At 74.0% G+C, this 57,671-nt stretch carries 45 protein-coding genes, 1 tRNA gene and 1 riboswitch (2 of these 47 only partly in view); of the genes, 19 read left to right on the top strand and 27 right to left on the bottom strand.

Annotation, left to right across the window (positions count from 1 at the left end; all coding sequences use genetic code 11):
• The 10 genes from FHS38_RS06595 to FHS38_RS06550 all read right to left on the bottom strand — a co-directional run.
• On the bottom strand, positions 1-405 hold the 5' end (the start) of the coding sequence (locus FHS38_RS06595; RefSeq protein ID WP_229822550.1) for an endo alpha-1,4 polygalactosaminidase. It extends 546 nt beyond the left edge of the window; only the first 405 of its 951 coding nucleotides appear in the window; it begins with the start codon at positions 403-405; the stop codon falls past the left edge of the window.
• Positions 402-1,130 (bottom strand): spherulation-specific family 4 protein, encoded by a 729-nt coding sequence (locus FHS38_RS06590; protein WP_184731718.1) that lies wholly within the window; start codon positions 1,128-1,130, stop codon positions 402-404. Before FHS38_RS06590 ends, FHS38_RS06595 begins: the two co-directional genes overlap by 4 nt.
• Positions 1,127-2,029 (bottom strand): NAD-dependent epimerase/dehydratase family protein, encoded by a 903-nt coding sequence (locus FHS38_RS06585; RefSeq protein ID WP_184731716.1) that lies wholly within the window; start codon positions 2,027-2,029, stop codon positions 1,127-1,129. Before FHS38_RS06585 ends, FHS38_RS06590 begins: the two co-directional genes overlap by 4 nt.
• A gap of 9 nt (positions 2,030-2,038) precedes the next feature.
• A complete protein-coding gene (locus FHS38_RS06580) occupies positions 2,039-2,752 on the bottom strand; it encodes a nucleotidyltransferase family protein (protein WP_184731714.1) in 714 nt (237 codons plus the stop codon).
• A gap of 52 nt (positions 2,753-2,804) precedes the next feature.
• Positions 2,805-3,806: an SDR family NAD(P)-dependent oxidoreductase gene (locus FHS38_RS06575; RefSeq protein ID WP_184731713.1), complete on the bottom strand. Its 1,002-nt coding sequence runs from the start codon at positions 3,804-3,806 to the stop codon at positions 2,805-2,807.
• A 144-nt stretch (positions 3,807-3,950) separates the two neighbouring features.
• The gene (locus tag FHS38_RS06570; RefSeq protein ID WP_184731711.1) at positions 3,951-5,411 is read right to left on the bottom strand and encodes a hypothetical protein; all 1,461 of its coding nucleotides are present in this window, start codon (positions 5,409-5,411) and stop codon (positions 3,951-3,953) included.
• Positions 5,408-6,925 carry a GT4 family glycosyltransferase PelF gene (gene pelF, locus FHS38_RS06565; RefSeq protein ID WP_184731709.1) on the bottom strand — a complete coding sequence of 506 codons (1,518 nt, stop codon included), beginning with the start codon at positions 6,923-6,925 and terminating at the stop codon, positions 5,408-5,410. The genes FHS38_RS06570 and pelF overlap by 4 nt, the downstream gene beginning before the upstream one ends.
• A 65-nt stretch (positions 6,926-6,990) precedes the next feature.
• A complete protein-coding gene (locus tag FHS38_RS06560) occupies positions 6,991-9,165 on the bottom strand; it encodes a hypothetical protein (protein ID WP_184731707.1) in 2,175 nt (724 codons plus the stop codon).
• 861 nt (positions 9,166-10,026) lie between these two features.
• The gene (locus FHS38_RS06555) at positions 10,027-10,173 is read right to left on the bottom strand and encodes a hypothetical protein (RefSeq protein ID WP_184731705.1); all 147 of its coding nucleotides are present in this window, start codon (positions 10,171-10,173) and stop codon (positions 10,027-10,029) included.
• Positions 10,174-10,252: 79 nt separating this feature from the next.
• Positions 10,253-10,963, bottom strand: coding sequence for a L,D-transpeptidase family protein (locus FHS38_RS06550; protein ID WP_184731703.1), 711 nt, complete (start codon positions 10,961-10,963; stop codon positions 10,253-10,255).
• A 169-nt stretch (positions 10,964-11,132) separates the two neighbouring features.
• Here FHS38_RS06550 and FHS38_RS06545 point away from each other — a divergent pair, with 169 nt between their 5' ends.
• Positions 11,133-12,098, top strand: coding sequence for a 2OG-Fe dioxygenase family protein (locus FHS38_RS06545; RefSeq protein WP_184731701.1), 966 nt, complete (start codon positions 11,133-11,135; stop codon positions 12,096-12,098).
• On the opposite strand, the gene FHS38_RS06540 is transcribed toward FHS38_RS06545, so the two are convergent.
• From FHS38_RS06540 to FHS38_RS06520, 5 genes are all read right to left on the bottom strand, one after another.
• Entirely contained in the window at positions 12,095-12,688 is a 594-nt protein-coding gene (locus FHS38_RS06540) for a DUF4291 domain-containing protein (RefSeq protein ID WP_184731699.1), read from the bottom strand. The genes FHS38_RS06545 and FHS38_RS06540 overlap by 4 nt on opposite strands.
• 66 nt (positions 12,689-12,754) lie before the next feature.
• The gene (locus tag FHS38_RS06535) at positions 12,755-13,843 is read right to left on the bottom strand and encodes a magnesium and cobalt transport protein CorA (protein WP_184732221.1); all 1,089 of its coding nucleotides are present in this window, start codon (positions 13,841-13,843) and stop codon (positions 12,755-12,757) included.
• Between the two features lie 259 nt (positions 13,844-14,102).
• Complete coding sequence (locus FHS38_RS06530) at positions 14,103-14,861, bottom strand: 2OG-Fe dioxygenase family protein (RefSeq protein ID WP_184731697.1); 759 nt, start codon at positions 14,859-14,861, stop codon at positions 14,103-14,105.
• Positions 14,862-15,076: 215 nt separating this feature from the next.
• Positions 15,077-16,126 carry a phytase gene (locus tag FHS38_RS06525; RefSeq protein ID WP_184731695.1) on the bottom strand — a complete coding sequence of 350 codons (1,050 nt, stop codon included), beginning with the start codon at positions 16,124-16,126 and terminating at the stop codon, positions 15,077-15,079.
• Between the two features lie 111 nt (positions 16,127-16,237).
• A complete protein-coding gene (locus FHS38_RS06520; RefSeq protein WP_184731693.1) occupies positions 16,238-16,504 on the bottom strand; it encodes a hypothetical protein in 267 nt (88 codons plus the stop codon).
• Positions 16,505-16,759: 255 nt separating this feature from the next.
• Here FHS38_RS06520 and FHS38_RS06515 point away from each other — a divergent pair, with 255 nt between their 5' ends.
• Together FHS38_RS06515 and FHS38_RS06510 are read left to right on the top strand one after the other, a co-directional pair.
• Positions 16,760-17,290 carry an SRPBCC family protein gene (locus tag FHS38_RS06515; protein ID WP_184731691.1) on the top strand — a complete coding sequence of 177 codons (531 nt, stop codon included), beginning with the start codon at positions 16,760-16,762 and terminating at the stop codon, positions 17,288-17,290.
• 65 nt (positions 17,291-17,355) lie between these two features.
• Positions 17,356-17,429 (top strand) — tRNA-Trp (locus tag FHS38_RS06510).
• A gap of 196 nt (positions 17,430-17,625) precedes the next feature.
• Here FHS38_RS06510 and FHS38_RS06505 read toward each other — a convergent pair.
• Together FHS38_RS06505 and FHS38_RS06500 are read right to left on the bottom strand one after the other, a co-directional pair.
• Positions 17,626-18,801 (bottom strand): UDP-N-acetylglucosamine--N-acetylmuramyl-(pentapeptide) pyrophosphoryl-undecaprenol N-acetylglucosamine transferase, encoded by a 1,176-nt coding sequence (locus FHS38_RS06505; RefSeq protein ID WP_184731689.1) that lies wholly within the window; start codon positions 18,799-18,801, stop codon positions 17,626-17,628.
• Between the two features lie 89 nt (positions 18,802-18,890).
• Positions 18,891-19,301, bottom strand: a complete 411-nt coding sequence (locus FHS38_RS06500; protein ID WP_184731687.1) for a cupin domain-containing protein — start codon at positions 19,299-19,301, stop codon at positions 18,891-18,893.
• 52 nt (positions 19,302-19,353) lie between these two features.
• Here FHS38_RS06500 and FHS38_RS06495 point away from each other — a divergent pair, with 52 nt between their 5' ends.
• Positions 19,354-20,334: a GlxA family transcriptional regulator gene (locus tag FHS38_RS06495; RefSeq protein WP_184731685.1), complete on the top strand. Its 981-nt coding sequence runs from the start codon at positions 19,354-19,356 to the stop codon at positions 20,332-20,334.
• Positions 20,335-20,339: 5 nt separating this feature from the next.
• On the opposite strand, the gene FHS38_RS06490 is transcribed toward FHS38_RS06495, so the two are convergent.
• Positions 20,340-21,389: a YncE family protein gene (locus FHS38_RS06490; RefSeq protein WP_184731683.1), complete on the bottom strand. Its 1,050-nt coding sequence runs from the start codon at positions 21,387-21,389 to the stop codon at positions 20,340-20,342.
• Between the two features lie 216 nt (positions 21,390-21,605).
• Here FHS38_RS06490 and FHS38_RS06485 point away from each other — a divergent pair, with 216 nt between their 5' ends.
• On the top strand, positions 21,606-22,589 hold the full coding sequence (locus FHS38_RS06485) for an NAD-dependent epimerase/dehydratase family protein (protein WP_184731681.1): 984 nt from the start codon (positions 21,606-21,608) through the stop codon (positions 22,587-22,589).
• A gap of 72 nt (positions 22,590-22,661) precedes the next feature.
• Here the strand turns inward: FHS38_RS06485 and FHS38_RS06480 are convergent, their stop codons facing one another.
• On the bottom strand, positions 22,662-23,582 hold the full coding sequence (locus FHS38_RS06480) for a DUF2867 domain-containing protein (protein ID WP_184731679.1): 921 nt from the start codon (positions 23,580-23,582) through the stop codon (positions 22,662-22,664).
• 49 nt (positions 23,583-23,631) lie between these two features.
• On the opposite strand from FHS38_RS06480, the gene FHS38_RS06475 reads away from it, so the two are divergent.
• On the top strand, positions 23,632-24,222 hold the full coding sequence (locus tag FHS38_RS06475; RefSeq protein WP_184731677.1) for a TetR/AcrR family transcriptional regulator: 591 nt from the start codon (positions 23,632-23,634) through the stop codon (positions 24,220-24,222).
• A 117-nt stretch (positions 24,223-24,339) separates the two neighbouring features.
• Here the strand turns inward: FHS38_RS06475 and FHS38_RS06470 are convergent, their stop codons facing one another.
• The gene (locus FHS38_RS06470) at positions 24,340-25,110 is read right to left on the bottom strand and encodes a CbtA family protein (RefSeq protein WP_184731675.1); all 771 of its coding nucleotides are present in this window, start codon (positions 25,108-25,110) and stop codon (positions 24,340-24,342) included.
• 21 nt (positions 25,111-25,131) lie between these two features.
• Positions 25,132-25,356: a CbtB domain-containing protein gene (locus FHS38_RS06465; protein ID WP_130880926.1), complete on the bottom strand. Its 225-nt coding sequence runs from the start codon at positions 25,354-25,356 to the stop codon at positions 25,132-25,134.
• Positions 25,357-25,657: 301 nt separating this feature from the next.
• On the opposite strand from FHS38_RS06465, the gene FHS38_RS06460 reads away from it, so the two are divergent.
• Complete coding sequence (locus tag FHS38_RS06460; protein WP_184731673.1) at positions 25,658-26,248, top strand: histidine phosphatase family protein; 591 nt, start codon at positions 25,658-25,660, stop codon at positions 26,246-26,248.
• A 35-nt stretch (positions 26,249-26,283) separates the two neighbouring features.
• Here FHS38_RS06460 and FHS38_RS06455 read toward each other — a convergent pair whose 3' ends face one another.
• Positions 26,284-26,637, bottom strand: coding sequence for a hypothetical protein (locus FHS38_RS06455; RefSeq protein WP_184731671.1), 354 nt, complete (start codon positions 26,635-26,637; stop codon positions 26,284-26,286).
• A gap of 161 nt (positions 26,638-26,798) precedes the next feature.
• The gene (gene metE / locus FHS38_RS06450; protein WP_184731669.1) at positions 26,799-29,126 is read right to left on the bottom strand and encodes a 5-methyltetrahydropteroyltriglutamate--homocysteine S-methyltransferase; all 2,328 of its coding nucleotides are present in this window, start codon (positions 29,124-29,126) and stop codon (positions 26,799-26,801) included.
• A 152-nt stretch (positions 29,127-29,278) separates the two neighbouring features.
• A riboswitch (cobalamin riboswitch) is annotated at positions 29,279-29,470 on the bottom strand.
• A gap of 247 nt (positions 29,471-29,717) precedes the next feature.
• Between metE and FHS38_RS06445 the strand changes: the two genes are divergently transcribed.
• From FHS38_RS06445 to FHS38_RS06395, 10 genes are all read left to right on the top strand, one after another.
• Positions 29,718-29,954, top strand: a complete 237-nt coding sequence (locus tag FHS38_RS06445; RefSeq protein ID WP_184731668.1) for a hypothetical protein — start codon at positions 29,718-29,720, stop codon at positions 29,952-29,954.
• Positions 29,951-30,727: a DUF2334 domain-containing protein gene (locus FHS38_RS06440; RefSeq protein WP_184731666.1), complete on the top strand. Its 777-nt coding sequence runs from the start codon at positions 29,951-29,953 to the stop codon at positions 30,725-30,727. The genes FHS38_RS06445 and FHS38_RS06440 overlap by 4 nt, the downstream gene beginning before the upstream one ends.
• A 6-nt stretch (positions 30,728-30,733) precedes the next feature.
• Positions 30,734-31,840, top strand: coding sequence for a glycosyltransferase (locus tag FHS38_RS06435; RefSeq protein ID WP_184731664.1), 1,107 nt, complete (start codon positions 30,734-30,736; stop codon positions 31,838-31,840).
• Positions 31,841-32,142: 302 nt separating this feature from the next.
• A complete protein-coding gene (locus FHS38_RS06430) occupies positions 32,143-33,018 on the top strand; it encodes an endonuclease/exonuclease/phosphatase family protein (protein WP_184731662.1) in 876 nt (291 codons plus the stop codon).
• A 309-nt stretch (positions 33,019-33,327) separates the two neighbouring features.
• Positions 33,328-34,605, top strand: coding sequence for an MFS transporter (locus FHS38_RS06425; RefSeq protein WP_184731660.1), 1,278 nt, complete (start codon positions 33,328-33,330; stop codon positions 34,603-34,605).
• A 163-nt stretch (positions 34,606-34,768) separates the two neighbouring features.
• Positions 34,769-36,076, top strand: coding sequence for a non-ribosomal peptide synthetase (locus FHS38_RS06420; protein WP_184731657.1), 1,308 nt, complete (start codon positions 34,769-34,771; stop codon positions 36,074-36,076).
• Between the two features lie 97 nt (positions 36,077-36,173).
• On the top strand, positions 36,174-39,329 hold the full coding sequence (locus FHS38_RS06415; RefSeq protein WP_184731655.1) for a non-ribosomal peptide synthetase: 3,156 nt from the start codon (positions 36,174-36,176) through the stop codon (positions 39,327-39,329).
• Positions 39,326-40,498: an acyl-CoA dehydrogenase family protein gene (locus FHS38_RS06410; RefSeq protein ID WP_184731652.1), complete on the top strand. Its 1,173-nt coding sequence runs from the start codon at positions 39,326-39,328 to the stop codon at positions 40,496-40,498. Before FHS38_RS06415 ends, FHS38_RS06410 begins: the two co-directional genes overlap by 4 nt.
• Before the next feature lie 110 nt (positions 40,499-40,608).
• Positions 40,609-44,442, top strand: coding sequence for an amino acid adenylation domain-containing protein (locus FHS38_RS35130; protein WP_229822546.1), 3,834 nt, complete (start codon positions 40,609-40,611; stop codon positions 44,440-44,442).
• The gene (locus FHS38_RS06395) at positions 44,439-47,072 is read left to right on the top strand and encodes a condensation domain-containing protein (RefSeq protein ID WP_184731650.1); all 2,634 of its coding nucleotides are present in this window, start codon (positions 44,439-44,441) and stop codon (positions 47,070-47,072) included. The genes FHS38_RS35130 and FHS38_RS06395 overlap by 4 nt, the downstream gene beginning before the upstream one ends.
• Before the next feature lie 70 nt (positions 47,073-47,142).
• On the opposite strand, the gene FHS38_RS06390 is transcribed toward FHS38_RS06395, so the two are convergent.
• The gene (locus tag FHS38_RS06390; protein WP_184731649.1) at positions 47,143-47,649 is read right to left on the bottom strand and encodes a hypothetical protein; all 507 of its coding nucleotides are present in this window, start codon (positions 47,647-47,649) and stop codon (positions 47,143-47,145) included.
• Positions 47,650-47,873: 224 nt separating this feature from the next.
• On the bottom strand, positions 47,874-51,359 hold the full coding sequence (locus FHS38_RS35995; protein WP_184731647.1) for a CHAT domain-containing protein: 3,486 nt from the start codon (positions 51,357-51,359) through the stop codon (positions 47,874-47,876).
• A gap of 448 nt (positions 51,360-51,807) precedes the next feature.
• On the opposite strand from FHS38_RS35995, the gene FHS38_RS06380 reads away from it, so the two are divergent.
• Positions 51,808-53,181, top strand: a complete 1,374-nt coding sequence (locus FHS38_RS06380; protein ID WP_184731645.1) for a serine/threonine-protein kinase — start codon at positions 51,808-51,810, stop codon at positions 53,179-53,181.
• 121 nt (positions 53,182-53,302) lie between these two features.
• Positions 53,303-54,745 (top strand): DUF6777 domain-containing protein, encoded by a 1,443-nt coding sequence (locus tag FHS38_RS06375; RefSeq protein ID WP_184731643.1) that lies wholly within the window; start codon positions 53,303-53,305, stop codon positions 54,743-54,745.
• A gap of 117 nt (positions 54,746-54,862) precedes the next feature.
• Here FHS38_RS06375 and FHS38_RS06370 read toward each other — a convergent pair whose 3' ends face one another.
• The gene (locus tag FHS38_RS06370) at positions 54,863-56,059 is read right to left on the bottom strand and encodes a ferritin-like domain-containing protein (RefSeq protein ID WP_184731641.1); all 1,197 of its coding nucleotides are present in this window, start codon (positions 56,057-56,059) and stop codon (positions 54,863-54,865) included.
• Positions 56,056-57,671 carry the 3' portion of a GMC family oxidoreductase gene (locus tag FHS38_RS06365; RefSeq protein WP_229822544.1) on the bottom strand. 289 nt of this gene lie beyond the right edge of the window, so only the last 1,616 of its 1,905 coding nucleotides appear in the window; its start codon lies off the right edge, out of view; its stop codon occupies positions 56,056-56,058. The genes FHS38_RS06370 and FHS38_RS06365 overlap by 4 nt, the downstream gene beginning before the upstream one ends.

The following is a 57,671-nucleotide window of genomic DNA, read 5'->3' as shown; positions in this document are numbered from 1 at the left end:
GATCACCTTGCGGCCGCGGGCGTGCAGTCCCGCGACGGTCTTCGCGGAGTTCTCGAAGCCGTCGATGTCGTAGACGGGGACGTCCACGCTCATGTCGACCCGCCCGTCGAGCTGCCATTGCCAGCGGGTCCCGGGGCGGGGCCGCCAGCGCCGGGAGGCCGGGCGCGTGGTGCCGGGGTCGGGGGAATCGGCGGAGCCGGAGGGGCCGGAGGATTCGGAGGGACCCGAGGGGTCCGTGGGGTCTTCCTTGTCCTCGTCGGGGTCCGGGTTGCCGGTCCTCCTGGGACCGGCGGAGGAAGTCGCCTCCGATTCCTCGGTATCGGATCCGTCGCCGCCACTGGAGCAGCCCGCGAGGCCGAGCAGGGCGAGGGCGAGCAGCCCGGCGCCGATGCGTCGCGCGGTCACCGGACGTCCCCCGCGAGCCCGGTGCCCGCGCCCGTCAGCGGCGCGGTCTGCCAGGGGTTGGCGCCCTCCCCCGGCACCGCGCAGTGCACGGCGGCGCCCCGCCCGTCGGCGGTCCGCGCCACCTGCTCCGCCCGCTCGGGCGGGACCCCGTAGACGAGGTGGCAGAACCGCTCGGGCGGGTGGTCGGCCGTCCAGTTCGGCACCGTCGCCCGCCGGTAGGCCTCCCAGCTCCCCTCGAAGGTGACCAGGAGGTCGGCGATCAGGGCGTAGCCGGGGTCGGGGTGGGTGCCCGGGTTGAGTACGGCCGTCCGGGCGCCCAGCGCCCTGGCGAGGACGGCGAGCCTGCGGTAGCGGGGCAGCAGCGCGGCATGAGCCGCCGCCTGGTCGAAGAAGATCCCGTCCACGTCGTACCACCTGCGGTGTTTACGGATGTCGGCAATGATCTCGCGTGGTGGCCGGTGGCCGTAACCGGTGTCGGTGTAGCCGAGCAGCCGGACGCCCGCGTCCCGGAGCCGGTCGGCGGCCGCCCGGAAGTCCGGGTCGGGTCGGTGCCCGGGCCCGTCCGCCACGTTGAGCACCACGGCGTACAGCCCGGCGGCGGTGCCCGTCAGCGACGTCCACGCCTGCGGGCTCACCGCCGGGTGGACGTACAGCGGGACGAGCAGCCGTCGCCCGCCGTCGGGGGGCGGGCCGCCGCCCGTGCCGGGGTTCGTCCGGCCGGTCACCGGAGGGACTCCGCCCGGGTGCGGGTCTCGGCCCACAGGTCGGCGAGGGAGTCGGCGAGGGTGTGCCGGGGGGCCCAGCGCAGGGCGTGCGCGGCGGCGGTGATGTCCGCCTGTTGCCACGAGACGGCGGCGGAGCGGGTGGAGCCGCCGCCGTCCTCCTCGATGCGCCCGCGGAAGCCGGCGGCCCGTACCAGCCCGTCGGCGATCTCCCTGACCTGGCGGGCCCGGCCGCCGGCGATGTTGAGGAGAGGGGGCAGCGGCGCGGGCGCGGTGACGGCGAGGGTGACGGCGTGTGCCACGTCCCGCGCGTCGATGTAGTCGCGGTGGGCGGAGAGGTCCCCGGTCCGCACGCTGCCGTCGGGGCCGGCCCGGTGCAGCTCGGCGGCGAGCCGGCCGGGCAGTGAGGAAGCGGGGGAACCGGGGCCGACGAGGTTGAAGAGCCGCAGGACGACGGCGTCGAGGCCGGAGGCGGTCACTGCGAGGGTGCCGGCGAGTTTGGTGGCGCCGTAGAGGCCGACGGGCCGGGCCGGGGCGGTCTCGGCGACGGGCCGGTTCCCGTCCGTGGGCCCGTACTCGGCGGCGGAGCCGAGGTGGACCAGGCGGGCCGCCGGGGCGGCTTCGCGCAGTGCTTCGCACAGCACGGCCGGGCCTCGGGCGTTGACCGCGGCGAGGTTCACCGCGCTGCCGTCGACCGCGCCCGCGCAGTTGACGACGGCGTCGGGGGCGACCTCGCGCAGTGCGGCGGCCAGGCGGGCGGGGTCCGCGGTGGACAGGTCGAGGTGGAGATCGGCGCCGGGTGCCCGGCCGCCGTCGAGCACCCGCGCGCCCGGGAGGGCGCGCAGTTGCCCGACGGCGTGCCGGCCCAGGAAGCCGGTGGCACCCAGAACGAGAATGCGCATGCGGGCCGTTCACGCTCCCTTGATCAGCATGTCGCGGTGCAGGGAGAACTCCCGGTTGGCCCGGTCGTAGTCGTCGGGCCGGCCGATGTCGAGCCAGTAACCGTCGAACTCGTACGCGTGCGGAGGAGTGTCCGCGGCCAGCATGTCCAGGACGAGCTCGTCGAAACCGAGCGGCAGGCCGGGGGTGTAGCGGGACAGGGCCTCGCGGGAGACGCCGTACACACCCATGGAGACCCGGTAGTCCATGCTCGGCTTCTCGGCGAAACCGACGACGCGCCCGCAGTCGGTGGTCAGCACACCGAAGTCGATGTTCACCTTCCGGGCGTAGGTGGCGATGGTCAGCGGTGCCCCGGCGGCCACGTGGGTGCGGTACATCGCGCCGAAGTCGAGGTCGGTGAGGATGTCGCCGTTCATCGCCAGGAAGTTCTCGGGCAGCCGGTCGAGCATGGTGAGCAGGGGGCCCATGGTCCCCAGCGGGCTCTCCTCGGTCGTGTAGTCGACCTTCATGCCCCATTGGGAGCCGTCGCCGACGTAGGCGCGGATGATGTGCCCGAGGTGGCCGATGGCGAGGGTGCAGGTGGTGAATCCCGCGTCGGCCAGCTGACGCATCACGATCTCGAGGATCGCGTGTTCCTCGCCGATGGGCACCAGGGGCTTGGGCAGCGCGGTGGTGTAGGGACGCAGCCGGACACCCTTGCCTCCGGCCAGTATGACGACATGCATGGTGGCATTCCTCTCTGCGGTGGGTGGCGTCGTGACGGTTGGTGACGTTGCGTCAGACGTTGTAGATGCCGACCTTGTACCGGCTGAGGTTCGCCGGGTCGCGGAAGAACTCGATGGCCCGCACGAGCCCCGCTTCGAGGGTGTGGGCGGGGGCCCAGCCGGTGGCGGCGCGCAGCCGGGTGGCGTCGCAGACCAGCCGCATCACCTCGGAGGCCGCGGGCCTGATGCGCGCGGGGTCCTCGGTGACGGCCAGGTCGGAGTCCATGAGCTTGCCGATCAGCAGCACCAGGTCGCCGATCGAGATCTCCTCCCCGGTGCCGGCGTTGAAGGTGCGGCCGACGACGTCGGCGGCGGGGGCGGTGCCGACGGCGAGGAAGGCGGCCACGGTGTCCTTCACATAGGTGAAGTCCCGGGTGGGGCGCAGATCGCCGAGGGTGATGGCCCGCTCCCCGGCGGCCACCTGGGCGATCACGGTCGGGATGACGGCGCGCATGGACTGGCGGGGGCCGAAGGTGTTGAACGGCCGCAGGGTGACCACCGGCAGGTCGAAGCTCGCGTGGTAGCTGTCGGCGAGACGGTCGCCGCCGGCCTTCGACGCGGCGTACGGGGACTGGGTGTTGATGGGGTGGTCCTCGTTGATCGGCACGGTCTGCGCGGTGCCGTACGTCTCGCTGGTGGAGGTGTGCACCAGACGGGGGACGCCCAGGTGGCGGACGGCCTCCAGCACGTTGAGGGTGCCGGTGACGTTGGTCTCCACATAGCTGTGCGGGGCGCGGTAGGAGTACGGGATCGCGATCAGCGCGGCCAGGTGGTAGACGGCCTCCGCACCCGCCACCAGCCCGTTCACCGACCCGGGGTCGCGTACGTCGCCGAGGACCACCTCGACGTGGGACATCACCTCTTCGGGGAGCGTCTCCAGCCAGCCGAAGGAGGAGAAGGAGTTGTACTGCACCATGGCGCGTACCCGGTGCCCGGTGGTGACGAGTTCCTCCACCAGGTGCGAGCCGATGAATCCCTCGGCGCCGGTGACGGCGACGAATGCGGGTGCGGACATGCGGGGTCTCCCTTGTGTGTGATGGTCGTTCACCACGCGTACTCATGAAGGACGTTCATGACGGGTGCCGTGCGGCGGTGCGTGATGTGCGATGTGCGTGATGCGCGTCGTGCGGGGACGGTGGTGCGGGGACGTGGTGGTGCTTCAGCGGTGCGTCGTGAGTCGTCCGAGCAGCGCGGTGGCGACGGCCAGGAGTCCGGCCGCCGTGCCGCTGCAGACGAGGAGTTGGGCGGTGGCCGGTGTGGCGATCCGCAGGAGCTGCGCGGCCGTCTCGGCCCCGGCGGCCGCCAGACACAGCAGCGCCGGGATCCAGGCGACGCCGAAGGCCTGGAGCAGCAGTCCGGTCCACAGGACCGCGCCCAGCGCCAGCAGCGCGGCGGTCCGCAGGACGGTGGGCGACGGGCCGTCCGGCCACAGGGCCCCGGCGGCCAGGGCGAGGACGGTCAGGGCGGCGAGGTAGACCGCCACGCACCGGGCGAGCACCCGGGCGACCCGCAGCAGCAGCCCCCCGGTGGTGACGCTCCGGGCCAGCGCGGTGAGGGCGAGGCTCCGGCAGCGGTAGAGCAGCCACTCCGCGGCGCCCATGCTGAGGGTGAGCGCGATGACGGCGGAGCCCGCCGTGGTGGCGCCCGCCCCGTGCCGCAGGACGTCACCGAGCGCGGCGAGGGTCGTCAGCACGCCGCAGCCCAGACCGAACAGCCCGTACGGGACGGAGGCGGCCAGGGACAGCGGGGCGGGCCCGGCCGGCGGGGCGTCACCCTTGCGGGTGCGCGCGATCTCGTACGCCGCCGCGAAGAGCACGCCCCCGGCGGTGGCCAGCAGCAGGGCGACGCGTACGGAGGCCGGCGGGTCGGTGACGAGGAGCGCCGCTCCCCCGGTGGCGGTGGGCAGGAGGGCGAGCAGCAGGAGCCGCTCCCGGCCCAGCACCAGTAGAACGGTGGCCGCCGCGAGGTACAGCGCCTGGCCCGCCGCGTAGGCGGTGGCCCCGACCGGGGCCGGGAACGCCGCCGCGACGGCGATGGCGAGCAGGGCGCCGAGCGGGGCGCCCCACATCAGGGTCCGCCCGGCGGCGGCACGCCCGCCGGTTCCCAGCCGCAGGTACGCGCGGTGGGCGAAGCCCTGGTTCCAGGCCCAGGCCGCGAGCGCGGAGGCGACGAGCGCACCGGTGCCGGCGGGCAGTCCGTAGCCGTCCCGGGCGCCGGCCATCAAGGGGGCGCCGAGCGCGTAGCCGAAGCCGGGCAGGGTGAACACCATGGCGCGCAGCACGAATTGGCCGGGCTTCACCTGCCACGGGTCGGGGCGCGGGCCGGGTTCGGGGTGGCCGCGCGGCACCCGTGCGTACAGTTCCGCCGCGAGTTCGAAGGCGTCGCGGCGGCCGTAGCGCTCGGTGATCTGCTCGCCGGTCAGCCCGTCGGCCTCCAGGACCGCCGCGATCTCGTCGGGGTGGACGGCCGCCGCGCAGACCTCGGCGAGCTCCTCGGCGAGTTCGTCGAGCGGATCGGCGGCCCACCGCGGCCGGGGCCGCGGATGGGGGCGCGGGTGCGCGGAGGCGAGGTCGTGCACGGGTTCGGGCTCGTCGGGGACGAGCCGCAGCAAGCCGCTCATCCGGCACCGCCCGCCGCCAGGGCCATGACGGGCACGGGCTCCGGCCGGAAGATCCGCTCGGACTCCGGCTGCCTGCTCCGGGCCAGGTCGTGGTAGATGTCGCGGAAGGAGTCGATGGTCTGGCGGAGGGTGAACTGCTCGATCACCCGGAGCCGGGCCGACTCGCCCATCCTCGCCCGCAGTTCGGGGTCCTTCAGCAGCCGCAGCGCGGCCTTCGCCATGCTCTCGGGGTCGCGCGGAGGCACGACCAGCCCGCTGTCGCCCACCGCCTCGCAGACGCCCCCCACGTCCGTGGAGACGGTGGCGCGCCCGCACGACATGGCTTCGATCAGCGTGAAGGGGAAGCCTTCGCTGATGCTGGAGAGCATCACCACGTTGCCCGCGGCGTAGGCGTCGCGGATGTCCTCGACCCGGCCCTCGAAGGTGACGCCTTCGGCGACGCCGAGCTCGGCCGCGAGGCTCTCGCAGGCGGTGCGGTAGCCCTCCCCGCCGCGCGGGGTGCCGCCGAAGAGCCGCAACCGTGCGGCCGGGATCTCCGCCCGTACGATCGCGAAGGCGCGGATCAGGGTCTCCAGGCCCTTGATGGGGTCGACACGCCCGGCCCAGCTCAGGGTGGGGGCCTCCGGCTCCGGGCCGGCGGGCGGGAAGGCGGCGGGGTCGACACCGTTGTAGACGGTGCGGATGCGGTCGGGCGGGGTGCCGCCGTGTTCCTCCCAGCGCCGGTTGTAGCGGTTGCCCGGGGTCACCAGGGCGGCGCAGCGGTAGCTCTCCTCGGCCAGCAGCCGGAACAGCCCCAGCATCAGGGCCTTGACCGGCCAGCGGTAGGGCTCGGCGCGGAAGCCGAGGTAGCGTTCGCGCAGGTAGATGCCGTGCTCGGTGAGGAGGAACGGCGTGCCGTGGCGGTGATGGGCGAGCAGCCCGGGCACCGCCGCGAGGCCCCCGCTCACCGCGTGGGTGACGCCCTCGGCCGGCGGGTCGGCGGCGAGCGGACGCAGCGCGTGTTCCAGCAGATCGGTCGCGGTCAGCGCGTCGTGCAGGGTGGGGCGGGCGGCGGCGGTGGCCAGCTCCGGGCGGTTCCACACCCGGACCAGGGCGCGTGCGGCGGCTTCGCCGCGCAGCGCCGCCGGCAGGGTGCCCGCCGCGGCGTACTCGGCGAGCCGGTAGAAGGTGCGCGGGAAGTGGTGTTCCTCGGCGGGGTCGAGGAGAGCGAGCAGGAACCGTTCGTAGGCGGTGAGGAAGCGGCGCAGCGCCCGGCCGCGGGGAGCGCGGCCGGCCGGGGGCGGCCCCCACAGCGGGAGGGTGTCCACGCTCCGGACGTGGCCGGGCAGTTCCCAGGCGAGCGGCTCCCGGCCGGTGCCGGTGACGGCGATGACCCGGAAGTCGATGTCGGGCATGCCCTGGACCAGCTGGTCGCACCACACGCTCACCCCGCCGTGGCTGTGCGGGTAGGTCCCCTCGGTGAGCAGCGTCACCGAGGGGGTGTCCAACGCCGGTTCGGCGAACGGTCCGTGCATGAATTCTGTTCTCTCCGGGAGACGGTGGGGCATGGGGCGGTTCGGCACGGAGGACACGGGTCGGATCAGCGCCGGGCGGGGACTCCGGTCCCGGGGCGCACGGGGTGGCTGACGCCCTTGGGGACCGTGAGCGCGGCGGCCGGGGGCTGTACCCGGGCGGCGGTCCCGGGCGCGGTGCGGGCGGCCGGGGTCTCGGTGGGCAGGGTGAAGGTGAGCTGGGGCTGTCCGTCGGCGGGTGCGGCCCAGCCGGAGCGGGCTCCGGCGTAGGCGGCGCCGAACGGTGTGCTTCCGGTGCCCTTGGCCTGCGTGGTGCCGTTCGGGAGCGTCGCGGTGGCCTCGACCCCGGCGGGGCCCTCGACGGTCACCGTGGAGCCGATCCGGTAGGCCGTGACCTTGCCGGCGGCGAGGGCCGCGTCCCAGGCGGCCCGCTTGCGCAGCTCCGTGGCGACGTCCCGCATCCGGAGGTTGACCAGGGGCGTGTTGTCGGCGAAGAGGGCGGAGTAGTCCGCGAGGACCTTCTCCATGACCGTGTAACCCAGGCGCTCCTCGGAGAGGTTGGACTGGTGCATGAAGTGCGGCCGCGGGTCGTTGGCCAGGACGTGGCCGAGGGCGATCCGGGATTCGAGGGGCGCGATGTAGGACGCGAATCCGGTCTTGACGTCCAGCGGGGCCTTCAGGCAGGTGGTCGTCGTGGAGTTCTCGCAGAAGCCGCTGCCGCCGTCGGACTTCTTGGTGTAGAGCCAGTTGTACTCGTCGGTCTGCTCGGCGGCCGTGCCGACGTTGTAGTAGACGTTCATGGGGTAGCGGGGCACGGTCAGCGCGGATCCGACCTGGCGCTGGCGCGGTTCGCGCGAGTTGTCGCTGGCGATCGAGCCGACGCCGCTCGCGGTGAGCACGGGGGCGAGTTCGGGGTTGTCGACGTTCTGCTGGGGAAGCGTCTTGAGCCCGGAGTGCTCGCCGGTCACCAGCTCGTCCCGGTCGAGGTTCAGCCCCTGGCGGGCCGCCCAGGTGAGGTTGTCGTTGATCTGGCCGTTGATGGTCTGGCGGCTGACCCAGCGCGTCCTGCCGAAGAGATCGGTGGCGCACTTCCAGGGCACGACGGAGGTGTTCTGCTCACAGCCCAGGAAGGCGTGGGTGTAGGTGTGGTTGATCCAGCGGTAGGACTTCTGATCGGCGACCAGCTGGTTCAGCAGCGGGTCCTCCGCGCCGCCGCGCTCCGCCCTGTACTCCTCGCTGCCGACGCCGTTGTAGGCGAGGTCCAGGGGAAGGCCGTGGCTGTCGGACCACTGCTTGGCGTAGGTCGCGTCGGCGGCCGTCATCCGGATCGGCGGCCTCTGGGCATCGGGGTTCCCCGGGCAGTCGACGTCACCGGGGGTGCACTTGAGCTTGGTGTCCCAGCGGTCGTCGGAGGCGAAGACGTCGTCGACGTGCACGCCGAAGTAGTTGCGGGCGGCTCCCAGGTGGACGCCCTGGGTCAGCCACTCCACGATGCCCCGGGAGACCAGCCGGAACTGGGACTGGTACCGGTTGTAGACGAACGTGACGACCAACTCGCTGCGGCCGTCGTGGTTGTACTGCCCGATCAGCGAGCCGCGCGCGGAGCTGCCGGGGATGGGGGCGTCGAGGTAGCTGGTGTACGTCGCGCCGTTCGCCTGCTTCTCCAGCGGGGTCGCGAGATAGCCCCAGCTCTCGTTGACGGCGGTGTCGTTGTCCTCAAAGGGAACGTTTCTCTTCAGATAGCCGAACGGCCCTCCGGCGCCGTCCCCGGTCACCTGGGCGGACTTGCCGTCCATCGAGCCGCTGTAGCCGGATCCCTGGGGAGTGTTGAGCCCCACGGCCGGACGGGCGTAGGTGTAGGCGTCCACCTGGCGGATGCCGAAGCGCTTCTCGTACCCGGCCAGGGCCGCCATCTCCGCCGAATTGACCCCGAAGGGATTGTCGTTGGGCAGCACCACGCCCTGGAATCTGGCACGCGGTCTGCCGTCCACGGTGTCGCTGAGGAACGCCTCGTCGATCCGCGGACGGCCGGAGTCCGCCAGGGCGATCTTCGTGTACGGCGTGCCGGCCTCGTCGAGCTCGGCGCGGATCGCCTCGGTGGCCGGTCCGCCGTCGTCGACGACCAGCACCCGTAGGTCGATCCTGGGCTCCGCCGCGGCGGCCACGGCGCCGCCCGCCGGTAGTGTCACAGCCAGTAGGGCCGCCGAGGCGCATGCCGCGGCCAGCCGGGTCGTACGACCCATCATGATCTCCCCCCATAACGGAACGGCCCGCGAGAGCGTCGTCCGTACGGTTCATCACGTGCGCGTGGCGTCGATGCCGCCACTGAGCGCACCCCGAATAATCCCCAAGTCCGGCTCCACTGCGGCCTGGGACCCCATCCCGGCCGCGTCCGCTCCTCCCCTGCCGCGGTACGCGCGCCGATGCCCGTACCCGTGCCGCGCGGCCGGAGCCGAGGCCGCGCGACAGTGACCCGGGCGGGTGGCACAGCGGTGCCACACCCCCCGAGAGGCGCACTCAGCCTCTCGACCGCCCAGCCATATAGTGCGCCATGCCCGAAGGCCGCGCGGGGCGCACTGAGGAGGAGCCCGGCGCTCGTCACGGCGTGTTGTCCGGAATTCAACTCGCCCCGGACAGCGGCCGGATACGGACGGATCAGCTCTCACTCATCGGCCATCGTCGGGGTGACCTGTGGCGACATTGGTCTATGCCCCGCTCGTATGCCCGCCGTACGACCGCCGGGCAGGGGGGCAGCCCGGGCATCGAACGGCGACAAGATCGGCCTGATGACGGCTGTCGGAATTGCCGGTTGCGGCGTCAATTCGACGGATGTGCTCGGCCGCGATCACCCCCAACTTCCGTCCGCTACCGGCGAGTCGGGCGGCGAAGTTCCGGAAACCGCGCGACCGGTCCGATATTGTGCCGAGTTTGTTCCGCGATCTTTCCGGGCGCGGCACCGGGGCGACGGGGCGGCTCCGGGGCCGGGAGACGGGGACCGGGCGGGGACCGCCGCGGCGAGCCCCACGCGCAGCCCCGGCCGGACGGCCGGGCGCTGCGCCATGGTCTTCTCGGCCCGTGCGGGCCATGGTCTCGGCCCCCGGCGGTCAGCGCTTGCCGCGCACCTTGCCGAGGAGTGCCTTCAGCTGGGCCCGCTTGCGTGGGTCCCGAGCGGCCCGCTTGCCCTCGCTGATGACCCGGCGGCCCTGGGGGCTCCGGGCGAAATTCCTGATCCGGTCGATCAACCCTGCCATGACCCATTCCTCCGGTCGCTCACGGCCCGGCGCGGCCCACGTGGTTCGAGACTGTGTGTCTACCCACGGACCGGGGGTCTCACGTGCCGGGCTTGCGGCCGTAGACCTGGACGTCGTCGCCGTTGCGGAGCATGGACCAGTACTTCTTCGCGTCCGCCGTGCGCATGTTGACGCAGCCGTGCGAACCGGGCGGCGACCAGACGCTGCCGCTGATGGCGTGGAAGGCCTGTCCGCCGTCGAAGAACTGGCTGTACGGCATGCGGACCTTGTAGATGCTCGACCAGTGGTCGATCGACCGCCAGTAGATCTTCTTCGCACCGGTACGCGTCTCGTACCCGTCCCGCCCCGTGCGCACCGGCACCGGGCCGAACTTGAGGGTCTTGCCGTCCTGGATCCAGCTGATCTGGCGCGTGAGGTCCACGCAGGCTATGCGGCCCTTGTTCACCGGGCACTTTCCGGCGGCGTTCGGGTTGCGCTTGGTGATCTCCGCCTCCATCGCCCGCCAGGTCACCGGACCCGCGTAGCCGATGTTGGGGCGGATGCCGTGCTTGTTCTGGAAGGCCTGGATCGCCCGGCAGTCCTCCGGCGACTGCCGTCCGTCGACCGGCCGGCCCAGGAACTTCTCCGCGTCCTTCTGGTGCGGCCCGGTCTCTGTCGTACACGTGGTGGCCGCCTGCGCGGTCCCGCCCATGACCACCGTCAGTGGCGCCGTGAGTCCGACGACCCCCAGCAGCACGGCCGTTCGGCGTGCGGCGGCGGATCCAGTCCTGTTTCTCGCTCTCGTTCCCATACGGGGTATGACCCCTCACCCGGCCCGGCGGTTGCACGACCGAGCGCCCGTCTTTTTCCCCCGGCGGCACGTGGCGGGATCCGGGCTTGTGGGGGTCTGGGCCCGGTGATTCGATGCCGCCATTCCGGTGAAGTGGTCCCGGTGTTCTCCCATCGAAGGAGATCCACTCATGCCCATGAACTCCGCGAGAAGCGGCAGGAGAAGCGCGCTCGACCTGCCGAGGACACCGACCGGGATCGACCAGGTCTTTCACGCGGTACGGGCCCGGAAGCCACGGCGGATCGTGGATCTGCCCGCCGAGCCGCGCTGGCGCAGCGAATACGTGGCGCGGGACGTCAGAGGACCGCGCATGACCCTCGGGGAATTCGGCTACCGCCGGGAGGAGCTCCACCACGCGCACGGCGGAGTCGACGAAACCGCCACCGTCGGACCCGTACAGATCCTCACCCCGGAGGGCCTCGACCGGCTGGCCGAGGTGTGCGACAAGCTGGAGGGAGCGGCAGGCAGCAGCCGTTTCATCGCGACGCGGCGATTGCGCAGCGCCGATCTCGTGTCGACGTTCATCAATAACATGATGCGCGACCGGACTTTCCTGCTCACCTGCTCCCGACTGGCGGGAGTTCCCTTGATCCCGCATCCGCTGCGCATTCCCACCGCGCAGATCAATTACTTCGAGGGCCGGGGCCGGCCGGAGATCGTGCGTTGGCATCGCGACGGCATGGACTACGTCTTCACCATCCAGCTCAGTGGTGAAGACGATTACGAGGGCGGACGCTTCACCTATTTCCAGGGGCGCACGGATGAATTCACCGGGGTGACCGAGGCCGACCCACGCATCCGCGAGGCGCCGTGCGGGGAGCGCGGGGCGACGCTGTTCCTGCACGGCAGCCGGATCTTCCACGCGGTCACCCCCGTGACGGAGGGCCGCCGGGTGACCTTGGTGATCTCTTTCTTCTGCCCCTACTTCGCCCGGCAGGACTCGAACACGTTCTGGCATCTGGCGGGCGACGACGGCATTCCCGCCACGATCCCGAGCTGGCTGCGCCTCAAGTGGCCGGTGCGCGACCCGGCCATGGACTACAGCCTGCGGGCGGGCAGCCCGGTCATCACCTGGGAGGACGTCGAGGGCGCCTAGGGCCGCAGATGGGCCAGCAGTTCGTCCGCGGCCGGGTACGGGCGCTCCTCGGGCAGCAGCCGGGACGCCGCCTCCGGGTCGCCGTCGCGCACGAGGGCGTGCACCTCGTGCGCGAGCGGGGTCACATCGGTGACGGCGACCGTCCACTCGTCCGCGTAGCGGCGCGCGGCCTCACCCGAGAGCCCGAGCTGGAGGGACCGGTACGGCAGCGCGGCCAGGCGCAGATCGCGCTCGGGGTCCCACTGCACCCGCGTCGGTGCCCGGCGCAGCTCGCGCCGCCAGGTGTCCCGGTCGGGGTGCACTCCGCGCTCGTAATGCGACAGGGCGGCGTGACGCAGCGCCCACTCGAACCCCTCGCGGGTGATCTCGACGGCGAGGACCGTCTCCTGCCCCTCCTTCGTGCCCCAGCCGCAGCGGTACATCATCCACAGGAAGCTGGGCTTGATCCATGTCATCCGGTCCCGCTTCCAGGCGGCGGGGAAGCGCCCGTCGCGCGCCGCGGGAACGCCGATCGCGGGAGTGTAGGCCTGGTAGACGGTGACCGTGGAGTCCGTGTGGAGCGCGCGGATTCGGTGGTTCGGTTCGTGCATGACGACCACAATGAGGTACGCCGATATGCGTTGACCAGTGGTTTTACAGGACGGACGCCGTCGGCGTCACAGCCAGCCGTTGCGGCGGAAGCCGCGGTGGATGGCGAAGCAGGCGACGGCGATGACGACGAGGACGAGCGGGTATCCGTACGTCCAGTGCAGCTCGGGCATGTGGTCGAAGTTCATGCCGTAGATCCCGCAGACCATCGTGGGCACGGCCACGATCGCGACCCAGGCGCTGATCCGGCGCATGTCCTCGTTCTGCGCCACGGTCACCTGCGCGAGATGGGCCTGCAGGATGGAGTTGATCAGCTCGTCGAGCGCGATGATCTGCTCCGCGACCCGGGCCAGGTGGTCGGCGACGTCGCGGAAGTACGTCCGCAGTTCCTGGTCGACCACGGGGTAGGGCCGGGTGGACAGCTCCCGCACCGGTCGGTCCAGCGGTATCACGGCACGCCGGAACTCAAGGAGTTCGCGCTTGAGCTGGTAGATCCGGCCCGCGTCGGCGGGGCGGCCGCTGTCGCTGGCGAAGACCTCGGCCTCGACGTCGTCGATGTCGCTCTGCACGGAGTCGACGACGGCGAGGTAGTCGTCGACCGTGTGGTCCGCGATGGCGTGCAGTACGGCGGCGGGCCCCTTCGCGAGCAGCTCGGGGGCGGCCTCCAGCTGCTCGCGCAGCGGGCCGAGGGAGCCGTGCCCGCCGTGCCGGACGGTGACGACGAAGTCATGACCGGTGAAGACCATGATCTCCCCGGTGCCGACCACCTCGCTCGTCGCGGTCAGCTTGTCGTGGTCGACGTAGCAGACCGTCTTGAGGACGGTGAAGAGCGTGTCGTTGTAGCTCTCGAGCTTGGGCCGCTGATGGGCGTGGACGGCGTCCTCGACCGCCAGCGGGTGCAGGCCGAACAGCGTGGCGACGTCGGCGAACTCCTCCACGGTGGGCTCGTGCAGGCCGATCCAGACGAAGCCGTCGCCCGCCTTGCGCACGTGCCGGATCGCCTCCTCGGCGGGGCAGTCGTCCTCCTGCCGGACGCCGCCGATGTAGACCGCGCAGTTGACGACGGCGGATCCGAGCGGTGAGCGTGCCGGATGGCTGAGGTCCACCGCGTTGCGGCGTTGCCTCAGCCGCACCGCTTTGCGCAGCTGGCCGGTCATCGACATACGGGGTCCTCCTCCAGGTCGGCGGACAGTCTGCCATCTCCGGCCTGCAGGACCCAGCCGCGCCCGGGCGCGTTCGACCTCGTGAATGCCCTCGTCACCGTAGCCACCGTCCGCTCGCGCGCCCCTCCCCCGTGTCCCCTCGGGGCGACCGGCGGAGGGGAGGGGCGCGAGCGGCCTCGGCGTGCCGGTCGGTCGGAGCGGCGGCGGACCCCTGCGGGACGGCCGCTCCCCACCGTGGCGTCCTCGCGGTGGGTCAGCCGGTGGGGCCGGGGAAGAAGTCGACGAGCAGCATGTCGCGCACGCCGGTGCGGGCGCCCGGCGCGGGGCGGACCGGGGAGACACCGTGCAGGACGCGCCGGTCGTCGAGGACGATGGTCTCCATGGGGGCGGTGAGCAGCGCGTGGTGGATGCGGCGCCGGCCGAGGTCGTAGAGGGTGGACTCGGCGCCCTCGACGTCCTCGCGCCGGATCAGCACCTGGGCGACGTAGCTGTGGCCGTCCTGGTGGACGCCCTCGGGGGCGGGGTGGCCCTCGGCGTCCGTGGTGGCGGTGACGCGTATCTGGTGGACGCCGCAGGTGTCGATGCCGGTGCGGGGGCCGGGGAGCCGGCCGAAGAGGGTGCGGACGACCGTGCGCAGCGCGGCGCCGGACGCCACCGATTCGTCGAGGGGGGCGAACATGCGGTCCACGCCGCCGTTCACCTTGTTCACGGTCCGGTCCTGGAAGAAGGCGGCGTGCGGCAGCTTCTCGAGCCGGTCGGGCAGCAGCCGGAAGGAGCCGTAGCGGCGGAACCGGTAGGGCGTGGCGGTGCCCAGGTGCGCGTCGGCCGGCAGGTCGTGCCAGGAGTCGGTGAACTCCGTGACCCCGTCCTCGGGGACCTCGGCCAGCGCGGTCGCGAGGAGGTCCGGGCCGAACTGGACGAAGGGGGCGACCTGATCGAGGGGGCCCGGTGCCGGTGCGTTCCCGGGCACGGCGCCGGACGTGTCCGGCGCCCGCAGTGGCGCTGTGGTCATGTTGTCCTTGCCTTCGTACGGGCCCTGTCAGGGGCCTTCGTGCGGACGTGCGCGGGGCACCGGGTCACGGGGGCTGAACGAACGTAGCAAGCCCGGTCACCGCGGGGAATCGGCCGAAGCGGCCGAAAAAGTCACATACAAAGGCCTGTTGACAAAACGCGCGGGTGCCCGGACGACACACGTCGCCCGGGCACCCGCGGCTTGCGACCGGTCCGTCAGCCGAGGACGGAGGAGATCCGTTCGAACGGCACGAGCTTGAAGTTCTGGTTGCCGCTGGTTCCGGGGGCGGAGTTGGTGCCGTCCTGGCAGACGAAGACGCCGCCGGGGAACTTCGAGCCGAGGGGTGCGGCGGTGGCGTCGATGCCGTCGGTGTCCTCGCAGCCGTCGGCGGCGGTCCCCTTGGCGACGACGAAGCGGCCGAGGTAGCCGCCGCCGGTCCGGTCGTAGACGGCGAAGTCGTTGCTGCCCTGCGAGGAGACGATGAGGTAGCGGCCGGCGGCGGTGATGCCCTCGACGTCGGCGGTGAGATGACCGCCGGAGCCGGTGGAGTCGAGCTTGGTGCGCGTGGTGCCGGCGGTGGGCTCGGCGCCGTAGACCCACACGCCGACGTCCTCCTCGCCGAGGTAGAGCCTGCCGGTCTTCTCGTCGGCGTAGCAGCCCTCGACGGCGGAGCCGGCGTCGAAGAGGCGCACGGAGGTGGCGGTCACGGAGTCACCGCGCACCGAGAGCTCCCACTGCTCGACCCGGCCGGAGGTGGAGTTGGGGTAGGCGTACAGCTTGCCGCTGGTGGGCGAGGTGTACATGCAGATGCCGTGTGCGGTGACCTCGGTGGCGACGTCCTTGAGGTGCGTCAGCTTCCGCGTGGCCGGGTCGATGCGGTAGATGTGCATCGCGCCGTCGCCGTTCGCGGCCTCGTCGTCCGCGGAGACGACGATGTCTCCCCGCAGGTCGACGTTGTTGCCGTGGTCGCCGTTGATCCGCTGGATGCGGTTGCCGGAGAGGTCGTGGACCTCCAGCGCGCCCTTCTTGTCGGTGGTGACGACCACGGACCGGGACGGGTCGGTGGGGTGGACCCAGATCGCCGGGTCGTCGGCCGCGTCACCGCTGTGCGACACCGGGGCGGTCTCCACGGTGGCGGTCACCGGGAAGCGGCCGGGGGCGGCGGCCCGCGCGGTGCCGGTGGACTGCCAGAGCAGCGCCCCGGTCGCGAGGGCCAGGGCGGCCGAGGCGGCGCGCAGACATACGGAGGTGGCCAGGGGCCTCATGGGAAGGAGCCTTCCGGAGACGACAACGTCGCGGCGAAGGTACGTTCGACACCGGACGGAGCGGTGAACTCCCTTTGAACCCCGGGCGGCCGTTCGCCGCCGCCCCGGCGGTCACTCCGCCGTACGCATCGCCTGCTCGATCAGGGCCGCGGTGGTGGCCGCCGTCTCCCGCGTGGTCCCGTCCTCGCCGGTGCGGGCGAGTTCGCCCAGCAGGACGGCGGCGGCCTGGAGCACCCCGACGTGCACGGTCGCGGTCTTCAGGGCGGCGAGCGCGGCGGCGGCCTGCTCGCCCGACGACGCGGTGGGGCCGGGGATCAGGGTGCTGACGCCACGTCCGAGGGCGGTACGGGGCGAGGGCTGAGGTGTCGTTGTGCTCACCGGTGCAGTCTTCCCCACCCGGGGCCCTCGCGCGTACGTATGGTCCGGCCGGGCCGCCGCCGAGTGGAGGCTCGCCAACCGCTCAAGGGGTGAAGGCCCGTTGGCTGATGGGCAGGTGATTCCACGCGTGTTACGTGTATCACCAATTCGGCCCGTCACGCCGTCGCGGGGTCAGACTTGACCGGGTGAGGCGGTACGGCCCGATCGGCCGGCCGCACTGACACCCATGACACGTCTTTCTTGCGAGGTACCCACGTGCGCTACGCAGACGGCCCGAGTGTTCACAGCGACATCCACATCGACGCACCCCCGTCCGAGGTCTGGGCGCTGGTGACCGACATCCATCTGCCAGCGCGGCTCAGCCCGGAACTCCAGCGCGTGGAGTGGCTGGACGGCGCCACCGAAACCACGTTGGGGGCGCGCTTCGCGGGCCACAACCGCCACCCCCTGGTCGGCGAGTGGCGGACCGTCTCCCATGTGGTCGAGCTGACCGACGAGCGGCTGTTCACCTGGGCGGTCACGGATGCCGACGGCCGGTTCGGGGAGCCCGTGACCGACCCCGCCGGACGGCTGGCCACCTGGCGGTTCGAGCTCAGCCCCGAGGCGGGCGGCACCCTCTTGCGGCAGTCCGCGGAACTGGGCCCGGCCCGATCCGGGGTGAGCCTCGCGATCGAGCGCAAGCCGGAGGCGGAGGAGGCGATCGTCGCGGCCCGGCTCAAGGACCTGCGCTCGGGCATCGAGGCCACCCTGAACGGGGTGAAGGACATCGCCGAAGGCCGACGGTGACCATCGCCACGGCAAATCGGCTGGCGGCGGACGCCCTGACCATGGCAGAGTGATCACCACGCCGAAGGGGCGTAGCTCAGCTGGCCAGAGCAGCGGACTCCAAACCCGCTAGTCGCAGGTTCGAATCCTGTCGCCCCTGCTGAAGGTCAGGCAGGCCTGTCGCCTCTGATCTGCATGAACGCGTGGGCTGGGGCTGTCGCACTGGGTGCGGCAGCCCCACCGTCGTTCTCGGCCCCGGTGTTCGGGAACACGCTGGGAACCCCGATGGGGTGCCGCTTGCTGCACACGGCGCCGCGGCGGCGCCGTGTGCAGCACTCTCGTAGAACCCGCGCCGGTCAGCCGGACGCGGCGGACAGGATCACGTCCACGAGCCTGTTCGCCGCGTCCGGCCGCCCGTGCGCCCGGGAGCGCTCCGCCATCGCGCCGCGCCGCACGGGGTCCGCGAGGAGCGGGCCCACCGCGTCGCGCAGACTCCCTGCGGTGACCTCGCCGAGCAGGGCGACAGCGGCCCCGGCATCTTCCAGGTGCCGCGCGTTGTGCGCCTGCTCGTTGCCGGCCGAGGAGGCGAGCGGGATGAAGACCGCCGGCTTGCCCAGCGCGGTCAGTTCGGCGAGCGTCCCTGCGCCGCTCCGGGAGATCACGACGTCGGCCAGCGCCAGCACGTCGGGGAGCTCCGGGCCGACGAACCCGGCGAGGTAGTACCGGCCCGACAGCTCCGGCGGCAGGGCCGCCGCGTGCTGCCGCAGGCCATCGACGTTGGCCGGCCCGCACTGGTGGATCACGTTCGCCCGCCCCAGCAGCCACGGCAGCGCGTCCCGCACGACCTCGTTGATCTGCTGGGAGCCCTGCGCGCCGCCGGTGACGTACACGGTCGGCAGGCGATGGTCGAAGCCGTACAGACCCAGCGCATCGACGGCTTTTTGCGGGTGGCCGGTCAGTACCTCGGGGCGGATCGGGTTGCCGGTGACGACCGCGGCACCCCGCACCGACTCCGGCAGGAGCGGCAGCGACGATTCCGACGACACCGCGATCCTCGTCGCCGAGCTCGCCAGCTTCCGGTTGGCGAGGCCAAGGCGCACGGTCTGCTCGTGGAGGACCAGCGGACGGTGGCACAGGCGGGCGGCCAGGCCGGCGGGAACGGCCACGTACCCGCCCGTGGCGAGCACGACGTCCGGCCGGAAGTCGGCGACGATCTTCCGGGCCTGGGCCACGCCGAGCGGTACCCGGGCCATGTCCCGGACGTTCGCCGGGCTCACCATCTTGAGCGGGTTGGCGGAGCGGCGGATCTTGCCCGTGGCCACGGTCGTGAACGCGATGCCCTCGGCCGGTGCCACCCGGGCCTCCAGGCCGTCCGCCGTGCCGATCCACAGGACATCGAGCGCCCTGCCGTCCGCGGCCAGCCGGTGCTGCAACGCGCGGATCGCGGTCAAGGCGGGATAGGTGTGGCCCCCGGTACCTCCGCCCGTGACGATCAAGCGGAAGGTGGGAGAGAGAGGAGAAGCGCTGTTCACCCGGCGCACCCTACTGGCTGCCCCTTAGGTGTGCACTTCCCGCCCCCCACGTCCGTCGCGTGGGGGGCGGGACCGGGGAGCGGGACGCCCTAGCCGAGCGCGTGCCCCGTCGTCGCGTCGACGTGGCCGGGGACCGCGTCGTGGCGGTCGCCGACGGTGGACGTGCCGGTCGGTTCGAACATGAGGATCGAGGCGCCGGCGGTGGAGAACGGACGGTGTTCCACCCCTCGCGGGACGACGAACACCGCGCCCTGGGGCAGCACGACGACGCGTTCGCCCCCGTCGGCTCCCCCGGGCTCGCCGTCGCGGAGGCCGATGCTCAGTTCGCCGTCGAGGACGAGGAAGAACTCGTCCGTGTTCTCGTGCGCGTGCCAGATGTGTTCGCCCGCCACCTTCGCGATACGGACGTCGTAGTCGTTCACCTGGGTGACGATCCGTGGGCTCCACAGTTGATCGAAACTCTTCAGTGCGGTCGGCAGGTCGATCGGTTCGTTGATCACCTGGTCATCCTGACCGCTGGTGATCGGGCGGGGCGAGTGCTAGGAATCGCATATGTCGCATGGATCCTCGCACCGGGTGGCCGTCCTCGTCGACGAGGGCTCCAACCCCTTCGAACTGGGCGTCGCCACCGAGCTGTTCGGGCTGCGCCGCCCCGAGATCGACCGGCGGTGGTACGACTTCACGCTCTGCTCCGCCTCGCCCGCCGTGCGGATGAACGACGGGATGTTCACGCTCTCCGGCGTCGCCGGGCTGGAGGCGGCCGACGCGGCCGACACCCTGATCGTGCCCAATCGACCGGATCCGCTCACCCCGCCGGACCCGGCGGTGTCGGCCGCGATCCGGCGGGCGGCCGGGCGGGGTGCGCGCCTGGTGAGCTTCTGCACGGGCGCGTTCACCCTCGCCGCGGCCGGGGTGCTCGACGGCCGCCGGGCCACCACGCACTGGAAATGGGTGGCGGAGTTCTCGGCCCGCCATCCCGGCGTCCGGCTCGAACCGGACGTCCTGTTCGTGGACGACGGTGACGTGCTGACCGCCGCCGGGAGCGCCGCCGCGCTGGACCTCGGCCTCTATCTGATCGGCCGTGACCACGGCGCCGAGATCGCGAACACGGTGAGCCGGCGGCTGGTGTTCGCGGCCCACCGCGACGGCGGTCAGCGGCAGTTCGTCGAACGGCCCGTGCCCGCCGTGCCGGACGCGTCGCTCGCTCCCCTGCTGGCCTGGGCCCGGGAGCGCCTGGACCGGCCGCTGTCCGTGGCGGACCTGGCGGCCCGCGCCGCGGTCAGCCCGGCCACCTTGCACCGGCGCTTCCGGGCCGAGCTCGGCACCACGCCGCTGGCCTGGCTCACCGGCGAACGGGTGGCGCTGGCCTGCCGGCTGATCGAGCGCGGCGAGCTACGGCTCGACGTGGTCGCCCAGGCCAGCGGCCTGGGGACGGCCTCGAACCTCCGGGCGCAGCTGCGCCGGCGCACCGGGCTCAGCCCGACGACCTACCGCCGGCGGTTCGGTACGGCCGCTCCCCGGCCGACGCGCTGAACGGCTCAGCGGGCGGCCGGGATGTACGCGAGACCGTGCGCGCCGGCTTCGCCCGCGCGACCGACCTCCAGGGTGGTGATCACCCGCATCAGGGTCAGGTCGACGACGGTCACCGTGCTGGACATGACGTTGGAGACATAACCCACCGATCCGTCCGGTGAGGAGGTGATGGTGAGGGGGAACCGGCCGACCTCGACCTGTCCGGCCACCTCCAGGGTGTCCGGGGCGTAGACGGTCAGTACGCCGTTGTCCTGCGTCCCCATGGCGCCGCCGCCCGGCACCTGTGCCGCCATCCGCAGCTCGCCCACGAGCACCGCGCCGGTGGCAGCGGTGTGCACGGGGAACACCACACCGTCGGTGGGCAGGGTCCGGACGATCTCGTCGGTGGCGGTGTCGATCACGCGGATGCCCGGTGCGGCGGCGGGCCGGGTGCCGAAGTCGCCCTTGGGGGCGGCCACGTAGACGTACCGGCCGTCGCGGGAGACGTCCAGACCTTCGCTGCCGGGTACGGCGATCCGGCCGGTGAACTCGTCGCGTTCGAGGTCCACGACGGAGACGAACCCTGCTTCCTTGTTGGTGGAGTAGCCTCGCCTGCCGTCCGGGGTGATCGCGAACCAGTGCGGGCCGTCGGCCATGACCGGGATCCTGGCGACCCGCTCATGGGTCCGGGTGTCGTAGACGATCACGCCGCCGGGCTCGTCCTCGGTGGCCTCGACGCTGACGTACAGCCGGGAGCGGCCGGGGTCCAGGCCGAGTCCGTGCGGGGCGTGGTCCGGTGCGGTGTCGATGGTGCCGACGATCTCGTGGGTGTCCACGTCGATGACGCTGATGTCCCGGGCCCGGCCCTGGTGGGCGTGGTAGTAACCGGAGACGTAGGTGCCGGCGCAGTACAGCAGCCGCCGGTCCGCGTCGAAGCACAACTCATGTGGTTGGGAGGGGACTTCCAGGACCCGGAGGGGCTCGTGGGTGCGGGCGTCGAAAAAGGTGACGGTCGGGCCGCTCTGGCTGACGACGGCGAGCTGGTCACGGGTGGCGTCGGTGTGCTTGAGGTTCATGTCCCGCATCCTGGGCGGCCGGGGCGGGTCACTCCAGTGCGTTGTGGTCAAGGACGTGTTGTCCCCGGCGCAATGATCCAGGTGGGGCTGCCCGGCGGGCGGAAACGCTGTGGCAGGGGTCACGCGCCACGAGGCCGGGGCGTTCAGCTCTGGGCGATTCCGCTGAGAGCATGGGGTGCTTCCCACGGCGTCGGTCCGGGGTGCACAGTCACGGTCATGAGACTTCTGATGCTGGGTGGAACGGAGTTCGTGGGCCGCGCCGTCACCGATGAGGCGCTGGCCCGGGGTTGGCAGGTGACCGTCTTCCACCGCGGCCGCCACGAGCCCGCACCGGGCGTCGTCGAACTGCTGGGCGACCGTACCGAGGCGGGCGGTCTGGCGGCGCTGGACCGGGGCGAGTGGGACGTCGTGGTCGACACGTGGACGAACGCGCCGTCGGTCGTGCGGGACGCGGCCCGGGCGCTCGCCGGACGGGTGAAGCGGTATGTGTACGTGTCCACGGGATCGGTGTACACCTATCCGTGCGCGCCCGGGCACGACGAGGACGCCCCCTTGGTGGACGGCTCGCCCGACGCCGGCGACGTGGAGTATCCGCAGGCCAAGCGCGGCGGGGAGCTGGCCGTGACCGAGGCCTTCGGGGACCGGTCGCTGCTGGTGCGGGCCGGGCTGATCCTCGGCCCCCGGGAGAACATCGGGCGGCTGCCGTGGTGGCTGTCGCGCATCGCCCGTGGCGGCCCCGTGCTGGCGCCCGGGCCACGCGACTTGGCGTTGCAGTACATCGACGCCCGCGATCTCGCCCGGTGGTCCCTGGACGCCGCGGAGCGGGGCCTCAGCGGCCCCTACAACCTCATCAGTCCCCCCGGGCACACCACCATGGGCAGGCTGCTGGAGGCGTGCGTACGCGTCACCGGTTCCGACGCCGAGCTGCGCTGGACGGATCCGGAGCCGATCCTCGCCGCGGGCGTCGAGCCGTGGATGGACCTGCCGATCTGGGTGCCGCCGGGCGAGGCGTACGCCACCATGCACGAGGGCGACGTGTCCAAGGCGCTGGCCGCCGGGCTGCGCTGCCGCCCCGTCGAGGAGACCGTGGCCGACACGTGGGCCTGGCTCCAGGAGTTGGACGGCCCGCCGCCGCAACGGACGGACCGTCCCCCGCTCGGCCTGGATCCGGAGGTCGAGGCCAAGCTGCTGCGAGGCTGACCGGCGGGCGTCGCGGCGACTGAGGAAGGGAGGCGGACCCGCTGTCCCCTGTTCAGCAGGTCCGCCTCCCGGTCACGGCGCGGCCACCTCGGCGGCGGCCGTGTCCGCTGCCCGGTGGAACCGCTCGCGCGAGCCCGCGCTCGGGGTCGACAGCGCCAGTCGGCGGTGGGTGCGGCGCAGCATGGCGCGGGCCATGACGGGGTGCACCCGCTTGACGACCGCGAAGTAGGCCCGGCCCACCGGGTTGTGGGTCGTCACGACCGTACTGAGGGTGACGTGCCCTTGGTCGACGAGGATCGAGGCCCGGAAGTCGAGGTGTCCGGCGTCCTTGCCCAGCAGGACCTCGCCGTCCCCGCGTGCCACGACCGGGAAGGCCAGGACGCGTTCCCAGGCCCGTGGGTCCTCGGGCATCCCCGGCAGGATCTCCAGCTGCCAGGCGTCGGTGAAGTCGGTGCGCTCGAAGGCGGTACGGGCGAGCCGGGCCCGTGCGGGGAGGTCCACCTCGACCGGCTTGTCCCACATCAGCCGGTTCAGCAACCGGACCCACGGGGACCAGCGCACCGCGCGCCGCAGCGAACCGGTCGCCACGCGCTCGATGTTGTCGAAGACCTCCTCGACGACGGTGTCGTGGGCGAAGCGGAACGCCAGGGCCCACGCCAGCGCCTCGGTGCCGTGCTGGGTCTGCTCCAGCGTGTGCCGCACGCGGCAGCGGCCGGGGCCGAGCGGTTCCACGGTCAGCTCGTGGAAGCCGTTCGACGGCGGGGCGAAGTCGAAGCGGAGGCGGCTGCCGGGGTCGTACGCGCCGACGCGGTAGCGCACCGGGCCGTGGCCGCCCTCGGCCCCGACGCCGAGCGGGCGGTCGAAGCGCATCGCGGGCCAGGCGGGGGTGGGGAAGACCGGGTCGTCGTCGGAGGACAGCCGGTCGAGCAGGGCTCCGACCGTCTCCGCCGGAGCCTCGATGACGCGTTCGTGGATGTTTCGGACCGTGCGCATTGCCCCTCCATACGCTGGCGTATGTTCAACCGTACGGTAGCGTACGGTCATGGTGCAACGGCGATTGCGGGAACCCGGCGGACGACAGCGGCTCAGCGCGCTGGATTGGGCGGACGCGGCGCTGATCGTCATGGGCGAAGGCGGGTTGGCCGCCGTCGCGGTCGAACCGCTCGCCGTCCGGCTGGGGACGACCAAGGGCAGCTTCTACTGGCACTTCGCCAGCCGGGACGCACTGATCGAGGCCGCGCTGCTGCGCTGGGAGGAGACCCGCACCGAGGCGGTCATCACCGAGCTGTCGGCCGAGCCGGACCCCGAGCTGCGACTGCGCAGACTGTTCGTCGCGGCGACCGAGGCGGTCACCGAGAACCCCCTCGAGGTCTCCCTGCTGGCCACCGTCGGACACCCGCTGGTCGCCACGGTGGTGAGGCGGGTGACCGAGCGCCGGCTCGGCTATCTCACCCAGCTCTTCTCCGAGCTGGGCTTCACGCCGGAAGAGGCCCGGCTGCGCGGCACGCTGGGCTACACCAGCTTCCTCGGCCACGGCCAGTTGGTCCATGCCGTCCCGGAGGCGCTCCCGCCGGGCCAGGAGCGGGCCCAGCACCTCGACTCGATCATCGACATGCTGCTGCGCCGGGACTGACGCCGTAGCGGGCGCGCCCCCGATACGGACGACACCCCCTGAACGCACGTGTCCCGTGGGGCGGTCGGGCGATCGCCCTTCCGGACCCACGGGACAGGTGAGGTGTTCCCGGTGCGCTCAGCGCGCCGCGGTGGCCGTCCGCGACGCCGCCTCGTCACCCTGCCGGTCCCCCGCCTTGGAGACGAGCAGGCGCTCCGCGAGGTGGCCGAAGACCAGGCCGAAACCGGCCCACAGGACGAACTGAACGGCCAGCGTGGCAAGGCGGAACTGCCACAGCAGCACGGCGGGGAAGCCCTCCGGCACGTTCTCGCCCGAGGGCAGGAACGCGAAGGCGATCCCCACCACCACCAGGAAAGCGGCGCCCGCCGCGACGCTCGCGTACCAATTGCCCAGACGGGGAGCCAGCCGCTTGCCCAGGATGACCGTGGCGACGGCGAGCAGCACGCTGAGCGCGATCATCAGGAAGAACAGCGCGGTGCGCTGGTCCAGCGTGTCCGGGTCGCCCACGGCGGGCGGGTTCGCCGGATATTTCAGGAACGGCACCAGATAGACCGCGACGAACGCGCCGAGCGAGACCAGTGCCGCCGTCGCGCGCGGGCCGAAACGGCCGACGCGGCCCAGCGCGTAGCAGTACACCAGGGCGGCGATACCGCCCAGTGCGATCCCGTAGACGAGGATGCCGGTGGCCAGACCCGCCGTCGACTGCAGGGAGCGGCTGACCAGCTCCTCACCGCCGCCGTGGTCGTGGCTGTGCGCCTCTTCGAAGGCGATGGCCGCGTCCACCCGGGATTCCCCGAGCAGATAGGCCGTGAGCAGCGCCAGCGCGCCGGATGCGAGACCGGCGAGCATGCCGCGTACGAGCAGGGCCCGTACGGAAATGGAGTTCACGAGCTCTTGACCCCTGGTCTCTCAGTGGCAGGGGAAGCCGAGCAGATGACGGCCGTCGTGCACCCACTCGTGCACACCCTCACCGGAGATCAGCGCGGTGGCGCCCTGCTCGGCGCCGACGAAGTACAGCAGGATCAGCGCGAGGATCCCGAAGAAGAGCGTCCACGGGGCGATCTCCTTCAGGGAGATCGGGGTGATCGCCGGTACGGCGGGGGTACCGGTCGCGGGGGCGGCTGACTGGGCCATGGCAAAACCTCCTGGGGAACACGCGTCCCGATCGTGGTGCTTTCAACGACGGTGCCGGGTCTGACTTCCCTGCCAGCGCCCCGTGTGGATCGGGGGCGTTCGCCGGGTACACAGTGGCGCGACCGTGCCGGGTTCTCACCGGACTTCCGTCACACCGTCGTCATGTACACGCGACCGTACCGTGTACGCGACCGGGGCGCTACGGCGTGCGGTTGCGTACCCCCGCGCGCGCCCCGCTCGCCCCTCGTGGTCTGCTGGGGCCGGGGCCGACCGGGCCCGCCCCGGAGGAGAGTTGAGGACCATGACCCTACGTGTGACGCTGCTCTCACCCGCGATGAGTGCGGCACTACGCGAGGCCCGTTTCGACGACGGGGCCCCGCTCGACGACACCGGGGCCCGGCAGGCCCGCGCGGCCGCCGGCGGCCTGCCCCGGATGTCGGCCGCCCTCTGCGCCCCCTCCCCGCGCTGCCACGGGACGGCCGCCGCGCTCGGCCTGTCCCCCACCCCCGTGCCCGAGCTGCGGGACCTCGAGGTGGGCGACTGGCGCGGGCGGGGGCTGGCCGAGCTGTCCGCCGCCGAACCCGAGGCGGTGGCCGCATGGTTGGCGGACCCCGGCGCCGCGCCGCACGGCGGTGAGTCCCTGCTGGACCTCGTCGGCCGGGTCGGCTCCTGGCTGGACGGGCGGACCGACGACGAGGGCCGGCTGCTCGCCGTCGTGGAGCCCGCGGTGGTCCGCGCGGCGGTCGTGCACGCGCTGGGGCTGCCCCCGCAGCTCTTCTGGCGGCTCGACGTGCCCCCGCTGTCGCTGACCGAACTCACCGGCCGCGCCGGGCGCTGGAATCTGCGCTGCGGCCGGCCGCTGACCCCGGAGCCTGCGGCGCCGGCCCCCTGAACCGGCGCGGAGGCTCACAGAACCGGCGCTGAGGCTCACAGGGCGGTCAGCCCGCCCCGCGGAGCCCGCGTCACGGCCGACGGGCCCCGGTGGATCAGCTCCAGCAGCCCGCAGCGGACGCAGGAGGCCGCCTGATGGCCGGCCTCACCGCCGCCCCCACCGTCGAAGAACGGTCCCGGACGGCCGTGCGGGATGTCGGCCAGGAGCGACTCGAGGGCCGCCAACAGGGCGAGGCTCTGCTGGAGTTCGTGCTTGAGGACGCGGATGCGGGCACCCTGCGCGCCCACCTGTCTGCGGGTGGTCGCCAGGCGCTCGTACTCCTCGGGGGCCACCACCACCGCCTCCTCCCCACCGATGATCATTCGACGCGGCTCCGGGCGCCTGCTCATCGTGGCCGTCCTCTCCTGTGGGGGGCATGACCGGTGGGGGCAGTCAATCATGAGAGTCCGTTGGGATTTGGGCCACTTGAGCGGGATTGGCCGTGAACAGCGGGCGCGGCCCGGCACATCGGTGCCGGGCCGCGCCCGCTATCGGCCGGAGGTGGCCGGCGTCAGCGCGCGTCGGCGGCGGTCAGCTCGGCCCGCACCTGCCGGGCCGCCTCGACCAGGTGCTCCAGGGAGCCGCGGACCTCGCTCCAGCCCCGCGTCTTCAGGCCGCAGTCGGGGTTGACCCACAGCCGCTCGGCGGGGATGGCGCCGAGCCCCTTGCGCAGCAGGCCGGCGGTCTCCTCGACGCTCGGCACACGGGGCGAGTGGATGTCGTAGACGCCCGGACCGACCTCGTGCCCGTATCCGGCCACGGCGAGTTCGTCGGCGACCTGCATGTGCGAGCGGGCCGCCTCCAGGCTGATGACGTCGGCGTCCAGCTCCTCGATGGCGCCGATGATGACGCCGAACTCGGCGTAGCACATGTGGGTGTGGATCTGGGTGTCCGCCCGCACGCCCGCGGTGGTCAGCCGGAACGCCTCGGTCGCCCAGGCCAGATAGCCGGGCCGGTCGGCGGTGCGCAGCGGCAGCGTCTCGCGCAGCGCGGGCTCGTCGACCTGGATGACGGCGGTGCCGGCGGCCTCCAGGTCGGTGACCTCGTCGCGCAGGGCCAGGGCGACCTGGCGCGCGGTGTCGGCGAGCGGCTGGTCGTCGCGGACGAAGGACCAGGCGAGCATGGTGACGGGGCCGGTGAGCATGCCCTTGACCGGGCGCTCGGTCTGCGACTGGGCGTAGCTCGTCCAGGCGACGGTCATGGGCTCGGGGCGGGAGATGTCGCCGGCGAGGATCGGCGGGCGGACGTAGCGGGTGCCGTAGGACTGCACCCAGCCGTGCTGGGTGGCGAGGTAGCCGGTGAGCCGCTCGGCGAAGTACTGGACCATGTCGTTGCGTTCGGGCTCGCCGTGGACGAGGACGTCCAGCCCGGCCTTCTCCTGGAAGGCGAGGACGTCGCGGATCTCGGCGGCGATGCGCTCGTCGTACCCGGCGGCGTCGATCCGTCCCGCGCGCAGGTCGGCGCGGGCGGTGCGCAGTTCGGTGGTCTGCGGGAACGAGCCGATGGTCGTGGTGGGCAGCAGCGGCAGGCCCAGCCGGGCCCGCTGGGCCGCGGTCCGCTCGGTGTACGGCTGCGGGCGGCGGGTGTCCTGCTCGGTGACGGCCGCCGCGCGGGCCCGGACGGCCGGGTCGTGGGTGAGGGCGGAGGCGGCGCGGGAGGCGCGGGCGGACCGGTTGGCGGCGAGCTGCGGGGCGATGACGTCGGTGCCCTCGTTCAGCCCGCGGGCGAGGGTGACGATCTCCTCGGTCTTCTGGCGGGCGAAGGCGAGCCAGCGGGCGACCTGGGGATCCACGTCGCGTTCGGCGGTCGCGTCGAGGGGGACGTGCAGCAGCGAGCACGAGGGCGCCACGTCCACCCGGCCGGCGAGACCGAGGAGGGTGGCGAGGGTGGCCAGCGAGTGTTCGAGGTCGTTGAGCCAGATGTTGCGTCCGTCGACGACGCCGGCGACGAGGCGCTTGCCCGGCACCCCGCCGGCCGCGGCGAGGGCTTCGAGGTTGGCGGCGGCGGGGCCGGTGAAGTCCAGGGCCAGTCCCTCGACGGGCGACTTGGCGAGGACGGGCAGGGCGTCACCGAGGCGGTCGAAGTAGGTGGCGGCCAGGATCTTGGGCCGGTCGGTGAGCGCCCCCAGGTCGCGGTAGGCGCGGGTCGCGGCGCTGAGGACGGCCGGGGGCTGGTCCTGTACGAGGGCGGGCTCGTCGAGCTGGACCCACTCGGCGCCCGCGGCCCGCAGCTCGGCCAGCACCTGGGCGTAGACGGGGAGCAGCCGGTCGAGGAGGGTGAGGGGCTGGAAGTCCGCCGGGGCGCCCGGGGCGGGCTTGGCGAGCAGCAGATAGGTGACCGGGCCGACCAGGACGGGGCGGGCCGTGTGGCCGAGGGCGACGGCCTCGCGCAGTTCGCCGAGCGGCTTGGCGGGGTCGGCGGTGAAGACGGTGTCCGGGCCCAGTTCGGGGACGAGGTAGTGGTAGTTGGTGTCGAACCACTTCGTCATCTCGAGCGGCGGGGCCTCCTGGGTGCCGCGGGCCATGGCGAAGTATCCGTCCAGGGCGTTGTCCCGGACGGCGGCGCGGTGCCGCTCGGGGATGGCGCCGACCATGACCGTGGTGTCCAGGACGTGGTCGTAGAGCGAGAAGTCGCCGGTGGGGACCTCGTCCACACCGGCGTCCGCCAACTGGCGCCAGGCCGTGCGGCGCAGGGTGGCGGCGGCGGTGTGCAGGGCGTCGGCGGTGACGCGGCCCGCCCAGTAGCCCTCGATGGCCTTCTTCAGCTCACGGCCCTGGCCCTGCCGGGGGTAGCCGTGGACGGTGGCCCGGGAGGGCGGGGTGGCGATGCGGTCGGTCACGGAACTCTCCTTCGCGAGTCGCGGAATGACCACGGCGGACCCGGGCGCGAAGGGACGACGAAGTGGGCGGGCGCGCCGGGCGCGCCTGCCTGCCCCCGCCGGCCCTCCCTCGAGGCCACCGAGATCACCGCACGCGGGTGGCGTGCGGGCAGTGGCAGGTCTTCGGACTCGCGGGCGCACCCTGGGCCTTGGGGCCGCCGGGCACCTACTGGCCGTCGCTTCCCGGACGCGTGGGCGTCCAGTGCGTATGACGGCGGTCGTTCCCACTCACCGCTGCGGGGCAGTCCCGGATTCCCACCGGGTTCCCTCTTGCGACGCTCCCGCCTGGCGGGCGGGGCGAACCAGCTGCGCCTCCCACCCTAGACACAATGCCGCGGAGCCGGTAGAGGAATCCGCGCAAGGATTCGATCTTGGCGTGTTGTGCCGCGTCCCGTCCGGGCGTGCGGTGCGGCGGGGGCGTGGCGGGGGGGCCGTCGCCCGGCGGCCGGGGCGCTCGCGCGAGCCGTGCCGACGCGCCGTGCCCCTCCGCGCGGTGGCGGCGATCGTGTCACCGGGCCCCACGGGGTGCGGCCGGAGAGGATCCTTGAGCCCGTGAGAGCAGCGATCGTGACGCAGTGGTCCCTGCGGTGGACCGACGGCCCGACCCACACGGCCCGCCGCGTTGCCTCCCCGGGGCACGGACGGCTGACGCGCGCCGTCGGGAGACGGCCGGCCCGTGAACCGCGGTCGCGCGCGACGTTCGCCCGGCGGCCCGGGCAGTCGGTGGGGGACAAGGCACTCGTCCACGACTCCACGGCCCCGGCCGCCGCCGGACCGGTGGCACGGTGAACGCCGCGGGCCGGGGCGGTGGCGCGCCCTTCGTGGTGTCGGTGCACGACGTCGCGCCGTGGAGCTTCGCGCAGAGCCGCCGCTGGCTGGGCGACCTGGACGCCCGCGGTGTGCCCGCGACGCTGCTGCTCGTCCCCGGGGCCTGGCGCGGCCCCTGTCTGCCGGAGGACCCGGCCCTGGTGAGCTGGCTGCACCGGGCGCGGCGGCGCGGCCACGAGCTGTCCCTGCACGGCTACGCCCACGAGGCCGTGCCCGGCGGGCCGCTCCCCCGCCGGTGGCTGAACTCCGTACTGGCCCGTGGGTGTGCCGAGTTCTGCGCGCTGGACGAGCCGGCGGCACGCGAGCGGCTGCGGGCCGGGCTCGCCGCCCTCGCCTCGGTGGACATCAGCCCGCGGGGCTTCACTCCGCCGGGGTGGCTCGCCTCCCCGGGTGCGGTGGCGGCCCTGCGGGAGCTGGGCCTGGAGTACACGACCAGCCATCTGGGGGTGCGCGACCTGCGGACCGGCGTCCGGCACCGCATGGTCGCGCTCTCCCACCGCCCCGGCGGCTTCGGCGAGCGGTTCGGCGCCCGGCTGATGCGGGCGGCGGCGCACCGGTGGGCCGGACGGGGCAGACCGTTCCGGATCGCCCTGCACCCCGCCGACCTGTCCAGGGAGGGCCTGCGCGGCTGCGCGCTGGACGCCATCGACGCGGCTCTCGCGGCGGGGGCGCGCCCGTGCACCTACGCCGACCTGGTCCGCACCCGCCGGACCGCCGTCGAGGACGTGGGCTGAGACGCGATGAGAATCGTTCAGATCGCCAATTTCTACGGCCCTTCCTCCGGCGGGCTGCGCACCACGCTCGACGCGCTCGGCCGGGGCTACGTCCGTGCGGGGCACGACCGTGTGCTGATCGTGCCGGGCGCTCGGCGGCGCTGGGTGCGGGACGCCGTCGACGGGCTGCGGGTGACGCTGCCGGGGCTGCCCGTGGGGGGTGGCTACCGCGTACTGCACTCGCCGCGCGGGGTGGCCGAAGTGCTGCGCCGGCTGGCACCGGACTCGGTCGAGGTCTCCGACAAGCTGACCGCGGTCCGCGCGGCGGGGTGGGCGCGGGCGCGGGGGATACGGACGGTTCTGCTCTCCCATGAGCGGATCGACGCGATCCTGGCTCCCCGGGTGCCGGAGTGGGTGCCGTTGCGGAGCCTGGCCGACGGGTGGAACCGGCGTCTGGTGTCCGGTTTCGACGCCGTGGTCGCCACCTCGGCCTTCTCCGGCGCGGAGTTCGCGCGCGTGGCGGCGCCGGCGCTGCACCGGGTGCCGCTCGGTGTCGACCTGGAGATGTTCGCCCCGTCGGCCGGCCGGCCCGGGGGCGGGGGCGGTGTGCGACTGGTCTACGCCGGGCGGCTGTCGGCCGAGAAGTACCCCCATCTGCCGGTGGACACCCTGCGCGTGCTGGCCCGGCACGGCGTGGACGCCCGGCTCGACGTGCTGGGCGACGGCCCGGAGCGGCACCGTCTGGAGCGGCGGGCCGCGGGGCTGGCGGTGCGCTTCCACGGCCATGTACCCGACCGCCGGGCCGTCGCCCGGCTGACGGCGCGGGCGGACGTCGCGCTGGTCCCCTGCCCGGTGGAGTCGTTCGGTCTGTCCGCTCTGGAGGCACTGGCGTGCGGCACCCCGGTGGTCACCGCCGCGGCGGGCGCCGCGCGCGAACTGCTGGTCCCGGGGGCGGGGCTGGCGGTGCCCACGTCCCCGCTGGCGATGGCGGACGCCGTGACGGCCGTGCTCGCCGGGCCGGAGGAGCGGCGCCGCGCCGTCGCACGGGCCCGCGCGGAGCAGTTCCCCTGGTCGAGGACGGTGGCCGGCATGCTGGCCGTCCACGCGGTGGGCTGCCGCCTGCCGAAGCGGTGACGGCCCACGGCCGGGCGCGGAGCGTGCCCGCCGGGCCGGTGTCGGCGCGAGGAGCAGCGCCCGTCCGGTTCGGCGACGGAGAAGCCTCCCGACGGCGGCCGGATCAACGCCGTCGGGCCGTCCCTGACCTGTGCGCAGGGCCTCGGGCGAGCCGGCCGTCCCCGAGCGGACCGCTCGCCGCCCTCGCATCGACGAACGCCGTCACTCCCCCGCGCGTGCCACCCGCGGCACCGTTGCGTGCGGCCCGTGTGACGCATGAGAATTCTCCGGTACCCGGACCTCGCCCGGACCCTGGAGACGCCGTGACCGCCTTCGCGCACGCTCCTCTCGACCGTCGCACGGCACTGCGGGCCGTGGCCGCGTCGGCCGCGCCCGGGCCCGCCGGGGGCGGCGGGGGCCGGAGTCCGCTGCGTGCGATGAGCTTCAACCTCCGCTACGCCTCCGACACCCCGCCCCACACCTGGGCCGAGCGCCGGCCCGTGATGCGCGCGCTGCTGCGCCACGAGCGCCCTCACCTCCTCGGCACCCAGGAAGGGTTGTACGCGCAGCTGCGCGACATCGCCGACGATCTCGGGCCGCGCTACGCCTGGCTCGGCACCGGCCGCGCGGGAGGCAGCCGCGACGAGTTCACGGCGGTCTTCCACGACGTGCGGCGGCTCACCCCCGTCGCGTACGACCACTTCTGGCTGTCCGACACCCCGTATCTGATCGGCTCCGCGACCTGGGGCAACACCGTGATCCGCATGGTCACCTGGGTCCGGTTCCGCGATCTGCGCACCGGGGGTGAGTTCTACGTCCTCAACACCCATCTCGATCACGCCCACCAGTACGCGCGTGAGCGCTCCGCCGCGCTGATCACCACCCGGCTGCGCGGTCTGGACCCGGCCCTGCCCCGGATCGTCACCGGCGACTTCAACGTCGCCGCACACGGCAACCCCGTCTACGACACGATGCTCGACCAGGGTTCGCTCGTGGATTCCTGGGACACGGCCGACCAGCGCGGCGCGCGGTACGCGACCTTCCACGGCTACCGGCCGCTCGTGCCGGACGGCGACCGCATCGACTGGATCCTCACCTCGCCCCGGGTGCGGACCCGGCGCGCCGCCATCAACGTCTTCCAGCAGGACGGGCAGTTCCCCAGCGATCACTTGCCGGTGCAGGCGGACCTGGAGCTGTAAGGCGTCCGGGACGCTCCCGGACGCTCCCGACAAAGCCGCTTATCTCAAAGCCGCCCGGGTGTCACCACTTTGAACCGTTCCACCCCGGGCACAGCACCGACTATCGGACATTCGAACATCAGGCCTCCCTCGGCGCACCAGAACCGCAGAAAGCGCTTCCGCCGCAGGCCACCCTGGGTGACGTTCAAGCAACAGTACGAAACGGTTCGTCACAATGTCATCACCCGTTGTCCGCATTACGAACAAAACTGTCCGGAAGTACCCGGATGTTTTTGACTCACACCACTCTCATCACCAAATGTCTGCCAAATGTCCTCGTCAGTGAAGCCCGTGTGCTCAGGGCTCTTACGGAACTACGACTTCCGATTACTGCTCTCCGGGGCGGCGGTGAGCCAGGTCGGCGCTCAAGTGACCGTGGTGGCACTGCCGTTGGTGGCCGTGGTCGAACTCGACGCGTCCCCCATGGAGGTCGGACTGCTGACCGCCGCCGAGACCGCGGCGTTCCTGCTGGTCGGCCTGCCCGCCGGAGCCTGGGTGGACCGGATGCGGCGGCTGCCCCTGCTCATCCGCACCGACGTCGTACGGGCCGTGACGATGCTGAGCCTGCCGCTCGCGGCATGGGCCGGGGCGCTGACCATGGCGCAGCTGTACGTGGCCGCCCTCGTCACCGGTGTGGCCACCGTGTTCTTCGATATCGCGCACCAGAGCTATCTGCCCGGCCTGCTCCCCCGGGAGCAGCTGGTCGCGGGCAACGGCGCCCTGGAGACGGCCCGTTCGTCCGCCCAGGTGGCGGGGCCGGGGCTGGGCGGCGCCCTGGTACAACTGCTCGGAGCACCCATCGCCTTGCTGGCCGACGCGATCGGCTACCTCGTGTCGGCGCTCTTCCTGCGCGGGATCCGCGCCCGTGAGCCGCAGCCCGCGCCCGTCACGGGCGTCCCGCTGCGCGCCCAGGTCGCGGAGGGCCTCGTGTTCGTCCTGCGCCACCCCATCCTCCGTATGATCGCCTGCGCCACCGGGATCGCGAACTTCTTCTCCGCGATGCTGATGTCCGTACAGACGGTGTTCCTCGTGCGGGAGCTCGACCTGCCCCCCGCGGTGCTCGGGCTGATGCTGTCGGCCTCGGCGGTCGGCGGGCTGGCGGGCGCGCTGTGCGCGGGAACGCTCGCCCGTACGGTCGGCCAGGCCCGGGTCATCTGGCTGTCGCCCGTCGTCACCGGACCGTTCGCGCTGCTGTGGCCGCTGGCCGGACACGGCACCGCCGCCGTCTGGTTCGCGGTCGCCTCCGCGGCCGTCTTCTTCGGCGCGGTGGTCTACAACGTCGCCCAGGTCAGCTTCCGGCAACTGCTGTGCCCCGACGCGCTCCTCGGGCGGATGAACGCCACCCTGCGCTTCATGGTCTGGGGCACCATGCCGCTCGGCGCCCTGCTCGGCGGGGCCGTCGCCTCCGCCGCCGGGCCGCGCGCCGCCGTATGGGTGTGCGCCGCGGGCTTCCTGTTCGTCCCCCTGCCCCTGCTGCTCTCCCCGCTGCGGCGCCTGCGCGATCTGCCGGCACCCGCCGCCGAGGGCCGGGCCGTGTCCGGCACCTAGGGCTCCACCACCCCACCCGCCGCCCGGAAGCGTCCTCGCAGCGGGCCCGCAGCGGACCCGTGGCGGACCGCTCGGACGCTCCGACAGCGCGGCCGTCGAACGTGCCCCCTCACCCCCCCTTCGTCTCACGAGTCAGCGCGCCCCGGGCGTGCGGGAGGACATCGTGCAGTCCAGCAGCATCACCTCGCAGTACCTCGACCGATACCGGCACATCGCCGACGACGCGGCGCGGGCCGCCGGGACGCTCCCGGTCACCGGTGCGCAGCGGCGGTTCCTGCTCGCCCGGCGGATGGACCCGGCCGGACGGCCCGATCTCGTACCGCTGTTCTTCGCCTTCCCCCGCGGGTCCGTCGACCCCGACCGGCTGCGGGCGGCGGCCGGGCACCTCGCCGCCCTGCACCCCGCCCTGCGGGCCCGCCCCGAAACGCTGCGCGGAGTCCCGGTGCAGCTGCTCGGGGAGCCCGACGCCCGGGTGGACCGCGTGGAGCCGCGCCCCGGCGAGAGCGCCGCCGACGCGCTGCGCCGGGCGCTCGGCACATGGGCGGCCGAGGGCCCGCCGCTGCGGCTGTTCCTCGCCACCGACACGGCGGGCGACCGTGACGTCCTCGCCGTCGTCATGGACCACGCGGCCTGCGACGAGGCGTCCATCGGCAAGGTCATGGGGGATCTCACCGACGCCTACCGCGACGGGCTCGGTCCCGGGGACGTCCCCGGGACCCGGGCGGCGGACGAGCTGGCCGCCTACCGCGAGGCCGTGCACCTGCAACTCGAGTCCGAGGCACGGGCGTCGGGGCAGCGGTCCGTCGCCTACTGGGCCCGGCGGCTCGCCGCGCTCCGCCCGGCCGCCGGCCCCGCCCCGGCCCCGCGCGGCGGGGAGGGCCGGGCCGGCACCGGCGCCGTGCTGCACCGGCTGCCCGGCGCGCCCGACGGCGCCCGGACCGCCTTCCCCGTCCTGCTCGACGCCTGTGCCGCCGCCGCGCGCACGCTGTACGGGCCGGACCGGGTCCCGGCCCTGGGCTATCCGTGGGGCGGCAGGCCCGCCGCGGCGCAGCCCGTCCTGGGCTGCTTCCTCAACACCGTGGTCCACCCGGCCACGGCCTGCGGCCTCGACGAGCGGACCGTGTCGTGGTGGGACGACCTCGACCACGCCGACGCCCCGATCGACGAGGTGGTGCACGCGGCCCGGACCGCCGGGGTGCCCTGGTCGGGGCGGCTCGACGGGCTGCTCACCTCGGAGGACCTGCACCGCCGTCCCCCGCTGCGGCTGGGCGACGCCACCGGGCACGAGACGCACATCGACGGCCGGCCCGTCCAGGCACCGTTCGCCGTGTCCGTTTCCCACGGCACGGACCTCCTCGTCCGGATGGCATGGGACCGGGGCGTCGTGCCGGACCCCGTCGCCGAGGACGCCTTCGCCGCCCTGCTGGACACCCTGCGCGCCCACACCCTCGGGCACGCACCGGTGGGCTGAGCCCCTCCGGCCGCCCGCTCCCCTCACTTGCCCCCGGCCCAGCGTCCACCCGACGCGGGCACCGGGCCCCTCCAACCACCCCACGGAAGGGTTGACCATGTTCGGACTCTCCACATCCCAGGAGATCGTCTGGCTGCACGAGCAGATGCTGCCCGGCAGTCGCGCCTACAACTTCACCGCCACCATCGACCTGCTGGGCACGCTCGACGAGAGCGCGCTCCGCGACGGGCTGGCCGCCGCCCTCGACCGGCACCCCGGCCTGCGGCTCGAACTCGTCGAGAACCCCGGCGCGCTGCCCGGCCAGCGCGTCCGCGAGGGCTGTACGCCCCGCGTGCGGACCGTCGACCTCGGCCAGGAGGCCGACCCGGAGGCCGCGTTCGAGGCGCTGCTGCGCACCGAGGCCGAGACGCCCCTCGACGTCTTCGAGGCGCCGCTGCTGCGCTGGTGTCTGGTCCGCCTCGGCGCCGGCCACCACCGGATCGTCCACGTCGAGCACCACCTCGTCCACGACGGGCACTCGTTCGCGATCCTGCTCCGCGACGTGTTCACCGTGTACCGGGCGCGGGTGCTGGGCGAGGCGGTCGAGTTACCGGCCGCTCCCTCGTACGAGGAGCACGTACGGGCCGCCGAGGGGCCGGGCCGGCAGGAGCGGCGGGAGGCGAGCCTCGCGTACTGGCAGCGCGAGTTGACCGACGCCGCCTTCGACCTGCCGTTGCCCGGGCTCGCCCGGCCCGGTGTGCGGCGCCGGCACGCGGGCGGCCAGCTGCGCCAGCCGATCGACGCTGGCCTCGCCGAGCGGCTGCGGGCGCACAGCCGCGCCCAGGGGCACACCCCGTTCTCCACGCTGCTCGCGCTCTTCGCCGAACTGCTGCGCCGCCACAGCGGGCGCGCCGACCTCGTCGTCGGCACGGCGGTCGGCAACCGCCCGGAGGGCTTCGAGGGCGCCACGGGCATGTTCGTCAACACCATCCCGCTGCGCCTGCGGCTGGACCCCGCGGCCGGTGCCGACGCGATGGTGGACGAGGTGACCGACCGTCTGATCCGCGCGCTGCCGCACCAGGAAGTGCCCGTGCAGGTCCTCACCCGGGCGCTGGGGCTGCACACCTCCGGTGCGGACAACCCGCTGTTCAGCGTCATGTTCAGCGCGCACGACGCGGCGCTGCCGCAGATCGAGGTGCCGGGCCTGGAGGTGTCGCTGTTCGAGGGCTTCAACACCGGCACGACCCGCTTCGACCTCGACCTCGTGCTGCTCCCCGACGACCGGCGCACGGTCGGCCCGCGCGAGGGCGCGGCCGGGATGACGCTGGTGTGGGACTACGACCGTGACCTGTTCGACGGGGCGACGGCGGAGCTGCTCGCCGAGCGGTTCCTGGATCTCGTCCGCGCCTATCTGGACGCGCCGACGGCGCCGCTCGCCGCACTCGCCCCCGCGCCCGCCGTCGTGGGCCCGGCGGACGGCGGGACGGTGTCGGTGACGTCCGGGGCGGCCCTGGACCCCGTGGCGGGGCGCGACCCCGCGGCCGTCGCGATCGTCAGCGGCGCCCTGAAGATCACGTACGGGGAGCTCGACCGCCGGGTCGAGGAGCTGGCCGGGAAGCTGCGGGCGGCGGGCGTCACGGAGGGCCGGCCGGTGGCGGCCGTGCTGCCGCGCGGTGTGGACACCGTGGTGACCCTGCTCGCGTGTCTGCGCATGGGGGCGGTGTACACCCCGCTCTCCCCCAACGACCCGGCCGCGCGCCTGGAGACGCTCCTGGCGCGACTGCGGCCCGCGCTCGTACTGACCGACCGGGAGAGCGCGCTGTCCCTGCCCGCCGAGGGTCTGCCGGTGGCCCTGCTCGACGCGGCGGAGTTCCCCAAGGCCGAGCCGGCCGAGTGGATCGAGGGCGCGGCGTACATCATCCACACCTCCGGCTCCACCGGTCTGCCCAAGGCCGTCGTGGTGGGCCGGGCCGCGCTGGCCGGCTTCACCGCGGGCGTGGCACAGCGGTACGCGCTGACCTCCGCGGACCGGGTGCTGCTGTTCGCCCAGCCGTCGTTCGACGTGGCACTGGAGGAGGTGCTGCCGTCGCTGCTGGCCGGCGCCACCCTCGTCGTACCGCAGCGGGAGGTGCCGACGGCCGCGGAGCTGATCGCCGTGCTGGCGGCCCGCCGTGTCACCGTCGCGAACCTGCCGACGAGTTATCTCCTCGCGGTCCGCGAGGAGCTGCGCGACGCGCTCGGTGACGGGCGCTGGTCGCCGCGGCTCCTGGTGTGCGGCGGCGAGCGGCTGCCTGCCGGTGCGCTGCGGGATCTGCTCGGCGCCGCCGATGCCGACGCCGTCACGGTCCTGAACGCCTACGGGGTGACGGAGGCGGCCGTCACCTCCACCGTCCACGAGGTGGACCGGGCGGAGCTCGCCGAGGGAGCCGAGGTGCCGCTCGGCAGCGCGCTGCCGGGCGTCGCCGTCCACGTCCTCGACGCGGGTCGTCGTCCGCTGCCGTGGGGCGCGGTCGGTGAACTCGCCATCGGCGGTGCCCATCTCGCCGAGGGGTACCTCGGGGGTGCCGAGGCCGCCGAGGCCACGGCCGCCCGGTTCGTGACCGTACCGGCGCTCGACGGTGAGCGCGTGTACCTCACCGGCGACCTCGGCTACCGCGACCGCGAGGGCCGCCTGGTCTTCCTCGGCCGCCGCGACAACCAGATCAAGCTGCGCGGCTACCGCATCGAGCTGGAGGAGGTCGAGGCCGCGGCGTCCGCCGAGCTCGGCGGCCGGTCCTGCGCGGTCGTCCTCGACCGGGAGGCGTCCGGCGGGCCGCGGCTGATCGGCTTCTTCGAGTCCCGCACCGAGTCACCCAGCGATGGGGGCCCCGAGGCCCTGCACACCGCCCTGTCCGGGCGGCTGCCCGCCGCGCTCGTCCCCGGCCGCTGGATCCGGCTGGACGAGATGCCCACCCTGCCCGGCGGCAAGCCCGACCGCGCCGCCCTGACCCGCACGGCCGCCGCGCTGCCGCTCGACCACGTGGCCGAGCAGGCGTCCGCGGAACCCGCCGACCCGGCCGTCGCGCTGCTCAGCGAGGGCTGGCGGGAAGTGCTGGGACACGACCGCTTCTCGCCGTCCTCCCACTTCTTCCAGGTGGGCGGGCACTCCCTGCTGGCCGCCCAGCTCGCCGCGTGGCTGGAGCCCCGGCTCGGCGGCCGCCCGCCGCTGCGGGTCCTCTTCCAGCATCCGGTCCTCGCCGACCAGGCCCGCGCCGTCACGGAGGCGACCCGATGAGCACCGCCCCCTCGTCCGTCCTGGAGACGGAGCACCGTGAACTCGTCGACTCCTTCGAGTCGTTCGTCCGCCGCGAGCTGGTGCCGCTGGCGGCCGAGCTGCCGGAGGACGGCGATCTGCCGCCCGCCGACCTGCGGGCGTACGTCCGCGGCCGCTCGGCGAAGCTCGGCTTCTACGCGGGCGACTACCCCGAGGAACTGGGCGGTTCCGGCATGCCGTTCAGCGCCGTGGTGCTGCTGCACCACGCCGCCGGGCGCAGCGGCTGCCCGCTCGCCCCGTACGCGCTGGCGGGTTCGGACGGGCCGAGCCCGCTGCTGCGGCAGGGCACCGAGCAGCAGGTCGAGCGGTATCTGAAGCCGCTGGTGCGCGGCGAGGCGACCCGCTGCCTGGCGCTGACCGAGCCGAACGCCGGGTCGGACGCCTTCCACCTCACCAGCACCGCGACCCGCGAGGAGAGCGGGGAGTGGGTGCTGTCCGGCCGCAAGACGTTCGTGAGCAACGCCGGGCACGCGGACTTCGCGATCGTCGTGGCCCAGGCCGGTGCGGGCACGAAGGAAGGGGGGCCGACCGCGTTCGTCGTGGAGATGGACCACCCGCGGCTGCGGATCGGGCAGGCCTACGACGGCATGTCGGGCGAGCAGCTGTACGAGCTGGTGCTGGACGAGGTGCGGCTGCCGGCCGACGCCGTCGTCGGCGGCGAGGCCGGGATCGGCGCCGCCCTCGGCAACGGCATCGACAGTCTCTCCCGGGGCCGTCTCGTGGTGGCCGCCATGTGCAACGGCATCGCGGAGTACGCCCTGCGGCTGGGGGTCGAGTACGCCCGTGAGCGGCGGGCGTTCGGGGAGCGCATCGGCGCGTACCAGCACGTGCAGGAGCACCTGGTGAGCAGTCGCGCGGAGGTCGAGGCGGCCAAGCTGCTGACGCTGGCGTGCGCGCGGCTGGTGGACGAGGGCGTGGAGACGCCGGAGAACGCGGCGCTGGCCAAGCTGACCGCCTCCGAGACCGCCGTCCGGGTCGTGGACCGGTCGTTGCGGGTGCACGGCGCGACGGGCTGGGTCCGGGGCCATCCGCTGGAGTTCCTGTACCGGTACGTCCGGATGATGACGATCATCGAGGGGACGTCGGAGATCCAGAAGGTGATCGTCGCCCGGGCGATGGGCCTCGGCTGAGCCGCCGGCCCTCCGCGCGCCACCGCGCCGCCCTCGCCCCTCCCGTATCCCGCGCGCCCCGCGCCCTGTTCGCGGCCCGCGCGACCCATTCGACTTCGTCAAGAGGAATCATGACCACTGCAGTGAACGCGTCCCGTCCGGACGCACCGGACGGCGCACCGCGGCTCAGCGTCGCCCACGGCCCGGCCACCGCGGCGGACGGCTGGGACGTCCTGGCCCGGTTCGAGCACTGGGTCCGCCATGCGGCGTCCGCGACCGCCGTCGAGGACGGGGAGCTGAGCTGGACCTACGCCGAACTGGACGCCCTGGCCGAGCGGGTCGCCGACACGCTGCGCCCCCGGGTGCGCCCCGGCGACCTGGTCGGGGTGTGCCTGGACCGCTCCGCGGCCCTGGCCGCGACGGCCGTCGCCCTCGCCCGGCTCGGCGCCGTCTACCTCCCCCTCGGGCCGCGCCCCGGCGACCGGCGGCTCGCCGCCGTGACGGGCGGGCTCCGCGTGACCGCACTCGTCGGGGCGCCCGAGGTGCTGCCCGCGGCGTACCCCGCCGGTGAGCGGCTGCCGCTGCCCCTGCCCGTCGCCGGCGCCAACGCGACGGAGGCCGTCGCCGCGTTCGCCCCGCGCGACCGGGCGACGGGGACGGCCGCGCCCGCGGGCTCCTTCTACGCCGTGCTCACCTCGGGGTCGACGGGGACGCCCAAGGCGGTCGCGGTGGACGGCGCCGCGCTGGCCGCCCGGCTGCGCTGGTATCTCGACCGCGTCGGCGCCCGCCCGGGCGACCGGCACAGTCTGCTGGTGGGGGTCTCCTTCGACCCGCACGTCCTGGAGCTGTGGGCCGCCCTGTGCTCCGGTGGCGCGCTGAGCGTCGCCCCGGACGAGGTGCGCTGGGACCCGCAGGCCCTCACCGACTGGTGGCGGCGGGCGGCGGTGACGGTGGCGATCCTGCCGACGCCGCTCGCGGAGACCGTGTTCGAGCGGCCGTGGCCGCGGCTTCCCGCGCTGCGCTTCCTCTCGGTCGGCGGCGACCGGATGCGCCACCGGCCGGCCGCGGACGTCACCGCCCTGGTGGACAACGTGTACGGCCCCGCGGAGGCCACCGTCGTCGCCACCGCGCACGCCCTCAACCCGACGGGCGACGCGGCGCACGGCGCCGGCGCGGACGACGGGGACGCCGGGGCGCCGCCGCCCATCGGGCTGCCGCTGGACGGCACCGTCGTCGGTGTCACCGACGCCTCCGGGCACCTCGTGCCCCGCGGCGAGCCCGGTGAACTGCTCATCGGCGGCACCGGACTGGCGATCGGCTACCTGGACGAGGAACTGACGGCCCGGCGCTTCGTGGCACCGCCGACGGGGATGACCGGGACCGAGCGGGTCTACCGCACCGGCGACCGGGTGCGGATGCGGGCCGACGGCGTGCTGGAGTTCCTCGGCCGCCTGGACGACCAGGTCAAGGTGCGCGGGGCGCGCATCGAACCGGCCGAGGTCGAGGCCGCGTTCGAGCACGACCCCCGGGTCCGGCGGGCGGTCGTCGCGGCGGCGACCGGAGTCGACGGCGCGGTACGGCTGATCGCGTACGTCCTGCTCGTACCGGGCGGGCCGGCACCGGCCGGGGCGGAGCTGCTGACGGCCGTGCGCGGCTGGCTGCCCGAACAGGCGGTACCGGCGGCGGTCCGGTACGTCGACGCCTTCCCCCTCGACGCCAACGGCAAGGTCGACCGCGCCGCACTGCTGGCCGGGGAGGTGCCGCGGGAGACGACTCCCCCGCACACCCCGAGCACCGCGCCCGCCACGAAGACCGCGCCTTGCGGTTCGGAGGAGTTGGTGGTGCGGCTGTGCCGCACGCTGCTCGACCGGCCGGACATCGGCCCGGAGGACGACTTCATCGGCAGCGGCGGCGACTCCCTGGCCGCCGCGCGGCTGCTGGCCGCCCTGGAGGAGGAGTGCGGCGTGCGGCTGCGGGCACCGGAGGTGCTGCGGCAGCCCGATCTGCGCACCCTGGCCGCGCTGCTGGACGGCAAGCGGACGGACACCCCCGGGCAGTCGGCATCCCCGGCGGTCCCGGCGCCGGTGGCCGTCGCCGCCCGGACCGCGCCTCGGGCGGCCGCCTCGAAAGCCCCGGCCGACGGCGGTGTGCTCGGCAGGGTGGCCGCCCATGCCGAGGCGTCACCGCGGGGTCTCGCCGTGCTGGACGGCGATCTGACGCTGACGTACGGCGAGTTGACCGAAGCCGCCCGGCGGCTGGCCGGTGTGCTGCGCGCCCGGGGCGTGCGGACCGGCACCCCGGTCGGGCTGCTGATGCCGCACTCGGTGGGCGTCGTCGTCGCCCAGCTCGCCGTCTGGTGGGCGGGCGGCCATTACGTGCCCCTCGACCCCACGTATCCCCGGCCGCGTACGGACGCGATGCTGGCCGATGCCGGGGTCGCCCTGACGCTGGGCGAGAAGGACCTGCTGGAGGCCGCGGGCATACCGGCGGGGCGGGCGCTGGCCCTGTCCTCGGCCGGGATCGCCGACACGGGTGCACCGTGGCCGGACGGGGATCTCCCGGCCCCGCCCCACCCGTACGACCCCGACGCCGTGGCGTACGTGATGTACACCTCGGGTTCGACGGGCCGCCCCAAGGGCGTGGCGATCACCCACCGCGGGGTGGCCGGACTGACCGTCGCGCCGGACTTCGTGACGGTCACCCCCCGGGACCGGGTGCTGTTCCACTCGGCGCAGACCTTCGACGCGTCCCCGTTCGAGGTCTGGGTCGCGCTGGCGAACGGCGCGGCGGTGGCCGTCTCCACCGCCGACCGGCACTCGTTGGAGGGGCTGGCCCGGGACGTGGAGCGGCTGGGCGTCACCGTCGCCCTGCTGACCACCGCGTTCTTCCACCACCTGGCCGACCGCCGGTCGCCGGTCTTCGACGTGCTGCGCGGCGTGCTCGTCGGCGGCGAGGCGATGTCGGCCCGGCACGCCCGGAGCGTGCTGCGTTCGCACCCGTGGCTGGAGCTGGTCCACGGGTACGGGCCGACCGAGGCCACGACCTTCGCCACCACCCACCGGGTGCGGGACGCCGACTGCGACGGCCCGCCGCCGATCGGCCGCCCGGTCCCGGGGACGACGGCGCACGTCCTCGACGAGCACGGCGCCCCCGTGCCCGCGGGCACCCGCGGGGAGCTGTGGCTGGGCGGCTCCCAGCTCGCCCGGGGCTATCTCGGGCAGCCCGACCTCACGGCGGAACGCTTCGTCGACCACCCGACCGCCGGACGGATCTACCGCACCGGTGACCTCGTGTCGGCCCGCCCGGACGGCGTGCTGGACTTCCACGGCCGGACCGACGACCAGTTCAAGATCCGTGGCTTCCGGATCGAGCCCGGCGAGATCGAGCACGCGCTGCGGACCCACCCGCGGGTCGCGGACGCGGCCGTCACCGTGCTGCGGCCCACGCCGGAGGACGCGCGGCTCGTCGCCTTCGTCGTGCCCGTCGACGGCGGACACCTCACGGTCGCCGCGCTCCGCGCCCATCTGGCCGAGCGGCTGCCCGCGCACCTGCTGCCCAACGGCTGGTCCGTGGTGGACGATCTGCCGCTGGCCGCCAACGGCAAGGTCGACCGCCGCGCGCTGGCCGAACAGCCGGTGCCCGGCCTTCCGCAGCCCGCCGGGTCCGGGGAGGCCCCGGACGCGCGGCAGGCGCTGTCCCCGATCCAGCAGGCCGTGGCCGAGGCGTGGGCCCGGGCGCTGGACCGCTCGGTCGACACCCCGGACGCCGACTTCTTCGACCTCGGCGGCCACTCCCTGATGGCGCTCGGCATCGTGGACGACCTGCGGGAGGACGTCGGCGTCGAGCTGTCGCTCGCCGAGTTCTTCGCGGCGCCCACGGTGACCGGACAGGCCGCGCTGATCGAGGAAGCGCTCCTCGGCCGTTTCGGAGCGGACGTCGACGCCGATGGGGAGGAGGGCCGATGACCACCGTCCCCGACGCCGCACGCCAGGAGGCGCTGCTCCGCCTCGCCCGCCAACGCAAGCGGACCGCCGCCGCCACGGGCCGGGCGACCCCGACGGCCTCGCCCGCCGCGGGACCCGCGCCGCTCTCGCACGCCCAGCACCGGATGTGGCTGATGGACCGGCTCGGCCAGGGCGGCGCCCTGTACAACGTGCCGTTCGCGACCCGGGTGCGCGGGCCCCTCGACCTGGACGCCCTGGCCGAGGCCGTCACCGGGCTGGTGCGCCGCCACGAGGTGCTGCGCACGCGGTACGCACACGACGACGGCGAGCCCTACCAGGAGGTGATGACGGCCGGGCCGGTGCCGGTACGGGTCGTGGACGCCACGGGCGGTGGCGAGGGTGAGCTGTCCGTCGAGGCGGCGCGCCCGTTCGATCTGGGCGCCGGGCCGCTGCCGCGCGTGCTCTGTGTGCGGCACGCGCCCGAGGACCACACGGTCTTGCTGACGTTCCATCACATCGCGGTGGACGGCGGCTCGCTCGATGTGATCACCCGCGAACTCGACGCCCGGTACCGGGCGGCCGTGGAGGGCCGTGACGGGCAGGGCCCCGGCGGGGAGACGGACGCCGGCGCGCCGCAGTACGCCGACTTCGCCCGCCGGGAACGCGCGGAGGGAGCCGCGACGCTCGACACCGGCCTGACGTACTGGGCCGAGCGGCTCGCGGGCGCCCGGCCCGTGCCCCTGCCCCGGGTCGCGGCACCCGCGGGCAGCCGCGGCGAGGGCCACGTCCTCACCACGCCCCTGACGGCGCAGACCCTCGAAGGACTGCGCGCGGTGGGCCGGGACCACAGGTCGACGCTGTTCACGGTGGTGCTCGCGGGTGCGTTCGCGACGCTGCTGGAGACGACCGGCGGCGAGGACCTCGTCATCGGGTGCGCGAGCAGCCACCGCGACCGGGCCGGGTGGCGCGATCTCGTCGGCCTGTGCGTCAACACCCTCGCGATCCGCACGGACCTGTCCGGCGCGCGGGACTTCGGGGAGCTGTTGTCGCGGGTACGGGACGACCTGCTCGAAGCGCAGGGCCACCGCCACGTCCCCTTCGACCTGGTCACAGGCCGGCTCGGCGCGGCGGCCCGCGACGGCGACGGCAATCCGCTGGTCGGCGTGACCGCCGACGTCCTGCCGAAGCCGTCGGGGCTGCGGCTCGCCGGAACGGAGTGCGAGCCCGTCGACATCGACCTGGGGACGGCCAAGTTCGGCCTCGGCTTCTACGTCGCGGAGGCCACGGACCGCACCGGGCCGCGCGCCCTGGTGCAGTACGACCGGGGGCGGCTCGACGAGGCGACCGCGCAGGGGCTGCTGGACGCCTTCGCCGCGCTCCTCACGGAGGTGGCGTCGGATCCCGGGCGGCCGCTGTCGCGCGGGACGGCCGACTGCGTGGACCGTCCGGTGGACGGGCTTCCCGCCGCGCCGCTCGGCGCGCGGGGCGAGGCCGTGACGGCGGTGTTCGGCGAGCTGTTGGGCGACGACCCCGGCCCCGACGGCGACTTCTTCTTCCTGGGCGGGCACTCCCTGCTCGCCGTCCGCGTCGCGGAGCGGCTGCGTGAGCGGCTCCGCCTGCCACTGACGGGACTGGACGTCCTGGAGCACCGCACCCCGCGCGCGCTCGCCGCGCTGCTGGACGAGCGGGCGGAGCAGCGGAAGCTCACGGCCGCGGCCGGCTCCGGCGGCGCTCGCCGGGGGCCCACCAAGGCCGGAACGGTCCTGGTCACGGGCGGCACCGGTGGGGTCGGGGCCTTCGTCCTACGGGAGTTGGCGGCCCGGGGGCGGCCGGTTCGCGCGCTGGTGCGGCCCGAGTCGGCGCACCTGGTGGCGGGCGACGGGATCGAGGTGGCCGAGGGCGATCTCGCGGACCCCGGGAGCCTGCGGGACGCGGTCGCCGGCGTGGACGCGGTGATCCACTCCGCGTGCACGTTCACCTCGCCCGAGGTGGACGTCGCGGCGATGCGGGCGCTGCTGGACGGCTGGCGTCAGGGTTCGTTCGTCTTCGTCAGCAGCGTGGACGCGTACGGCAGGCCGCCGGTGGTGGACGTCACCGAGGACACGCCGTCCGCCGAACCGCTCACCCCGTACGGGCGGGCCAAGCTCGACTGCGAGCGGATGCTGTGGGAGGCGGCGGGCACCGAGGGTCGGGGCGGGGCGACCGCGGTGCGCGCGCCGCTGGTGTGGGGGCCGCACCCCCGGTTGCGCGACCAGCTGAGGTGGGGCGCGACGGGGGCGCTGTTCCAGGCGGCCCGGTCCGGGGAACCGGTCGTGCTGCCGGCGGCGGGGGCCGTCCCGGCGTCCGGCGCCCCCTGGTCCGGGGCCCCTTGGGTGCACGCGGCCGCCCTGGCGCGTGCCTTGGTGACCTGCGCCGAGCGGCCCGCGCACGGCATGGTGAACGCCATCGGCGGCCATGTCGGCTGGGAGGAGTTCGCGACCGAGCTGAACCGGCTGCTGGGGAGCTCCGGCGGGATCCGCCCGGCGGCCGCGACGGCCTCCGCGCCCCTGCTCCACCGCCACCGCTACCGCGCGGAGGCGCTCGCGGAGGAACTGGTCGAACGGCCGGGTGAGGACTGGCGCTCGGTGATCGCGGCGATGCTGGACCGCTGACCCGCGCCGACGGGTCCGGGGGGTGACGGTGACGAAACCGCCGCCCCCTGGCGTCAGTTCGCCCCTTGGTTCACTCCCCCGCCTTCCGGTGCCGGGGCACCACCTCGGCGTGGACGCCCACCACGCGGTAGCGCAGCAATTCGCCCGAGCGGGGCCGGGAGTCGCGCCGCACCCCGTCGCAGACCTCCTCCAGCAGCCGGGGCAACGGCTCCCCCCTGGCCCGCCCGGCCCGCCTCTCGCGCTCGTCGGAGACCAGCGGGCTCACGTCCAGGGGGCTGTCGCCGATCAACAGGAGCAGGGGCTCCGGCCGGGTGCCCTCGTACGGCACGTCCGGAGGCCACCAGGTCTCGGTCGGTCCGGGGGGCCAGGCCGCCCCGTCGCGGCCGTCCGGCTGGAGGGCGATCCCGCTGGGCTGGTCGTTGGTGACCAGGGTGGTCCGGCCGCTCAGTCCGACGCCCAGCAGCCAGAGGCAGAGCACCCGGTCCGAGTGGTCGGTCGCCCGCACCCGGTAGTGGTCGCCGTCGTGGAGGCGGTCGCCCTCGGGCCGCAGGACGGTCCCCGCCACGGCGAACCGCACGTCGGCCTCGGCGTCCAGGCGCTCGGCCCCGTCCGACGGGGGTCTCCTGGTGCGGCCGTTCCAGGGCCTTGCCGATCCCGCGGTAGGTGGCGTCCTCCCCGGCACAGGTGCGGATGTCGGCGAAACCCCGGCCGGCCAGCGCCCGTTCCACGAGACCGTCGTCGGCGTGCACCCCGGTCAGACCGTAGGTCTGGGCGCCGATCAGCAGTGCGCGCAGCGTCATCTCAGACTCCCACGTGAATGAAGGGTGCCCAGTGGCACGGGTGCCGGGCCTCGGTGTGCGCGTCGCCGCGGGGCCTGCTGTCCCGGGGCCCGGCGGGCTCGCGCGTGACGCCCGCCCGCGTCGCGAGCCCGGCGAACTCCTCGGCCCGCTCGGCGGGCGAGAGGTCGCGCACCTCGCGCCGGGCGAGGGTGAGCGCGGTGCCGACGGCGGTGGCCGTGCCGTCGGCGAGGTGCCGGTAGGTCCGGGTGACGACGAGGGCGCCGGTGTCGTCGTCGACCGGCCACAGCGACACCACGGCGTGCCGGGCCCCGGTGATCATCGCCGCGCGGGTGAGCCCGAGCACGTCCCCGCCGGCGGTCGCGGTGCCGCGCCCGGTGTCGCAGGCGGACAGCACGAGCAGTTGGGGATCCAGGCCGGGGCCGAGCAGATCGGGCAGGCCGAGGGCGTCCGGTCCGGCGAGGGCCAGTCTGGTGCGGTTGGGCGCGAGCTCGTCCACGTCGCCGTGGGTGGCCAGGTGCAGTACGCCGCAGCCGGCGGCTTCCCGCAGCACCCGCTCGCGGGTGGCGGCGGCCCCCGTCAGCACCCGGTGCCCGGGCAACAGCCGTGCGATCTCGGCGACTTCCGCCGCGGTTCCGGGAAGGTCCGCCAGGCCGCGCCGGGGGTCGGTGGCGGGGGCGCCCACGAGCAGCGCCGCGAGGTCCTTCCACGGCCGGTCCGGCGGGCGTGGGCGGGTCAGGAGCGAGGCCGCGGGCAGATAGGAGACGTCGTGCCCGGCGCCCAGGACGTCACCGCGCCAGGGCAGGGCGTGGAAGGGGAGCAGCGAGAGCCGGGCCGGGGGTACGACGATCACCCGTTCGCAGTGGTCGAGTTCGGTGCGGAACGGGCGCAGCAGCAGCTCCGAGAGCTGCCGTCCGGTGTCCTCGCCGCCCGGGGCCCGCGCGCAGTGGCTGTGGAAGCGGCGGGCCGTCGCCACCGTGCCGTGGGCCCACCGCTCCGTCCGTGCCACACGCAGCCCGTCGCGGGTCATCGCCCAGCCGACGAGGTCCTCGTCGAAGAGGTGGTACTCCAGCAGCACGGTGTCCGGGGGCAGTGCGTCCGCCACCGCCGCGGCGTCCGGCCCGGTGCCGCCCCGCCAGGACACGAAGGCGGCGGGGGCCAGCCGGGCGACGTCCGCCTGGGCCGCGTCCAGCGCCCGTTCCGCGTCGGTGACCCGCCGCAGGGCCGTCGGCCCGGGGGTGGCGGCGGGGCGGGCACGACGGATCTCCTCCGCCACGTCCTCGAACTGCGCCGACCAGCGGGTCTCGGCCTGGAGCCAGGCCCGTACCACCCCCACCGCGGGCCCGGCACCGTCGAGGGCGTGCACGGCGTCGAGGAAGCCGGAGCGGCTGCGCTCGGCGAGACCGAAAGCGGCCGCGGCCGCGGCGGCCTCCGTCCCGGCTCCGCCCAGCGCCAAGAGCGACATGATGGCCGTGTGGTACATGCCGGCGACCACCGGGCTGTCGGCCGAGGCGGCCCGCAGCGCGTCCCGGGCCGGCTTGACGCGGTGCTCCTCGTAGCGGGCGATGGCGCGGAGCGCGTGGCCGACGGCGGTGGCGTGGTCGCCCCGCCCCCGCGCCACATCGGCCTCGAGCGCGGGCAGTCCCCACGGGTCGGCCGGTCCGGGTCCGCGGGTGCCGATCTCCCGTACCGCCGCCGCTGCGAGGCGGGGCTGACGCAACCGCAGCCGCAGCACCGCCTCTTGAACAGCGGAGGGCTCCCCTCGAGCCACGAGCCCGTCCAACTCGGCCCGGGCTTCGGGGAACCGGCGCAGTTCGATCAGGGCGACGCAGCGCGCCATGGCGTCCGGGCCCCCGTCGGCCGCCCGCAGTGCCCGCTCCGCGAGCCGGTCGGCGTCCGCCTCCAGCCCGGCGGCGCGGGCCCGCCGGGACCGGTGGAGCCTCTCGCGGAACGTCACGGCCCCGGCCTCGGCCCGCAGCGCGCGCAGCGCCTGCTCGATGCTCTCCCCGCCGAACGGCAGCAGGCTCTCGGCGGCGGCGATCGCCTGCTCGAAGCGGGGCCGCGAAGCGGCGATGAGGTCCGGGTCCATCAGAGCGACGGCTTCGCTGTGGAAGGTCGCGGCGGCGCGGACGACGCCCAGGCGGTCGGCCGGTCCGTGCGCCTCGCCCCGCTCCAGCCGCTCGGTGTGCAGCCGCAGTCGGAGGTCGGTGAGCACGAGGGAGGCCAGCCGGTGACGTGCCGACGCGTACGCCCGGGCCGACGCGCAGACCGTGTCGCCCGCCGCCGGTGCGCCGGTGAGGCGCTCGGCCAGGAGGTCGGCGTTGCGGCTCTTGACGGCGTCTCCCCGGCCGCTCAGGAACACCGCCCGCTCGGTGACGAGTTCCACCAGCCCCCGGCCCCACGAACCGCTGCCGACCGTCGACGTCCAGGCGAGAACGGCCTCGACGTCCCGGGGGTCGGGCTGCTGCCCGGCGGTGATCCGGTCGAGGCTCCGGTGCACCCGCAACAGGGCCGCGCAGGCTCCGTCGCCCGCCTCGGTGGCCAGGGCGAGGGCGCGCTCCAAGGCCGCGACGCGATCGGGCGTCCGGCCCTGGACCCGGGCCGCGTGGGCGATCCGCAACAGGGCCGCCGCCTGCCCCCGGGCCGACCCGGCCGCCCGGAACCGCTCCTCGGCCAGCTTGTAGCGCGCCTCGGCGCGCGCCGGGGCCCGGGGCCCCGGGGTGCTGTCGCGGGCCGAGCAGCGTTCCGCCGCGCCCGGGGCGCCGAGTTCCCAGTCGCCGACGAGCAGCGCCGAGAAGCCGCCGACCACGAGGCTGTCGGGTGCGACCCGTAGCGCGTCCCGGCGCAGGGCCTTCGCCCCGCCGGGGTCGGCCGCCCGGACCCTGAGGTCGGCCGCCAGCAGCGAGTGGTAGGCGGCGGGCACCGCGCGGCCCCCGGCGGCCGTGTCCTCGCGCAGTGCGTCGAACCACCGCAGCGCGGGACGGATCCCGTCGCGCGCGGCCCGCGCGGCGTCGTGCTCGGCTGCCTCCTCGTACGCCGAGGAGGCCCGCATCCCGTGCCCGACCGTCCTGCGTGCCGAGAGCAGATCGGGCAGGAGCCGCCCCGCGAGGACGGCGGCGAGGCGCAGACCGGGGTCCGCGACTGTCGCGATGCCGGCGGCGGTTCCGGCCGCCGTCGCGTGGAGCGCCGACCGGGCCGCCTGTGCCTGCGGCCCCGGCGCCGCGTCGCTCGTGCCCCCGGGGAACCAGTCGTGCTCCAGGGCGGTCGCCGCCGTCCGCAGGGCCCGGGTGACCACCGCGTGTCCGGCGGGCCCCTCCGGTGCCCGGTCCAGGGCGGTCAGGGCCCGCTTGGGCTCCCCCGCCGCGAGCGCGGCGGCGGCCGCGAGCCAGGTCCGTAAGGGCTCGCGGTACGCGTCGGGACGCGCGGCGGCGGGGTCGCTCGCCCGCTGTTCGGTCAGCAGCAGTTCGATGAGTGGTGCGAGGCCGTCCACTGGCTTCCCCCTTGCCGTGGGCGGCCCGGCCGGCGTGACCGGCCGACCGCCGTCGGACCCAAAGGGGAACGATATTCCGGCCGTCACCACTTTGAGAAGATTATGCGCCGCTCCGGGGAGACCGGATCAATTCCGCCCCGAATACACCCCGTTGATCGGGATGCCCCGAAGAATCGATACCCCGGAACGGCACATTCCCTTAGTCGGCCGTAAAGGAAGCTCCACCGCGGATGAATCGACCGGCCGGTAACTTCCCGTGGAGACACGGGCGATCGGTGCGGACGAGGGACAAAACCCCTGTTCACACGGGCAGTGTCGGGTGGGGCGCAAGGGAATTCCGCGAATTCTCCCGAGGGGGGAACGATATCGACGGGCCTGCCGTCTGAAGGAGTGTGCCCGAATGCGCGCGGCTCGGGGTGCCGTGCGCGCGGGAAGGGGGGCTTACGGCATGGACGAGGAGCGAAGTCCATTGCTGGCCGGACGTTACCGGATCGTCGAACGGCTCGGCAGCGGCGGCATGGGGGTGGTGTGGCGTGCCGTCGACGAACTGCTCGACCGCGAGGTCGCGGCGAAGGAGGTCCGGGCACCGGAGCACATGCGCGAGGCGGACGTCCGGCTGCTGTACGCGCGGCTGAAGCAGGAGGCGCGGGCGGCCGCCCGGGTCAGCCACCCGTACGTGATCACGGTGCACGACGTGGTCGAGCAGCAGGGCCGGCCCTGGATCGTCATGGAGCTGGTGCGCGGCAAGTCGCTGGCCGACGTGCTGGAGGAGGAAGGGATCCTGCAGCCCAAAGAGGCGGCCAGGATCGGGTCGATGGTCCTCCAGGGGCTGCGCGCCGCGCACGCGGCCGGGGTGCTGCACCGTGACGTCAAGCCCGCCAACGTCCTGATCGAGGACAGCGGCCGGGTCGTGCTGACCGACTTCGGCATCGCCGTGGTCGAGGGTTCGGGCACCCTCACCCGCACCGGCGACCTCGTGGGCTCCCCCGACTTCCTCGCCCCCGAGCGGGCGATGGGTCAGCGTCCCGGCACTCCCTCGGACCTGTGGTCGCTGGGCACGACCCTGTACGCGGCGATCGAGGGGCTGTCGCCCTTCCGGCGCACCTCGGCGCTGAGCACCCTGCAGGCGGTGGTGCAGGACGAGGCGCCCACGCCGCGGCGGGCCGGCCCGCTCACCCCGCTGCTCGAAGGGCTGCTCCGCAAGGACCCGCGGGACCGGATGGGCGCGGTGGAGGCGCAGCGGCTCCTGGACTCCGTCGCGGCCGGGCGGCTCACCGAGCCACCGGGCTGGGCGCGTTCGGACACGGGGGAGTACGTCCGTACGGCCGTCGCCGCCCCCTCGCCGGTCCCGGTCCCGGCCCCGGTGCCGTCGCCGTCGCCCGTCCCCTCCCCCGGGCCTCCGGTGCGTCACCTCTCGCCCGCCCCGCCCACACCCCACCCCGGTGGTGTCTTCGGGCCGCCCACTCCGCAGCAGCCCGAGCGGCCGTTTCCCGATCCACGGCGCCCGAACCCCCCTACGGGGCGCCGCAAGTTGATGGTGATCCTCGGTCCGGTGCTGGCGTTCCTGCTCGCCGGCGGAGCGGCCACCGCCGCGGTGATCGCCACCCGTGACGACGGCGGCACCCCGTCGGGCGGCACCGGTGGCGCGGTCACCGAGACCAGTCGGCCGTCGGACGGCACGTCGGGGGGGCAGCCGCGCCCGTCCACGACGCCCGGCCCGCAGGACACACCCGCGGCCACCACACCCGCCGCCGAGCCGACGCCGGACCCGGGCACGACGTGTGCGAACGGCGGTTGGGTCGCGAGCTGCGGATACGGCTGAGGGAAGGCGGGTGGGGGGGCTCGAGGGACGGGCGTAGCGAGGGATACGCGGGGCTCCGGTGACGGGGTCCGGAGGAATCACTGATCACCGACATCACAGACCGGCTTTCGGGGGTGCGTCAATGCGGCTGGGGTCCTTTCCGTACGGAGTCACCGAGCGCGAGGCGGGCGGGCCGGGCGCCCGGCGTGCCCGCAGGCGCAAACGCCTGCTGCGCGCCGTCGCGCTGCTGGCCGTGCCCGCCCTGCTCGGGGGGACGGGCACCTTGGGGTGCACGGGCCCCCAGAAGAAGAAGGCGGTCGATCTCGCCCTGGAGGCCGTGGGGGTGGTCGGCGCCGCCCCGTTCCTCACCGGTGCGGGTACGGACCTCAAGGGGGTCGACTCCGCCCGCCGCGGCGGCGAGCTGGCCGGTGACAGCCGCGGCGCGTTCGGCGGCACCCGTAACGTCGCGCACTGCGACAAGGCGGCCCTGGTCAAGGAGCTCACGCGGGACAGCGTCAAGGCGAAGGCCTGGAGCTCGGCGCGCGACATCGACCCCCGGGACCTCGCCGCGCACATCGACAAGCTGACGCCGGTGGTCCTGCTCCACGACACCCTGGTCAAGAACCACAACTACAAGGGCAACGGCGAGATCACCGGGTATCTGTCGGTCCTCCAGGCGGGCGTCGCGGTGCTCGTCGACGCCTACGCGCGACCGGCCGTCAAGTGCAACTGCGGTAACCCGCTGCGGCAGCCGGACACCAAGGTCGACTACGAGGCGTCCTCGTACAAGGGCAAGCGGTGGGAAGGCTTCGCCTACGTCCAGATCACGGTCATCAAGGAACGGCCCAAGGACAAGGGGCCGATGGCGTCCGTCCCGCTCGTCGACCCCTACGCACCGAACAAGGGTTTCGACCGCGGGGCCGGCTCCGACGGTTCGAAGGACTCCTCGCCGTTCCCCGTGCCCACCCCGTCGGCCCTGCTCCCCACGCCCAGTGGCAGCGGCAGCGGCACTCCGTCGCCGGAGTCGGGCAGGCCCTCCCAGCCGACGCCGTCCGCTTCCACGCCGGAGTCGGGGACGCCCTCCTCCTCACCCCCGGGCTCGGGGACGGCGTCCAGGACACCGACCGGCACCGGGCAGTCGTCGGCCCGCCCGCCGATGTCCGCGAAGCCTCCGACGGCCAACACGGCTGTGCCGACGAAACCGACCGTGCCGTCCGCCACGGCCCGCACCAAGCCGCCGTCCTCGGCGTCCTCGTCCCTGCCGAGCGGCAGGCAGCCCACCGGGGGCCGCGTGCCGACGGCCGAGGGTCAGGAGCGAGGGCCGCAGAACACCTGGAAGCCTCCGCCGGCGAGCAAACCGGCCGACCCGCCGGCGAACAAGCCGACGTACAAACCGGTGGACCCGCCCAAGCCTCCGCCGCAGTCGGCGGACCGGCCGCCCGCGCCCCGGACACCGGCCGAGAAGCCTCCGGTGGAGAAGCCACCGACGGAGCGGCAGCAACCGCCCGCGCAACAGCCCACCGCGGACAAGCAACTGCCGCCCGCTCCCCGCACCCCGCCCAAGGACGGGCCACCGAGCGCGTAAGGAGCCCCGGCCACGGTTCAACGAGCCGTTCCGGCCGTCTCCTGCCGGCACTGACGGCCCTGCCGGGCTGCACCGAGGGCGGGCCGCCTCCACCGGGAGGCGGCCCGCTCCGTGCCCTCAGCCCGGCAGGGCGGTGGCTCCGGGAGCCTCGGACAGCCGGTCGCGCGCGAGGGTGAAGTGCCGGTCGGTGATCTCGTAGGTCGCGGCTGCGTGCAGGCCCAGGGCGCGCTTGGCCGGGTCGGGGTGCGGGTTGCGGTACAGCGCCTCGGCGAGGTCGCGCAGCTCCAGCATGACGGGCACGGCCGCCCCCAGCACCGCCGGGTCCCCGGTGTAGCCGCGTTCGAGGACGACGAGCAGCCGCGCGTACACCTCGTTGAAGTGGTCGGCGGCCCGGCGCACGGCGCTGCCGGGCGGGTAGTGCGCCACCTTCGCCTCGGGGTCGATGGGGTAGGTGTCCTGCCAGGCGACGTCCATGGCCGGACCCGTCGGACCGGAGCGCGGGGTGTCGTGCGGTCCGTAACTCCGCTCCTGGCGGATCTCGTTGAACCGGAAGTAGTGCGCGACCTCGCGGACCTCCCCGAAGAGCCGGTCGTCGGTGTCGTGGATGCCCCCGGCCGCGCCCTCGCCCTGCTCGGTGATGACCCGCAGGGCCTTGAGCGCGGACGCCAGGTCCGTGACCGCGAAGACCTCGCCGCCGGAGTTGTAGAAGTCCTTCGGGCCGACCTGCCGCGCCGGGTCGCCGTGGAAGAGCTCCGCCTCGCCGAGCTTCCTCGACAGGCGGATCACCCCTTCCCGGATGGTGTTGTAGAACTGGCCGATGGAGGTCCAGCCGTCGTCGTCCGCCACCGAGGGATGACCGGGCGGCTCGGCGACGTACTCCGGCCGCTCGATGTACAGGAAGGTGTCCAGCGCCTTCGTCCCGAAGTGCCGCAGGGCGACGGGGACCTTGTCCCGGCTGAAGGGCAGCCGGGCGGGGTAGCCGGTGACGAATCGCGAGTGCGCCACCAAGGGGGTGCCGCCCGTCGCGTTCAGGAGGTTGGCGACGAGCGTCATGTGCAGCATTTCCTCGAGCACGACGGCCCGGACGGCGTAGTGCGCGGGCCGGTTGGTGCCGGGCGGCAGCGTGTACATGGCCGTCAGATAGGGCGGGATGGTGAGGTGTTCGAGGGTCAGCGCGGCCTGGAGGAACAGATGCAGCTCCGCGCGGTCGCGCGGCACCCGGAACGGCGGTTCCTCGACCACCGCGAGGGCGGCGGAGATGTCGGTGTGCCGGGCGGGATCGGTCTGCCCGGTCAGCGGGCCGGTGGCCGTCATGGGCGCACCTCCGGGGCGTGGGCGGTACGGACGGTCAGGGGCCGGCGCAGCTCGCTCAGCTCCCGGTGGATCCGCTCGCTGCTGCGCAGTGCCAGGGCGGCCATGGTCAGCGAGGGGTTGGCGGTGCCGACCGAGGGCATGCTGCCGCAGCCGACGGCGTAGAGGCCCGGGTGGTCCCAGCAGCGCTGCCACTGGTCGACCACGGACGTCTCCCGCGAAGCCCCCATCACATGGGTGCCGGCTCCGTGGCCCGCGCCCTGGTAGACGAAGTCGCGGCCCTCGAAACGGAAGTGGCCGGGGGCGAAGGGGCCGGGGCCGTACGCGGTGTGGTCCTCGGCGTCGAGCAGCCCGAAGATCTGGTCGGAGACGGCCTTCGCCGCCGCCATGCCGCGCTTGACGCGGTCGGAGAGGTCATAGGTGACGACGGGCCGCGGATTGCCGAGGAGGTCGCGGTGGAGCGGGTCGATGGTGACCCGGTTCCGGCCCTCGGCCTCCTGCTCCATCTCGAATTGCAGGGCGAACTGCCGGCTGATGCCCCGGCCCAGCTCCTCGCGCAGCGCGGCGCCGAACAGCCCTCGCCCGCGCGGTGCCGCCGAGTCGTCGCCCATGCCGAGCAGCCGGGCCACGTCGGCGCCGGGTGAGCCCGCCGGCCAGCTCCATCCCCAGTTGGCGATCACGATGCGGAAGGGCGCGCGGGTCCGCCGGCCGGCTCCGGTGCGGAAGCCCTCCAGGCCGGACGTCGACCCGGGACCGCGGAACGGCCCGACGGGGTGGTTCATCAGCCCCCAGGTGAGCAGCACCGGATGGTCCATGAGGTTGCGCCCCACCTGGTCGCTGCGAGTGGCCAGCTGGGAGACGAGCAGCAGCTTGGCGTTCTCGATGGCGTGCGCGGCCAGGACGACGACGTCGGCCTCCGCGGTGCGGGTGACGCTCGCGGGGGCGGCGGGGTCGTCGTATTCCTGGTATTCGACGCCCCGGGCCCGGCCGCCGCTCGTGGTGAGGACCCGGCTCACCACGGCGCGGGTGACGAGGGTGACGTCGCGGCTCCAGGCGGCCTGGGTCTTGAGGGGGGTGTACTTCGCCTGGGCCGGGCAGATCGGTGTGCAGGAGGCGTTGCCCACGCAGCGCTCACCGTAGTTGGGCAGTCCGGCCGCACCGACCGGGCGGTAGCCTCGGCCGCCGTCGTAGTCCTCGTGGGGTGTGCTGTTGCGGGCGTGCGGGGTGGTGACGACGCGCAGCGTGGTGTGCGCGGAGCCCGGCTTCTCCTGGACGGCGTGTCCGTCGAGCCGGGCCGCCAGGACGTCGTCGAGGTAGCTGCGGGGGATCTCCCGCATCGGGTAGACGTAGTCCTCGGGGAACGGCAGGCCGATGGCGTCGGCCTGCTCGGCGGCGTCCCCGGCGACGCCCAACTCCCGCTCGGCCGCGCGGTAGTGGGCCTCCAGGTCGTCGTAGCCGATCGGCCAGTCCCGGCCGTAGCCGTAGCGGCTGCGGACCGTGAAGTCGTCCGGGTGCATGCGGGGCGTCAGGCCCAGCCAGTGCAGGCCGGTGCCGCCGCTCGCGCGCAGATAGTCCGAGTTGTAGGGCAGGGCGCCGCGCTGGACGAGGTAGCCGT

Origin of the sequence: Streptomyces netropsis (assembly GCF_014203545.1) — a bacterium.
Classification (GTDB): Bacteria; Actinomycetota; Actinomycetes; order Streptomycetales; family Streptomycetaceae; genus Streptomyces; species Streptomyces netropsis.
Note: the sequence above shows the minus strand (reverse complement) of the source record. Positions and strands in the feature narration are given on the sequence as shown.

Bases quoted from the DNA above. Each gene is read 5' to 3' on its own strand.
- FHS38_RS06560 (WP_184731707.1), bottom strand. From the start codon at position 9,165: ATGGGTCGTACGACCCGGCTGGCCGCGGCATGCGCCTCGGCGGCCCTA.
- FHS38_RS06415 (WP_184731655.1), top strand. From the start codon at position 36,174: ATGTTCGGACTCTCCACATCCCAGGAGATCGTCTGGCTGCACGAGCAG.
- FHS38_RS06465 (WP_130880926.1), bottom strand. From the start codon at position 25,356: ATGGCCCAGTCAGCCGCCCCCGCGACCGGTACCCCCGCCGTACCGGCG.
- FHS38_RS06460 (WP_184731673.1), top strand. From the start codon at position 25,658: ATGACCCTACGTGTGACGCTGCTCTCACCCGCGATGAGTGCGGCACTA.
- FHS38_RS06455 (WP_184731671.1), bottom strand. From the start codon at position 26,637: ATGAGCAGGCGCCCGGAGCCGCGTCGAATGATCATCGGTGGGGAGGAG.
- FHS38_RS06370 (WP_184731641.1), bottom strand. From the start codon at position 56,059: ATGACGGCCACCGGCCCGCTGACCGGGCAGACCGATCCCGCCCGGCAC.
- FHS38_RS06530 (WP_184731697.1), bottom strand. From the start codon at position 14,861: ATGACCACAGCGCCACTGCGGGCGCCGGACACGTCCGGCGCCGTGCCC.
- FHS38_RS06480 (WP_184731679.1), bottom strand. From the start codon at position 23,582: ATGCGCACGGTCCGAAACATCCACGAACGCGTCATCGAGGCTCCGGCG.
- FHS38_RS06375 (WP_184731643.1), top strand. From the start codon at position 53,303: ATGCGGCTGGGGTCCTTTCCGTACGGAGTCACCGAGCGCGAGGCGGGC.
- FHS38_RS06550 (WP_184731703.1), bottom strand. From the start codon at position 10,963: ATGGGAACGAGAGCGAGAAACAGGACTGGATCCGCCGCCGCACGCCGA.
- FHS38_RS06570 (WP_184731711.1), bottom strand. From the start codon at position 5,411: ATGAGCGGCTTGCTGCGGCTCGTCCCCGACGAGCCCGAACCCGTGCAC.
- FHS38_RS06380 (WP_184731645.1), top strand. From the start codon at position 51,808: ATGGACGAGGAGCGAAGTCCATTGCTGGCCGGACGTTACCGGATCGTC.
- FHS38_RS06575 (WP_184731713.1), bottom strand. From the start codon at position 3,806: ATGTCCGCACCCGCATTCGTCGCCGTCACCGGCGCCGAGGGATTCATC.
- FHS38_RS06435 (WP_184731664.1), top strand. From the start codon at position 30,734: ATGAGAATCGTTCAGATCGCCAATTTCTACGGCCCTTCCTCCGGCGGG.
- FHS38_RS06540 (WP_184731699.1), bottom strand. From the start codon at position 12,688: ATGCACGAACCGAACCACCGAATCCGCGCGCTCCACACGGACTCCACG.
- FHS38_RS06425 (WP_184731660.1), top strand. From the start codon at position 33,328: ATGTCCTCGTCAGTGAAGCCCGTGTGCTCAGGGCTCTTACGGAACTAC.
- FHS38_RS06395 (WP_184731650.1), top strand. From the start codon at position 44,439: ATGACCACCGTCCCCGACGCCGCACGCCAGGAGGCGCTGCTCCGCCTC.
- pelF (WP_184731709.1), bottom strand. From the start codon at position 6,925: ATGCACGGACCGTTCGCCGAACCGGCGTTGGACACCCCCTCGGTGACG.
- FHS38_RS06525 (WP_184731695.1), bottom strand. From the start codon at position 16,126: ATGAGGCCCCTGGCCACCTCCGTATGTCTGCGCGCCGCCTCGGCCGCC.
- FHS38_RS06585 (WP_184731716.1), bottom strand. From the start codon at position 2,029: ATGCGCATTCTCGTTCTGGGTGCCACCGGCTTCCTGGGCCGGCACGCC.
- FHS38_RS06535 (WP_184732221.1), bottom strand. From the start codon at position 13,843: ATGACCGGCCAGCTGCGCAAAGCGGTGCGGCTGAGGCAACGCCGCAAC.
- FHS38_RS06580 (WP_184731714.1), bottom strand. From the start codon at position 2,752: ATGCATGTCGTCATACTGGCCGGAGGCAAGGGTGTCCGGCTGCGTCCC.
- FHS38_RS06410 (WP_184731652.1), top strand. From the start codon at position 39,326: ATGAGCACCGCCCCCTCGTCCGTCCTGGAGACGGAGCACCGTGAACTC.
- FHS38_RS06485 (WP_184731681.1), top strand. From the start codon at position 21,606: ATGAGACTTCTGATGCTGGGTGGAACGGAGTTCGTGGGCCGCGCCGTC.
- FHS38_RS06545 (WP_184731701.1), top strand. From the start codon at position 11,133: ATGCCCATGAACTCCGCGAGAAGCGGCAGGAGAAGCGCGCTCGACCTG.
- FHS38_RS06475 (WP_184731677.1), top strand. From the start codon at position 23,632: ATGGTGCAACGGCGATTGCGGGAACCCGGCGGACGACAGCGGCTCAGC.
- FHS38_RS35130 (WP_229822546.1), top strand. From the start codon at position 40,609: ATGACCACTGCAGTGAACGCGTCCCGTCCGGACGCACCGGACGGCGCA.
- FHS38_RS06555 (WP_184731705.1), bottom strand. From the start codon at position 10,173: ATGGCAGGGTTGATCGACCGGATCAGGAATTTCGCCCGGAGCCCCCAG.
- FHS38_RS06495 (WP_184731685.1), top strand. From the start codon at position 19,354: ATGTCGCATGGATCCTCGCACCGGGTGGCCGTCCTCGTCGACGAGGGC.
- FHS38_RS06490 (WP_184731683.1), bottom strand. From the start codon at position 21,389: ATGAACCTCAAGCACACCGACGCCACCCGTGACCAGCTCGCCGTCGTC.